This is a genomic window from Thalassospira sp. CA1, from assembly GCF_059052855.1.
On record NZ_JBZCIA010000009.1, the window covers coordinates 1 to 55377 of the forward strand.

Here is a 55377-nt window from a genome sequence, read left to right on the forward strand (position 1 = left end):
GAAACCAGCCTGCGCCGATGGTACTTTGTCTTAAGGCACGGGAGAGTAGGTCACCGCCGGGCCTTCCAAATACAGCAACTCATATTCCCTATAAACACACGACTTTGAAAACCCTCGACCTTAACCGGTCGGGGGTTTTGTCGTTTCAGGCGTTCAGAATTTGGTGTGCTGTCACCTCACAGCGCTGTGAGGATATGTGTGGAATGTCTCACGCCTCTTTGACTTGGCGTGTGCGAATGGTGCAGTGACGAATTTGTCCATCGCCCTTACGGTTAAATCATCACCTGGACTTGAGTGTCCGCATTTAACCGAAGGGAAACGACGATGAAAAAAGCAATGGTTCTGGGTGCAGCATTGAGTGCTGCTGTTTCAATGGCCGCGATCAACCAGGCAGCAGCCGATGGTGCTAAGGAAAAATGTTTTGGTGTGTCGCTGGCGGGGCAGAATGACTGTGCTGCTGGTCCGGGTACGACCTGTGCCGGGACGTCGACTGTTGATTATCAGGGCAATGCCTGGAAACTGGTTCCGGCCGGCACCTGTGAAGATATGAGCTTCACCACGGCGGATGGCCGCGAAGTCATGGGCAGCCTGGAAGCGCTGGATCGCGATATCCCGCAGGGCTAAGTCCGGCAATCTCCCAAGCCTAACCCCAAGCCTAATCGCGTCCCAACGGACGGTCAGCACAGATCTGCATATGTCTCCCCCTGTCCCGATGTGCTGGCCGTCCACCCGCGTAAACGGCGAAAAGATAAGGTTGCCCCGATATGACATCGCTGACACAGCTTCCTGACCGTGCAGGTGTTGGCTTCAAGGCCGAGCACGCCCAAGACATTTTCGGCAAAGCCCCATCTGTCGGTTGGTTTGAAATTCATCCGGAAAACTACATGGTTGCCGGTGGCCCGCGACTTGCCATGCTGGAAGAGCTGTCTGCGCACTATCCGGTCTCGATGCACGGGGTCGGATTGTCACTTGGGGGCGGGGAGCCGTTAAACAAGAACCATCTGGCGGATCTCAAGCGTCTGGTCGACCGGTTCAATCCCGCCATGGTGTCTGAACATATTGCGTGGTCCGCGCATGAGGGGCTTTATATGGCCGATCTGCTGCCGACACCGATGACGAAAACGTCGTTGGCGCAATTAGTGGATGCCATCAATCGTGTGCAGGACTTTATTGGTCGGCGGATCCTGATCGAAAATCCGACGTCTTATGTGCCCTTGCCGCAAAACTCGATCCCCGAATTGGAATTCATTACTGAGGCCGCCGCGCGTAGCGGCTGTGGGTTGTTGATTGATGTAAACAACGTTTACATATCGGCGCATAATCTGGGCTTTGATGCCAATGCGTTTATTGATGCGGTGCCCGGTAATCTGGTCGGTGAAATTCATCTGGCCGGGCATGAGCGCGATGCCAACCCCGAAGACAATGTTCTGATCGATACCCATTCCCGGCCGGTGGCCGATCCGGTTTGGGATCTGTTTGATCGTCTGATCGCGCGGATCGGGCGGAAGCCGACCCTGATTGAATGGGATAATGATGTCCCAAGCTGGGATGTGCTGGCGCGTGAGGCCGCCCTTGGCGACCTTCACCTTGCTTGCGCCGTGAATGATCAGTTTGAGGCCGCGTCATGACGGAGCTTAAGGCATTTTATGATGGCTTTAGCGAAGCGTTGCGTTCCCCGGAACCGGACGCGGTGCCAGGCAGTGTCACTGATGGTTACGCGCACCGTTTCGCGATTTACCGCAACAATGTTCATCGCGGCCTTTATGACGCCTTGGGGGCCGCGTACCCGACGGTGCGCAAACTGGTTGGGGATGGTTTTTTTGATCAATTGGCAAAGGGGTTCGTTCAATCCGAAACCACCCGTGCCGGATCGCTTGCCCTTTATGGTGCGGGCTTTGCCGAATTTCTGGCAAGCCACCCGGTACGCGATCGTTTGCCGTACCTGCCGGATATCGCACGGCTTGAACGTGCCCGGCTTGAGGTCAGCACATCCGAAGACGCCACGCCGCTTCTGGCCGAAGAGCTCGGCGGGCTTGAGGATGAGTTGGAGGCCATGAAACTGCGGGCACACCCGGCCTGTCAGGTCGTGGCGTCGGAGTATCCGATCTTTGCCATCTGGAATGCGCAAAACCCGGTGGATGGCAAAGAGGTCGGTAAAACCAGCATCGTACAGCACGCTGAAACTGTCTTGGTCACACGCCCATATATGCAGGTCGAAATGCACTTGATGACCCATGGGCAGGCGGCGTTCTTTGCTGCGCTAACCCGTGATGGTCTAAGTCTTGGCGATGCCTGCGCTCATGCCCTTGAAGCTGATGCGAATTTTGATGTGATGGCGAGCTTTGCCGCGTTTTTAACAATCGGGGCATTTGATGCCCGCCTTACGATCCCGAGAGGAAACGGGCATGATGATGAATAATGTAATCGGCGGCTACGCCCGTCTTGAGAGTAAAATGGATGCCCTTGGCGGGCGCGATGTTATTGGCATTGCCAGCCGGGGGCTTTTTGTTCTGTTGCTGCTGCCTTATTACGTCAACAGCGCGATGACCAAGATTGATGGCTTTGGGCTGAGTGCGGGCGCATTCGCGCAGATCCTGCCACCGATTGCCGAGCAGTATCTTTATGATACCTCCGCCATTCCGTTCTTTCCGTGGCACCTGATTGTCTGGGCAGGCACCCTTGGCGAGTTTGTCTTGCCGATCCTGATTGTTGCCGGCCTGTTCACCCGTCTTGCGGCGCTTGGCATGATTGGCTTCATTGTGGTTCAGACGGTCGTGGATGTTGTGTTTCACGGTACAGCTCTGGGCGCGCTTGCCAATGGATTGCCGACCGAGCTGATCGATCACCGCCTGCTTTGGATTTCGCTTCTGGTGGCGCTGGTCGTTGCCGGTGGTGGCAAGCTGTCGGTTGATCGGTTCCTGTCGCACCGACGCGCCTGATGGAGGTCCTTGTGACTGCGCTTATGGCAGCACAGTAATCCCATCTGAATTCTTATTTTGCCGCAACCCGGTCGTTCTGGGCGCTCGCATCGCGCAGGCTTGCGAGGTATTCCTGGCTGATCTCGTGCACCGCCATGATGTGCCCGTAAAGCAAGTCTTCGGCCGCCTTGACGTCACCGCGCAGGATGGCATCGACAATGCCCTGGTGTTCTTCGTGTGAGGAGGCAAGGCGCGACAGGCTTTGGAATTGCACACGGCGGAACGGGGCAACGCGCCGACGCACCGAAAGCGTAACATCCACCAGCACATCATTATGGGTGCCACGATACAGTGTGTTGTGGAACGACCGGTTCAGCGTTTCGTAACCGTCGCTATCACCCAGGCGCACTGTTTCGGCCAATTCATGGTGCAGGCGTTCCAGATTGTGGCGCTCACCACTTGTCATCCGCTTGGCTGCAAGCCGCCCGCAGGTGCCTTCGAGTTCGGCCATGCTTTCAAACATCGCCGTCAGCCGTTCCGGGGTGGCGAGCGAGACATAAACGCCGCGATTGGGAATCTTTTCGGCAAGTTCGGTCGCAGTCAAAAGCTGCAAGGCTTCGCGCACCGGCGTGCGCGAAACGCCGAACCGTTTGGCCAGAAGCGGCTCTTCCAAACGCTGCCCGGGGGGGAGCTTTCCTTTGACGATGTCATCTTCCAGCGCCTGACAAAGCTGTTGGGCAATGCCGACCTGTTCGGTCTGTTCGGACGGGGTGCTGAGCGCTTGGCGAAGCTCGATCATCTGAAGTCGATACCCTTCTTGGGAGGTTTGGTTGGGCTCCTGTTGATCAAATGTATACACCAATTTTCAGGGCAAGGCCAAGTTTCTCAAGGGTTGTAAAATCCGCACATTTTTTCGCGCCAGTTCCTGCATATTTATTGTGCAGTAAAAATGTGCAATGCAATATTTTGACTAATTAATCGGCATTTTGAATGTCAAGGAATAAGAAGAATTTTGTTAAGTCATTGAAAAATATGCAATGGCATGTGTGTTGCAAGATGTATACACAGTGCGGAATGCATTCCGTTGAGATCACGTTTCAGAGAAATAGCTATCTCTATCAGGGAGACATCAATGACAAACATTAAACGGCGCGATTTTCTGACCAAATCGGCAATCGGTGCAGCAGCAACCGGTGCAGGCGTTATCGCCGCACCAAGCATCGTTCGTGCGCAGGAAACCTTTAACTGGAAAATGACCAATGCCTATGGTCCGGGTTCACCCTTTTATGTGACCGGTCCGGGCAGCCCGGAAGATTTCTGCAAGCGCGTGACGGAAATGTCGAATGGCCGTCTGAACATTCAGCATTTCGCCGCTGGCGAACTGATCCCGGCCCTTGAAGGTTTTGACGCGGTTCAGGCCGGTACGGTCGAAATGAATGCGGCCAATGCCTATTTCTGGGCGGGTAAAATCTTTGCCGCTCAGTATTTCACAACCGTGCCCTTCGGTCTGAACTTCCAGGGTGTGAATGCCTGGCTGTATCATGGTGGCGGGCTTGAGCTTTGGCATGAAGTTTATCAGCCTTATGGTCTGGTGGCTTTCCCGATGGGCAATACCGGCGTTCAGATGACCGGCTGGTTCCGCGAGCCGATCGAAAGCCTAGATGATTTCAACGGCCTTAAAATGCGTATCCCGGGTCTTGCCGGGAAGGTCTATCAGCAGATCGGCGTTGAAGTGAAACTGCTTCCGGGCGGGGAAATTTTCCCGGCACTGGAACGTGGCGTGATTGATGCGGCCGAGTTCGTAGGCCCGTATCAGGACCGTCGTCTGGGCCTGCAGAAAGCAGCCAAATACTACTACACCACCGGCTGGCATGAGCCGTCCAACGTGACCGAACTTCTGATCAACCAAAAAGCCTGGGAAAGCCTTCCGGCGGATCTGCAGGCGATCGTCAAGAACGCCGCACAGGCGTGTAACCTTGATAGCCATTCCTGGTGTGAAGCCAACAACGCAGCAGCCCTGCGTGATCTGGTCGAAAACTTTGGCGTTACCGCGCAAACCCTGCCCGATGATGTTGTGACCAAGCTTAAGGACATCACCAAGGAAACGCTTGAAGCCGAAGCGGCCAAAGACCCGATCACCAAAAAGGTCCATGACAGCTTCATGGCGTTCCGCGACACGCACCGTGAATGGGCCGCGATCAGTGAAAAGCCCTATCACGGGATCATTTCATCGAAAGGCGGGATGAGCTGATATGAAGTCGACCCGTACTGAGCCGTTACCGGACCGCGTTCTTGGTCTGGTTGTCGATATTGCCGGATGGGGGGCTGCGATCAGTGGTCTTGCCCTTGTTCTGGTGGTCGGTGGCAATGTGTTGCTGCGCTATCTGTTTAATTCCGGAAGTGTGGCGATGCAGGAACTTGAATGGCATCTGGTGTCGCCAATTGCCCTGATGGGCATGGCCTACGGCATGCGCCATGGCGGACATGTGCGGGTCGATTTCCTTTATGAACGTCTGGGCCCGCGGGCCCAGGCGATCATCGACCTTTTCTCGGCCGTTTTGATGGCGGTACTGGGCGGAGCACTGATCTGGTTTTCGATCCCCTATGTCGAGCAATCCATCATGATGGGCGAAGGCTCCCCCGATCCGGGTGGCCTGCCATATCGCTTCTTGCTCAAGGCCTTTATTCCGATCGGGTTTGGTCTTTTGCTGATTCAGGCGATTGCCCAGGGCCTAATGAATTATCGTCAAATCGTTGCGGGTAATCGCAGCGAACCTGCCTTTGATGCACCTGATGCGGTCACGCAAACCGGTGCAGGAGACTAATCAGACATGACCGGAAATGAATGGCTGGCCATCGGTATGGTCGGGGGCTTCTTTGGCTTCCTCGTGCTTGGTGTGCCAGTGGCGATCTCGCTTGCGATTTCGGGATTTGCCTTTGGAATTATGGGGTTTGGCACCGGTTTGTTTAACCTGTTGCCGGCACGCGTTTACGGGGTCGTGACCAACTATACGCTGCTTGCCTTGCCGCTTTTCATCTTCATGGGGGTGATGCTTGAAAAATCCAAGCTGGCCGAAGAACTGATTGATGTGATCGGTCACGCCATGGGGCGGCTTAAGGGCGGCATGGGATTGGCCATCGTCATCGTTGGCGTTTTGATGGGCGCGTCTTCAGGCGTGGTTGGCGCGACCGTTGTAACGGTTGGATTGCTGTCACTGCAACCCCTGATCAATCGTGGTTATGACAAGGGCGTTGCCAGTGGTGTGATTTGCGCATCGGGTACCCTTGGGCAGATCATCCCGCCCAGTCTGGTATTGATCCTGCTTGCCGATATTCTGGGTGAGTCAGTCGGCACATTGTTTGCCGCGGCCATGGTGCCGGGCTTGATCCTGGCCGGGATGCTTGGCCTTTATCTTGTGTTGTTGGGGATTTTCAAGCCCGACATGGTGCCTGCCATCCCCAAGGATGAACGCGACGCCATGAGCACGCAGCAATTGCTGATCAAAATCGCCAAGGTGGTCGTGCCGCCATTGGCGTTGGTCTTTGCCGTGCTGGGCTCCATCGTTGGCGGGATTGCCGCCCCGACAGAGGCCGCATCCATGGGTGCACTTGGTGCATTGTTGCTCGCACTGTTTTCCGGGCGGCTGAATTTTGGTGTGATGCGCGATGTGTTGCATGACACGCTGATCACCAGTGCGATGGTGTTCTTCATCCTGATTTGTGCGCAGCCCTTTGGTCTGGCCTTCCGTGGTTTGGGCGGTGAGGGGCTTGTTCATGCGATGTTTGAATGGGTGCCGGGCGGCGATATGGGCAACCTTCTGTTCATGATGGCCGTGATCTTTGTGCTTGGCTTCTTCCTTGAATGGATCGAGATTTCCTATATCGCGCTTCCGATGTTCTTGCCGGTCTTTCTCAATAGCGGGATCGACATGGCATGGCTTGCCATTCTGGTGGCGATGAACCTTCAGACCAGCTTCCTGACGCCGCCGTTTGGCTGGGCATTGTTCTTCCTTAAGGGGGTGGCGCCGCCATCTGTTTCGACGGTCGATATCTATCGCGGGGTGATACCGTTCATCGGTATTCAGGCGCTTGCCCTGATCCTGTTGTTTATCTTCCCGGAACTGACAAGCTGGTTGCCAAATCTGATCGGCTGGTAGGCCGGTTTGGAAAACAGGTATTCTACAATGTGAAAAGGCGCTGAACGGAAACGCAAAACAGCGCTATGAACAAACCGGGCATGTCGCAAGTAACGCGGCATGCCCGCAAGCATAAGGCAGGGAGATCAGCTGATCATGTTACGTTCAAGAACCGCACTCGGTGGCATGGTCACCGCACCCCATCATCTCGCCGCTGAGGCCGGACGTGACATTCTGCGCGAAGGCGGAAATGCGGTCGAGGCGATGATTGCCGCCGCTGCGACCATTGCGGTTGTCTATCCGCATATGAACGCGATTGGTGGTGATGGTTTCTGGCTGATTGCCGAACCCGGCAAGGACCCGGTTGCCATCCGGGCATGTGGCGGGGCCGCAAACCTTGCAACGCCGGACTTTTACCGCGAACAGGGCAAGGCCGCGATCCCGCCCCGTGGTCCGCTTGCGGCCCTGACAGTCGCCGGTGCGATTGGCGGCTGGATTAACGCGGCCGAGGTCGCGGCATCAATCGGCGGCAAAATTCCACACAGTCGCCTGATGCGTGATGCGGTCCATCATGGCAAAACAGGGGTGCCGGTCACCAAGTCACAGGTTACCCTGACCACAACCAAAATGGCGGAACTTGACGACTCACCGGGCTATGTTGATACCTATGCCGCCAACGGTATTCCGGCGATTGGCGATGTGCTGAAACAGCCAGCCCTTGCCGCAACGCTAGAGCAGCTTGGCCGTGTTGGCTTTGATGATTTTTATCGCGGTGACATTGCGCGGACCAATGCCCGCGGGCTTGAGGCGGTCGGAAGCCCGCTTCGCCTTTCGGATTTTGAAGCCTATCACGCCAAAATCATGACGCCGCTTTCGGTCAAACTTTCGACCGGCACCGTTTTCAATATGGTCCCACCGACCCAGGGTGTGGCATCGCTGATGATCCTTGGCCTGTTTGATCGCTTGGGACTTTCCGGCGCGACACTGGACGGGTTTGACCATGTCCATGGATTGATTGAGGCAACCAAACGCGCCTTCCTGAAGCGTGACGCCCATGTTGGCGACCCGGACCGGATGAGCATCGATCCGATGTCGCTGCTATCTGATGAAATGCTCGATCATGAAGCCGCCAAAATCGATATGAAAACAGCACTCCCTTGGCCGCATGTCGCCAAGCCGGGCGATACGATCTGGATGGGGGCGGTTGATGCCAACGGCGTTGCGGTCAGCTATATCCAAAGCATCTTCTGGGAATTCGGATCGGGCGTTGTGGTGCCCGAAACCGGGGTTCTGTGGCAAAACCGCGGTGCGAGCTTCACGCTCCATGATGGCCCCAATCAGCTGGGACCGGGTCGCCTGCCGTTCCATACGCTCAACCCGGCCTTGGCAAAGCTCAATGACGGATCGCTGCTGACCTATGGCACCATGGGCGGCGAGGGACAGCCGCAAACTCAGTCCGCGGTATTTACCCGCAATGTGATCTATGGACAGGACCTGCAGGAAGCCGTTAGCGCGCCACGATGGTTGCTGGGCAAAACGTGGGGCGAAGACACGACAACCCTGAAACTCGAAAACCGCTTTGACCCGGCCCTGATCGAACAACTGAAATCAGCCGGTCATACGGTCGAGGTTGTTGGTCCTTACGAAGACATGATGGGCCATGCGGGCGGCATTCGTTTGCGCAAGGATGGCGTGATGGAAGGGGCGACTGATCCGAGGGCGGATGGTTCGGTTGCTGCGCTCTAACCGTTGTGCGCATAGTAAGGTAGTTCAATTCCTACAGCGGAGCTGACCTTGTACCTGAAGAGTATTTTGCACGACTTGGCACCCAACTACTTACCTAGATACGAAGAAATAACTGACGGAATTGATGGCGAGCAATATCAGTTAGTGTTGCCTTATGTTCTATCGCGATCGGCAGGCCATGAGTTTCTGTGGTTTGGAGACGACTGGTTTTTGGCTAATTATGACGCTGTGGTGAGTTATGGCAGTGTTCGGTTGAAAACTAGCAATAGCATCCCGATTGCAGGAAGGAATGTGATTGTTCCTCCGAACGCTGCTTGCAATGAAGGCGATCTAAGGAAGCTCTTTGTTCTTATGGAGTTTATGATTGAGCGGTTGGTCAGACTGTTGGATAAGCCAAAGAGTGTTGACGATCAGGAGACTAACAATCACCGCATAATTTGGCTCAGGGACGAGAAGTATATAACGTCAAAGCAAAAGAAAGTTCTGCGAAACATCTTTGATGTTCGAAACCAATTCGCTCATTCAATAAACAATGCTGACTTTCTTAGATATCGAGGGATATGTCTGAGTGAGTGTTATTCAGCAAGAAATTCAGGTTCGGCCCGTGGTCAGGTTAAGCACTACTTCGCTGAAGATGTCTACGACGTATCGGAGCATTTGCTCGCGAAATATAGACAAGTCCAAGGCGGTCAGATTGATTTCGTGGCACTTGGCGAGGCACTTGAAAGTGTTCCAACAAGTTAGCAGAACTCCCACTCAATCACATGCCGATAAGTCTCACCCGGTTTGAGCCACGGGCTTGGGAAGTCCGGGTTATTGGGGCTGTTGGGGTAGGTTTGCGGTTCAAGGGCAATGCCGCCCGATGTGTGAAGCGGCACATCGTTTTCGGTTTTCATCGCATCATTGAAATGCTGTGCTAGGTAGAATTGCAAACCGGCCTCGGTGGAAAACAGTTTGATCGACCGTTGGCTTGTCGGATCTGAAAGGTTGGCGATCTGGCGCAGCTCGCCGCGTGGGCCGGTCAAGCAGAAATTGTGATCAAAGCCTTGGGACGCGTGCGGCTGCATATCGGAAATCCGTGCCGGGCTTCGGAAGTCATAACCGGTCCCCATGACGTCGCGGATTTCGCCCGTCGGGATCAGTTTGTCATCAACCGGAAGCCATTGATTGGCGTTGATTTGCAAGACGTGATCGCCGGCCGTTTTATCAAACGTGCCTGACAGGTTCCAATAGGCGTGGCTTGTCATGTTGACCGGGCAGGGCTGATCGCAGGTGGCGGCGATTTCAAGGCGCAGACGGTTATCCGCAACCAGTGAATAGGTCGCAGATGCGCTCAAATTGCCCGGGTATCCCTGATCGCCATCGGGCGAGGTCAGCTTAAACGTAACACTGCGCTCTGTTTGATCGGAAATGGTCCAGAGCCGTCTGTCAAAACCATCCGGTCCGCCGTGCAGGTGGTGTTCGCCTTCATTGGTGGCAAGCTGAACGATATCCCCGTTTTCATCCCTGTAGCGCGACTTTTCGATGCGATTGGCATAACGCCCGCATACCGCGCCGATATAGCTATCCTGATCAAGATAGGCGGCATCATCAATCAGGTTGACCGCGATATTTGTTTCGTGTCCGTCCTTAAGATCACGCAAATATACCCCGCAAAGGCGCGCGCCAAGCGCAGAAACCAATACGCGAATCTGAGAGCTCTCTAATGCAGCGCGGGGGGCATTTTCGCCCTTTTGAAGTGTGTTGGTGTGGGGTTTTGCCATGTCTGGTATCGCGATGGTTTGTGATATTCGATTCGTGCCAAGATATTGATTTTTATTGGTTTAGCCAAGTTTTAATGTCGCTTGGCGCGATCACTCTAAAGGATGATACACTATATGGTTGAGGGCTTAGAAATCATATTGTAATACTATATGGCTTTTAAGCAATAAGCCACTCTTAGGGAGGAAATCGTGGTAAGTTTTAAGAAGATGGCAGTTTCTACTGCCGCAATGGGTGTTGCACTTGGTCTGTCGTTTGCTGCACATGCAGAAATGATGATCGGTTTCTCGCAGATCGGTTCGGAAAGTGGCTGGCGTACGTCTGAAACGGCGTCCATCAAGGCCGAAGCTGAACGTCGTGGGATCGATCTGAAATTCTCCGATGCACAGCAGAAACAGGAAAACCAGATCAAGGCAGTCCGTTCCTTCATCGCGCAGGGCGTGGATGGCATTCTTCTGGCTCCGGTCGTTGAAACCGGCTGGGATCAGGTTCTCAAAGAAGCAAAAGACGCCGGCATTCCGGTCGTCCTCGTTGACCGTGGTGTTGATGCAAGTGAAGACCTGTATCTAACCAAAGTGGCGTCTGACTTCGTGGTCGAAGGTGCACTGGCCGCTGCATGGCTGGCTGCTGAAACCAACGGCGTTTGCGACGTTGTCGAACTGCAGGGAACTGTTGGTTCGTCTGCCGCCAACGACCGTAAGGAAGGTTTTGAGTCGGTTGTTTCCAACTTCCCGGCCATCAACATCATCCGTTCGCAGTCCGGTGACTTCACCCGTTCCGGCGGCAAGGAAGTCATGGAAAGCTTCCTGAAAGCTGAAAACGGTGGTGCCAACATCTGTGCGGTTTATGCCCACAATGATGACATGGCACTGGGTGCCGTTCAGGCCATCAAGGAAGCCGGTCTGAACCCGGGTGAAGATATGCTGATCGTATCCATCGATGCGGTGCCAGATATCTTCAAGGCGATGGCCGAGGGTGACACCAATGCCACCATCGAACTGAACCCGCATCTGGGCGGCCCGTCCTTTGACGCGATCAAGGCGGCAAAGGCTGGTGAAGAAGTTCCGAAATGGATCAAGGCAAATGGCCCGCTCTATCTGCCTGATACCGCTGCGGAAGAATACAAAATGCGTAGCAAATAACCTCTGACTTCCCCATGGGTTCTGCCCATGGGGAATTGAGGCACGCTTCTCATTGCATCGGACGTGCTCCGGCGATTGCCGGGGTGCGTCCGGCTGTATCCGCAGCAAAAGACTTCAAAGACAGACTAGGGAGAGGGGCAGGATATGTCAGACACAGTGCTTTCAGTGCGCGGTGCGGGGAAGTTCTTTCCCGGCGTCAAGGCGCTGGAGGATGTGGATTTTGACCTTGAACGCGGCGAAATTCACGCCCTTCTGGGCGAAAACGGGGCCGGTAAATCGACCCTGATCAAGGTGATTACCGGGGTGCATCCGCGCGATGCCGGTACGGTGTCACTCGAAGGACAGGAAATCCATCCGCAGCATCCCGGTGATGCGCAGGAACTTGGCATTTCAACCGTTTATCAGGAAGTCAATCTGGTGCCGACATTGTCGGTGGCCGAAAACCTGATGCTGGAACGCCAGACCCGTAAATTCGGGCTGATTTCATGGAAAAAGACCGAGGCCGATGCCAAGACCGCCCTTGAGATTTTGGGGCTTGATATTGATGTCAATCGGCCGCTGGGCTCCTATTCGGTGGCGATCCAGCAACTCGTGGCGATTGCGCGTGCTGTCGCCCTTGATGCCAAGGTTCTTATTCTTGATGAACCGACCGCATCCCTTGACGGCGAAGAAATCAAAACATTGTTCCGGATTATGGGCGAGTTGCGCGACAAGGGGCTGGGCATTGTTTTTGTCACCCACTTCCTTGATCAGGTTTACGCGGTAACCGACCGTATCACGGTGCTCCGCAATGGTCGCCTGGTGGGCACGTTTGTCACCAAGGAACTGGCCCAGATTGATTTGATCAATCACATGCTGGGACGTGAATTGGCCGAAGTCAGCGCGCATCGCCATCAGGACGAAGGCAGCTATGACGGCCCGGCGCGCCAGATCCAGATCAAGAATTTGGGCAAAAAGCGCGTGCTTGAACCGGTTTCACTCGATCTGAAAGCTGGCGAGATTGTTGGTCTGGCCGGGCTTTTGGGATCAGGCCGTACAGAGCTTGCCGAACTGGTGTTTGGCACGCAAAAAGCCGATAGCGGCCTTGTTTTCCTTGATGGGGAGCCGGTTATGCTGCGCTCGCCGCGCCATGCGATCCGGGCCGGTTTCGGGCTGTGTCCCGAAGACCGCAAACAGGACGGCATTGTCGCCGAACTGAGTGTGCGTGAAAACATCGTGCTTGCCCTTCAGGGGCGGCGTGGTTGGTTGCGCCCGATCCCGCGCGCCGAACAACAGAAATTTGCCGATGACATGATCAAGGCACTGGGCATTGCCACCCCCGACAGTGAAAAGCCCGTCGGGCAACTGAGCGGTGGCAACCAGCAAAAAGTCATTCTGGCGCGCTGGCTGGTGTCCAAGCCGATCCTGTTGATCCTTGATGAACCGACACGCGGGATTGATGTGGGCGCACATGCCGACATCATCAAACTGATCAAGGAGCTCTGTGACGAGGGGCTGGCATTGCTGGTCGCGTCATCCGAGCTTGAAGAAATCGTCGCCTTTGCCGACCGCGTGGCTGTGATGCGCGATCGTGAAAAGGTTTCTGAACTGGTGGGTGCGGACATCACCCAGAACAGCATCATCGAGGCGATTGCACGATGACCAGTTTAAAAGACAAAAAGAAAATACGGGAAAGCAGCACCATGTCTGCATCTTCTTTGTTAAGTCGGCCCTGGTTTGGTCCGGTCGCAGCACTGATCCTGATCGTGCTGGGGATCGGGATCATTTCACCGGATTTCTTCAACATCCGAATTGTTGACGGCCATCTGTACGGATCGCTTGTCGATGTTGTCCATCGCGGGGCATCGACCGCCCTTGTTGCGGTGGGCATGGCAATTGTCATTGGCACGCGCGGGATTGATCTTTCGGTCGGTTCGATCATTGCCATTTCGGGGGCGGTGATGGCGGTTCTGATCCGCGATACCGACCTGCATCCGGCTGTGATTATCCTGGCCGCCCTTGGTGCCGGGATTTTGTGCGGTTTGTGGAACGGCATTCTAGTCGCCTTCCTTGATATTCAGCCGATCATTGCCACCCTGATCCTGATGGTGGCTGGTCGTGGGATTGCCCAGATGATTACGGGAGGTCAGATCGTGACCTTCCATGGTGAATTCTTTGAAGGGATCGGCAGCGGTTATCTGCTGGGTATTCCATGGCGGGTGATAATTGCCGCCGCCGTGATTGCCGCGATCTATTTCATCATGCGCAAGACCGCCCTTGGTCTGTTTGTTGAATCGGTTGGCGGCAATGCGCGCGCCAGCCGGGTCGCGGGCATCGATGCACGCGGTATCAAACTGATGGCCTATGCGGCGTCGGGTCTGTGTTCGGCCTTTGCCGGGATTATCATTGCCGCGGACATCCGTGGGGCGGACGCCAACAATGCCGGTCTGTGGCTTGAACTCGATGCCATTCTGGCCGTCGTTATTGGCGGCGCGTCGCTGATGGGTGGTCGGTTCTTTATTGCCATGACCGTGATTGGCGTTCTGATCATTCAGGCGCTGACCACCGGCATCTTGTTGTCGGGTCTTCCGTCGCAATACACCCTGATCGTCAAGGCAGCCGTGGTGATGGTCGTTCTGCTGGTGCAGGCGCCAAAATCCCGCGAACTTGTGGGGCAGGCGATGGAACGCATGAAGCGGGGGAAATCCGATGAAAATTAATGAACGGTTTTATCCGATCCTTGCCACGCTTGCGGTTCTGGTACTGCTGTATGGCTACGGGATTTTTGAACATCGCGCCTTTTCCGATACCTATGTTCTGGGCGCGCTTCTGACCGACAATGCCTTTTTGATCATTACTGCGGTTGGCATGACCTTTGTCATTCTATCGGGCGGGATTGATCTTTCGGTGGGGTCAATGATTGCCTTTATCGGCGTACTGATGGCCGAACTTGTGACCGGCTTTGGGATGCATCCGGTGACGGCGGCCGTGGTGGCGATGATTGTCGGATCGGCATTCGGGGCGTTTATGGGGGTGATTATCGCCAAGTTCGATATTCAGCCCTTTATCATCACGCTTGCCGGGATGTTCTTCCTGCGCGGCATGTGCTTCCTGATCAATCTGGATTCCGTTCCGATTGATCATCCGTTTGTCTCGGCCTTTAGCGGGTTTAAAATCCAGCTGCCCGGGCGTGGCTGGTTGACGGCATCGGCACTTCTGATGCTGGCGACCGTAATTGGCGGGGTGGTGATTGCCCATTTCACCCGGTTCGGACGCAATGTCTATGCGATTGGCGGGGACCGGCATTCGGCAGAATTGCTGGGCGTTCCGGTCCATAGCACCATCATCCGGGTTTACACCCTGTCGGGCTTTTTCAGCGCGCTTTCGGGCGTGGTGTTTGCCTTCTATACCGCGTCGGCCTATCCGCTGGCCGCGGTCGGGGTGGAGCTTGATGCCATTGCCGCCGTGGTGATTGGTGGCACGCTTCTGACCGGCGGGATGGGCTTTGTGCTCGGCACGTTCTTTGGCGGGATCATCATGGGTGTTATCCAGACCCTGATCGCCTTTGACGGGTCGCTGAACAGCTGGTGGACCAAGATCATGATTGGTGCGCTTCTGTTTGGCTTTATCGTCCTGCAACGCCTTATTACCCGGTCGTTTTCGGGCATGCGGGCCGGGGCGACATAAAGCATCCGGCGATCAAAATACCTTCCTTCAAAACGCCCTGTTTGAATAAGCAGGGCGTTTTTTCTGTTCCCTTACATGGGTCGTTTTGATCGTGCAATCAGGCACCGGCGCGGGGGCAAAACTTTTGACAAAAAAATTGGTCAATCAGCCGCATTATTCATTTTTGGTGAATAATAAGCCCTGTCTGCGCCAAACGCGCTACCCGGCGTTTTGGGGGTAAATTCAAATAGTATGAGGAATGGGGGCAGTGATCGTTTTGATCCGCCCCATCGGCATCGATTACAGGCCGATCTGATCCCAGTCATGTTCAACCGACATGCCGAGCTCCTTGCGCAATTCGCGCATGGTCCGGCGCAGCAGGCCGTGCATTTTGCTGCGGGCCTCTTCGGGGTCGCGCTGACTGATGGCGGCATAGACCGCGTGGTGATCAGGCAGCGACTTGACATGCGCCTTGGGTCCGCCCGATGACAGGCGGAAAGAACCGATCAGGGCAGTTTCGATCAACATGCCAAACGATTTCATGAAATCGTTGCCCGACGCATCCAGAATACCCTGATGGAACACGAGGTCGGTGATATAAACCGCCTCGGTGCCGGGTTCGGCCTTTTCCATTTCGAAATAGGCGGTTTCAAGATGCTTGATCTGTTCCGGCGTGGCGCGGACGGCGGCCATGGCGGCCGTGTTGGGTTCGATGATCAGGCGGGTTTCAAGCAGGCTATAGAGAAATGCCGGGTCCGGGTCCGGGAAATGCCAGGACAACACATCGGGATCCAGCAGGTTCCAGCTTGAGCGCGGCTTGACCCGGGTGCCGGTTTTAGGCCGACTTTCAATCAGCCCCTTGGCCGAAAGGATTTTGATGGCTTCACGAAGGGCTGTACGCGAAACATCAAGGGATTCACTTAAGGCCGCCTCTGTCGGCAGGACATCGCCAGGCGCAAGCTTGCCCGAAACAATGCGTGCGCCAAGATCGTGGGCAACAATGCTGTGCAGACTGCGTTTGGCGTAAGTTCTCGACATGGTGGACGACATATATTCCCTCCGGCGTGGCCCTGATTGAAAAGCAAATAGGCAAAAGGCCCGCTTTATCATTATTCATATAATATGAATTAATTTTCAGGGCAACTTATCTGGTGCCGTCAACGCCTTGTGCTGCATAGCATATAATTATTTCAGGGGTGCGTCACGATGGCTGTTACGTATTTGCTTATGTCATGAACTTATAAACAAGCTTTCAGATAATGAAAGAAAAGACTGCATGGTTTGACGCTTGACAGGCCCGGATATCCTGATCATTAATGTTATTGTATGAAGAATAAAAAACAAGATTATCAGGAGGAAGCATCACGCAGCCGCGCACGGGAACGTGCCCGGACCATTCGTCTGGTCTGATGGGGGCTTGTTGGCGTAGCATGATGTTGGCGTCAGGAATTTTTCGCCTGTTGCGCCGCACATAGCTTGATGGATGCACTTTCTGTCAATTTTGGCCTAGAATCGTGTTTGGCGTCAGGGGAATCCGACGTCTGACATCTGAAAACAAAACGCACGACGGGAGATGAAACGATCATGTCTGATCGCATGCCGACACACTATACAAGCCTGGAAGACAAATCGGTATTCATCACCGGTGGGGCATCGGGTATTGGCGAGGCGATTGTGACCGCCTTTGTCGAGCAGGGGGCAAAAGTCGCCTTTGTCGACATCATGGAAGATGCCGGCAACGCCCTTGTCGAAAAGCTTTCGAAAGATGCGCGAAATTCGCCTGTCTTTATCAAATGCGATCTGACCGATATTGCCGCCTTGCAAGCCGCCATTGCCAAGGCGGCCGAGATCAATGGCCCGATCACCGGGTTGATGAACAATGCGGCGAACGATACCCGCCATAAATGGCAGGACGTCACCCCGGAATACTGGGATGAGCGTCAGGCAATCAATATTCGCCCGTCCTTCTTTGCCATTCAGGCGGTGGCGCCGATGATGCAAAAGGCCGGTGGTGGCGCGATCATCAATTTCGGATCGGTCAGCTGGATGATGGGGCAGGGCGGTATGCCGGGCTACACGACGGCAAAGGCCGCAACCCATGGTCTGACGCGCGGTATGGCGCGCGATCTTGGCAAGGATCACATCCGCGTCAATACGCTTGTGCCCGGTTGGGTCATGACCCAGCGCCAGCTTGACCTGTGGGTCGATGAAGCCGCCGAACGTGAAATCGATGAGCGCCAGTGCCTGAAAAACAAGGTGATGCCTGATGACATTGCCCGCATGGCGCTTTTCCTGATTTCAGATGAAGCGCGCATGGTGACGGCGCAAAACTTTATCGTTGATGGCGGCTGGGTCTAAGGCCCGCGTCACGCACCCCGTATTCCGACATCGCCATATTCCGACATATATCCAAGACCGTTCAGGACAGAATTCATGAGACTGGTTCAATTCAAGGACACCGCCGGCGCGCAACATGTGGCCGTGGTCGAAGACCAAAATACCCTGATCCCGCTTAAGGGCGTTTCCACCACCCGTGAACTTGCGACCATCGCCCTTGCCAAGGGCATGACGATGATCGAAAAGGCAAAAATTCGTATGGGCGACACCACTGTCGACTATAACGAAGTTGCCCGCGATGGCCGCCTTTTGCCGCCGATTACCCATGTTGATCCGGCGCATTTCCTTGTGACGGGCACGGGCCTGACCCATCTGGGGTCGGCATCGGCGCGTGCGAACATGCACAAGGCCGATAACAAGGACGCCAACGAAACCGATTCCATGAAGATGTTCCGCATGGGGGTTGAGGGCGGCAAGCCCAAGGCTGGCGAACATGGTGTACAGCCGGAATGGTTCTATAAGGGCGATGGCTCCATCGTTGCCAATCCGGGCGCAGATATCCCAAGCCCGTCCTTTGCCCTTGATGGCAGTGAGGAGCCGGAAATTGCCGCGGTCTATGTCATTGATCATGACGGCACCCCGGTGCGCATCGGCTTTGCCATCGGCAACGAGTTTTCCGACCATGTGATGGAACGCCAGAACTACCTGTATCTGGCGCATTCAAAGCTGCGTCATTGCTCGATGGGCCCGGAACTGTTGCTGGGCGATCTGCCAAGCCATGTCGAGGGTACCTCGCGCCTGTATCGTGATGGCAAGGTGATCTGGGAAAAGCAGTTTGTCAGTGGCGAAGACAATATGTCGCACTCCATCGCCAACCTTGAATATCACCATTTCAAATATGACCTGTTCCGCCGTCCGGGCGATGTGCACGCGCATTTCTTCGGGACCGCGACGCTTTCGTTTGCCGATGGCATCACCACGCAGGATGGCGACGAATTTGAAATTGAATCTGCCTTGTTTGGTCGTCCGATCCGCAACCGCCTGATGCAACAGGCGGAACGCCCGGTGACCATCAAGGCGATCTGAGGTCTCTCTGAGACTCCCAAGGGGCCCAAAGCCCTGTCTACCTCCAAACGACACGACTTGCCCCGGCGCTGAAATGTGCCGGGGTTTTGTTTTTTAATCTCAGGTTGTGGTTTGGTGGTTGTTTGTGTTCTGCTAAAATATGGTTGGGGAAAGCTAAATACTTAGTAGGAGGATAAATTTGTCCCCTTATTTCAAGCTGGCAGGCAGTTCAGGTCAAGCGCTTGGTAGTGAGCTTGGATGGTATCTGAGTAAGCGAAGCTTGAGATTGGCGCGATTTTGATAAGCCTATTGATCTAAATTTATCTGTTAGCTGGACGATGGGTTGCTTGTGTAGAAGATTTTGCTTTTGTGTCGTGCCATGTTTAATCCATAGTTGCAAAAATCAAAGAAATGCAACGCAACTATTAGGAGTTGTTGAAGGCAGATCGTGGGATTGTTATTCTCTGTTATGGCGTGGCTTCTATAAGTTTGATCGTGGTCGTTGATCCATGCGACCTGTCTCGAATGTTACTGTATACGTGGTTGCGTTGACCCGTAATGTATCTCGGAAATCTGATAGAAATCTGATGATGCCCGATGATCAGTAGGGGAGAAACACTGAAGTCACGCCAAGCCTTCCAAGTATATTCATGAATTTGAAGTTAGCATTTGACGTTAAAACACTATCAGCTGTTCTTGGGTGTAAGACCAAGTCGCTGGTCTATTATGTGTATCGTCTTCCTCAAAGTGTACAGTACAAGACTTTTGAAATATCAAAGAAGTCTGGTGGTGTTCGTGTCATATCTGCGCCTAGATCAAACTTGCTTTTAATACAAAAAAGTATAGCTCGTGAGTTGGAAGATCTTAGAGAATTTAACACTTGTGTTAATGGTTTCGTTAAGGGCCGAGATATAAAAAGAAACGCATCATTTCATACAGGTCGGAAATTTGTATTTAATGTGGATTTGAAGGACTTTTTTTCATCTATTACATTTCCCCGTGTTTACGGAATGTTGATCAATAAACCTTATTCGCTAAAGCCAAAAGTAGCGGCATGTATTGCGAAGGCATGTACTCTAGACGAAGTCCTTCCTCAAGGAGCACCAAGTTCTCCGATCATAACGAACTTGATTTGCGGCAAGATGGACAGTCAGCTAACCAAGTTGGCCAGAAAGTATAAATGCCGGTATTCGCGATATGCAGACGACATTACGTTCTCTTTTAATCGATTGCCTCCTGAAGCTATTGCCGTTCCTGAATATGATCCTGTAACCGATGAAATCGCGTTTGTTGAGGTTGGTAGTGCCTTAGCCAAGATAATCCACGAGAACGGCTTCAAGGTAAATGAGGAGAAGGTTCGCTTACAAGGCAAGAGGTGTCGCCAAGAGGTCACAGGTCTAGTTGTAAACGAGAAAATTAATGTCAAGCGCCGGTTTGTGCGCCAGGTCCGAGCAATGCTTCATGCATGGGAAAAGTTTGGGCTTGAAGCAGCGCAGAATGAGTACGCAGAAAAATACTCAAACGATCCAAAGGAAAAGAACTTCGAAGCAGTTGTGCGAGGTAAAATTGGATTCATACGCCATATTAAAGGTCCATCGGATTCATCGTTTGTAACGTTGGCAACAAAGTTCAATAAACTGGCCGAGAAGACACCAATTCAGTTGGAAATGACGCCTTCAGAGGTTGCGAACAGTGCCACATGGATTACAGAAGCACCGTTATGCCAAGGCACCGCTTTTCTTCTTGATGAGGTAGGGTTCGTTACCTGCGCACACTGTGTTACTGAAGGGGGTGATCTAAAAAGCGATCCACTCAATGAGCTCGAGTTGTGGCACCCTGATCGACCATCAGAAAAGTTCACCTCTCAGGTTATGAAAGTGGACATGGATCGGGATATTGCAGTCTTATCGATTCCAGATGATCTGGTTGACCTAAAGCCCTTGTCGATATCTAGCGCCAATCCTTCGGCGGAAGAGTTACCAATACGGCTCCTTGGTTACCCGAATCATTCTGCGGGGAATCGGATTCGACGCGAAAATGGTCAAGTAGTCAGACAGAATATTAAATCCGGTGTGTGCTACCTTGAGGTTACGACCAAAATAATAGAAGGCAACAGCGGCGGTCCGGTCTTAGACGACGAATACAAAGTATTAGGAATCGCGGCTGTTGGTTTGGGTCATGGCGCTGATGAAAGTTCAGCAGAATATCTTGCAGTTGCAATCAACGAACTGACGAAGATGCCAGGCTGAACCTCAGAAATGTGGACTGTCCCCTTTTCATAATAGCATCGATCATTTGCTGCGCTATGTTGAGTTGCTGTTTTCGGCGCCCTACCAAAAAGGATCAATATCATGAGGAAGGTTATCGTCGCAGCATTCGTGTCGATTGATGGTGTTATGCAAGCACCCGGCGGCCCGGAAGAGGATATTGAAGGCGGATTTGAGTTTGGCGGATGGAGTTTTAATTATTGGGATCAGGTCATGAGTGAAATCCTGCGCAAGCAGCTTTCAGCACCCTATGATTTGCTGCTCGGGCGCAACACTTATGACATCTTCGCCAGTTATTGGCCTTATGCCGCGGTTGATGATCCGATTGGTCAGAAATTTAATGCCGTTCGCAAATATGTCGCGACCTCTTCGCCTGACACGTTGGTGTGGGAAAACTCAGTTGCCCTGGAGGGTAATGTGGTTGAGGCGGTCCGTGCGCTGAAGGATTCTGACGGGGTCGACCTTTTAACCCAAGGCAGTACCAAATTGATCCAGACTCTGATCGCGCATGATCTGGTGGATGAATATCGCTTGTGGGTGATGCCGTTGATTCTTGGTAAGGGAAAGCGAGTGTTCGGAAATGATGGCGCGCCGAAGAACCTGAAACTTGTTTCCAGTCAGTCTTTTTCCACTGGTGTGTGTCTTAATATTCTAACACCCGATGGTCCGGTCAAAGGTGGTTCTTTCGCCCATGATGAGCCGTCCTTGATGGAGCTTGAGCGCCGTCAAAAAATGCGTATTGCCGAGGGGCTGGAATAGGCTGCATCGACGTCGCCGCGGAGGAAAAAGGGGACGTCTCCCTTTTTGCCGTGTCATCGGATGTCATGGCCCATCATATATCGCACGCCTTGATAGCTGGACGCCCGCCTTCGCGGGCGTGACGGGCTGTGGGGCGTGGGAATGACGGGGGGGCGGTGGTCGTTGTGGCAGATGGATGTCGGTAGAACGCGATAAGGGCAGCGGTGGTTCGCTGCCCTTTGGTGTGTCCGGGGTAATGTGGAAGAAATGCCCCGGCAGTGGTGACACTGCCGGGGCGGGCTGGGCCGATGCGGCATCGGTGGGGGTTGGGGCGATGCTGTTATCCCTGTTCGGCGGGAACAGGGGCGGTTCGCAGGCCCAGGGTTACGATGATAGATGCGGCGAGAAGCAGGAAGCCGGCGATCGTAAAGACGCCAAGCGCGCCGCTGGTGTCAAAGACAAGGCCGCCGACTGCGGCACCGGTGGCAATGGCAAGCTGGAAACCGGCGACCAGAAGTCCGCCGCCGCTTTCGGCCTCATCCGGCACGGTGCGCGTGATCCAAGTGGACCATGCGACCGGCACACCGCCAAAGGCCATGCCCCAGATCGCAACAAGCACGGTGGTCGGGGCAACCGCACCATCAATGGCGACCATGCCGACCCCGGCCAGCCCCATGATCATCGGCATCAGCGCAATGGTCATGCGCAGCGAGCGTGCAATCAGCGCGCCGCCGACATAGGTGCCGATAAAGTTGGCGACACCAAAGCCCAGCAAAATGCCCGAGACACCCGCCGTCGTCACACCCGAGACATTTTCAAGGAACGGGCGGACATAGGTGAACAATGCGAAATGGCCGGTAATGATCAGGACCAGTGAAAACAGCCCGAATTTCATGCGCGGGCGGTTGATGACCTCGATCAGGGTGCGAAGCGTCGCACGCCCGCGCGGCGGCATTTTGGGAAGCGTTGCGAATTGCACGACAAGGGCCAGAACACCCAGCAGGGAGGCCAGCATAAAGACATTGCGCCAGCCAATGACATCGCCAAGATAGCTGCCGAGCGGGGCGGCAAAGACGGTGGCGGCGGAAACGCCGCTAAACAGGATGGCAAGGGCGCGCGGGACGTTCTTTTCCGGCACAAGGCGCATGATGATGGCCGCCGACATGGTCCAGAAACCACCAAGGGCAACGCCCAGCAAGACCCGGCCGGCCAGAAGGATGGCATAGTTCGGGGCCTGTGCGATCATGATGTTCGCGGCAATCAGAAGAACCGAAAAGCCGAGCAGAACATAGCGGCGGTCGATCTTGCGGGTCACCGTCGCGGTCAGAAGGCTGGTGATCAGGGCCATAACGGCGGTGGCCGACATGGCCTGACCGGCCATGCCTTCGGTAATGCGCAGATCATCTGCCATCGGGGTGAGCAGGCTGACCGGCAAAAATTCGGCCGTGACCAGCCCGAATACCCCAAGCGTCATGGAAATCACGGCGGCCCAGGCAGCAGGTGCGGGCGCGGTCGATTGATCCATGGCCGATTGGGGGCGGGATTGTGGTTCACTCATGGGAAGTCCTTCGAGTTGATGTTTTGCATTGCACCCAAAATAGTCTGGACCGTTCGGACGATCTATGACAGTTTGTCTTTATTCATTGATCAATCGTCCGGAATGTCATGTCGCTCATTGCAAATGCAGATCTAAACAGCCCGTCAGATCATATCGAAGGCCAGTTCAATCCTGCCGGTCATGACATGGTCAATGAACTGCTTTCCGGTGTGCGGTTGCGCGGGCTTGATTATCGTCGCATTGAAATATCCGCCCCGTTCGGTTTGCGGTTTGGCGAGGATATTGACGATGGCCGCGCCTGGTTTCATTTCATCGGGCAGGGCACGGTCCATCTGCGGACCAAAAGTGGTGCGACCCATGTTCTGGGTTGCGGGGATGCGGTGTTGTTGCCCTGTGCGGGCATTCACGATCTTTACAGCCAGGACGGTGTTGCGATGCGCAGCATTGATGCGTTTGAAAAGGCGCCGCTTTGTGATGCGGCATCCGAAATCCGCGCCTGCGAAGCCGATGTGTGCCGATCAAAGGACAATCTGATTTTCAGCTGTGCGATGGAATTTGATTTGGGCTGGCTGCATCCGTTGGCCCACCTCAAGCCGGAAATCATGCATATCGAAACGGTGCCCGATCATGATCCGCAAATCCCGGCGATCCTTGATGTGATGACCGCAGAACTTCGCGCCAAGCGGCCGGGATATGGCGTGATCCTGACCCGGCTTGCCGATGTGGTGGCCGCCGCAATCCTAAGGCGCTGGGTCGAGACCGGGTGTGATGTGTGTGGCTGGGTAGAGGCGATCCGTGATCCCAAGCTGGCGCGTGTTCTGGCGGCCCTGCATAAGGAGCCGGGGCGGAGCTGGTCGGTTGCGGATATGGCATCTGAAATGGGGGTGTCGCGGTCTGTCTTTGCAGAGCGGTTCGCGATGCTTACCAAATCAACACCGCAGCAATATCTGACCAACTTGCGGATGCGGCTGGCCAGCCAATGGATCGGTCGGGAAAACCTTTCCTTGGATGAGGTGGCGGATCGTCTTGGCTATGCCTCGGTCGCGGCATTCAGCCGGGCGTTCAAGCGCACAACCGGGAAGTCGCCCGGTGCCATCCGCCATATTGATTACGCATCGCCGTAAAGGACGTGCTGTGCGCTTTTTGCGGCGGCTTGAAGCTTTGCCAGCAAGGCTTCGCGATTTTGCGCCAGTGTTGCCGGGGATGCACCAAACACCGAAAAGGCCGAGATCATATTGCCATGTTTGCTCAGGACCGGCACGGCGATGGCATAGATGTCTTTTTCGCGCTCGCCATTATTGGTGGAAAAGCCCTGATCACGGATGTGGGCAAGTTCGGTCCTTAGATCATCAAGATCGGTGATGGTGTGATCCGTCATTCCTTTAAGGCTGGCATTTTTGAAATAGCGGTCCTGATCATCGGGGCTGAGATGCGCCAGCCACAGTTTGCCATGTGCTGTGCAAAAGGCATCAAGGCGCGACCCAATCCGGATATCGACATAAAGCGCCCGGTCGGGCAGGGCCTTGGCAATGCAGACCGCTGCGTCGCGATCAAATTCGGTTGCCATGCAGGCTTCGCCTGTATCGCGCGCCAGCTGATCAAGGATCGGCTGCAGGATGGTTGGCAGATTGCCATCATGCAAAACACGATCACCCAGATCGGCAAACATATAGCCCAACCTGAAAACCCCGCGTGACGTCACCCGCAATGCCCCGGCATGCACCAGCGTGTGCAGAAACCGGTGGGCAGTGATCATGTTGATGCCCAGCGCATCGGCGGTTTCCTTTGCGGTCAGTTCACTTTGTCCCGCCGCAAACAGATCAAGAATTTTAAAGGCCTTGAGCACGGAGCCATTGAGTTGGCTGGTCATCGGGTCGTTTTTCTCCACGCAAACAGATCGGGCACCGCTGTGCCGTCTTGACGACCACCGGATTTCAATAATAAACTATATTATAAATCATATTTCAACTATAGAAATAACGGGCATGCGCCCGGAAAGCAAGAGGCGTCTGATGAAAAGCGACAAGCAGGAAAATCCCGGCCAACTCACCCTGACCGCCGGTGGGGCGGTCCTGGCCCGTATGAAGGCCATCGGGATTGATTATATCTTTGCCAATTCCGGGACTGACTTCCCGCCGATCATCGAAGGCCTGGCCGAGGCGGCGGCAAAGGATATTGACCTGCCGCACGCGCTGATCATGCCGCACGAAAATGCCGCGATGGGCATGGCGCATGGCTATTACCTTGCGACCGGCAAGACGCAGGCCGTGATGGCGCACACCAATGTCGGCCTTGCCAACTGTGCGATTGGCGCGATCAATGCCGCGACCGAACATGTGCCGGTCGTCTTGATGTCGGGCAGAACGCCGGTGATGGAAAAGGGGCGTCTGGGTGCGCGCACCGTGCCGATTGGCTGGGGCCAGGAAATGCGCGATCAGGCCGCACTCGTGCGCGAAAGCACGAAATGGGAGTACGAGCTTAAATTCCCCGAACAGGTGCCAGATGTTGTCGACCGTGCCTACGCCATTGCGTCATCGGTGCCCAAGGGGCCGACCTATGTCAGCCTGCCGCGCGAAGTTTTGTGCGAACCGTGCCCAAGCGATCAGATCGACGGGCCGCTTCGCATGCAGCCGGTGCCGGTCGCCCCGCCACAGGCCGTGGTGGAACAGGCAGCCGACATTCTGGCCAATGCCAAGAACCCGGTGATCATTGCCCAGCGCGGCATGGGCACAGCCGAGGCGTTTGGGCGTTTTGGTGATCTGGTGGATCAGTGGGGCATTCCGGTGGTGCAGTACTGGGCGATCCAGCTTGCGATTGGCACCGAACATCCGATGTTTGCCGGGATGGATCCGGCACCGTGGCTTAAAGATGCTGATGCGGTGGTGGTGATCGATTGCCTCGCACCCTGGTCGCCCGATATCCATGAGTTGCGTGATGACTGCAAAGTCATTCAGATCGGTCAGAACCCGCTTTATTCGCGCTTCCCGGGGCGGAACTTTCCCGCCGATGTCTCGCTTGTCGGTGAAACCGGCGACGTGATCTTGATGCTGGCGGATGCCATGGATCAACGTCATGACGACCACAAACCTGTTTGCCATGATCGTCGGGCCAAGGTTGCTGCCATCAACGCCGAAACCCGTAAAAAAGCGTTGGCGGCGGCCGATGCCGGGGCGGTGGATCCGATGACCAAGGCCTATGTATCACGCTGTCTGTCCGATGCGATTTCCGGGCGACCGGCGACGGTGTTTTCCGAACTGGGGTGCCCGCTTGAGCCGCTTTCGCTTTCGGAACACAGCAGCTGGTATCAGGAACCGCATTCCGGCGGGCTTGGTTGGTCCTTCCCGGCGGCGATGGGCTATCAGTTGGCCGACAAGAACAAACTGGTTGTCGCGACCATGGGGGATGGATCCTATATGTTTGCCAACCCGACGGCCTGTCATCAGATTGCCGAGGCGTTGGAGCTTCCGATCCTGATTTTGGTGCTTAATAACAATGAATGGGGGGCGGTGCGACAGTCCGTGACGGGGATGTATCCCGATGGTTATGCGGCCAAAACCAATGAAATGCCGCTAACAGCCCTTAAGCCCAGCCCTGATTTCACCAAGGTCGCCGAGGCCAGCCGCGCCTGGGTCGCCAAGGCCAAACGGGCGGAAGACCTGCCCGATATCCTGCGTGATGCGATCCAGCATATCGACACCAACCGTACCCATGCGTTTGTTGAGGTAACGATTGCGCCTTAACCGACTGCTTATGTCATTAATGATCGGCGCCCGGCATATTGTCGGGCGTCATCGTTTTGATCAGATGCACTGTATTGTGGCATCGCAAAATGCCTGCTTGCATCGCAGGCAATTTCATTATTTCATTGGCAGGGTCAGGACTTACGAGTTTGATTTGAATGGCAGACGTTATATTTGTGAAATCAAAGGAAAAGCCCGCAGGGCGGGGTGGTATCCCGGCCAAGGGGTTTGACGCAGGAGGGTGCAAATATAACGTCTGTCCTTCGGATTCACCGGATTTGCACGGTCTACTTTGTCGCAAAGCCTTGAAAGATTTACATCTTCCTGCGGCTTTGCTTCGCGTATCCGCACAAATCCGGTGAACCATTGAAACCAAATTCGTAAGTCCTGACCCTGATCATTTGAATTGCCTACCCGGAAGGAACCATTATGGATCGTGTCGTTGGAACATCGGGACGTATCGCGTTTGCAAGCGCGATGCGCAACCTCCTTGCGGATGTGTATCCCGGGCACGATCAAGCGGATTTGGTGCGTCGGGTTTTTGAAGTTCTTGGCTTGCCGATTGAGGGCGACGGGCCGGAACCCTGCGAGGAATATTTGCGCAAATGGGATCAGCGCGATGCATTTCTGATCACCTATGGCGACAGCATCCAGCAGGACGGTAAAAAGGGGCTGCAAAGCCTTGGCGAGTTTCATCGCAAATGGCTGAAAGACTGGCTGACGGGGATTCATATCCTGCCGTTCCATCCGTTCACATCCGATGACGGCTTTTCGGTTAGCGACTTTGACATGCTGCGCCCGGAACTCGGCGACTGGAGCGATGTCGAGGAACTATCACAGCACGCAACCGTGATGGCCGATCTAGTCGCCAACCATATTTCGGCATCCCACCCGTGGTATCAGCAGTTTCTGGCAGGCGAAAAGCCCGGTATTGATTACATCAAGACGGCAAATCTTGAAGATGACCTTTCCGATGTCGTCCGCCCGCGCAGTCATGCGTTGCTCAATCACGTGGTGACCAAGCAGGGCGAGAAGCAGGTCTGGTGCACCTTTAGCTATGACCAGGTCGATCTGGATTACGGCAATCCGGACGTATTCTTTGAGATGCTCCGGGTCGTTCTGAACTACCTCAAACACGGCGTGCGCGTGGTTCGGTTGGATGCCATCGGCTTTATCTGGAAGGAAGTCGGCACGACCTCGATAAACCTTGATCAGACCCACAAACTGATCAAGGCGATGCGTCTGGCGTGTAATGCGGTTCATCCTGATGTGTTGTTCATTACCGAAACCAACCTGCCGCTGCTTGAAAACCTGTCTTACTTTGGCAATCAGGACGAAGCGCACCTGATTTATAACTTCTCGCTGCCGCCGGTGATCATTCATGCGTTGCTGAGTGGGCGGAGCGATTTTATCCGCAAATGCATCATGGCAATGCCACCGGCGCCTGCGGGCTGTACCTTCTTTAACTTTACCGCCAGCCACGATGGCATCGGCCTGCGCCCGGCCGAGAACCTGATCCCGGATGAAGATATCGAAGGCCTGCGCGATCATGCGGTCAAGATGGGCGGGCAGGTCAGTTACCGCGCACTCAAGGGCGGTGGGCAGAAACCCTATGAGCTCAATGTCACGCTGTTTAGCATGCTGGCACAAAACTTCGCCGGTGAGGCCGCCATGGGGCTTGAACGCTTTGTGATGAGTCAGGCGATTGCCATGTCGCTCGAAGGCATTCCGGCGATCTATATCCAGACCATTCTGGCAACTGAAAACGATCAGAAGGCTTATGAGGAAACCGGTATTCCAAGGCGTCTGAACCGCAAAATCTGGAAGCTTGATGATGCCGAGGAAACGCTGTCACGCGAGGGTGTGGCACGCTCGGCGTTTGATCAGTTGCGCGCGCTGATGTCGATCCGTCAGGGACAACCGGCCTTCCACCCGAATGCCACGCAATATACGCTTAATCTTGGCTCGGAACTTCTGGGTGTCTGGCGGCAATCGCATCTTAATGAACAAAGCATTTTCTGCGTCTTTAACCTGACTGAAAAGCCCCAAGACCTTGATCTATCCAAGATCAACCTGATCATGACCGAAGGCTGGCAGGACCTGATCACGCAACAGGTCGTAGAAGACTATAACGGCGTGATGAAACTGGCACCTTACCAGATCGTCTGGATCTCCAACATGGACGGCCGCAACCGCACCGAAAGCCGCCTTCTGCAACGCTATCGGGATGCGATGCCGGTTTAGGGGCTTGCGTTCAAAATAGCGGACGTTTTCTTGGGGATTTTTCCGACGCAAAGTAGCAAAACTCTGCGGATTTTCCGTACCTTGTAGTGCTGCTTATAATCATTTGATTATCGGTTGAGCGTGGCGTGATGAATCGCTATTGCAGAGCAGTATGTCTTTCCTGTATTCGTGGCCCGGATTAAGGGAGATCAAGGGGCAGGACGCGCAATGGCTTATGCGCAGGAAGTTCGGGTTCTTCATTTGCCCGATGATACGGATTACCGCGTTCGGGCATATGTGGAAATCTGGTGGGATGCGGCACGTAACGGGCAGATCCCCGACCGCAAGCGTCTGAATGCAGGTGTTCTGTCGCAATGGATCGATGACATCTGCATCTATGAATTCCTTCCCGAAAAACGTGATTTCATAATCCGTATTGATGCACCCAATATCATTGCCGCCAGTGGCGAATGTTATCAGGGGTGCTCGCCGCGCCAGATTGATCTCGATTTCGGCACCACGGTGTATCCAACGCTTCTGGAAGTGATTGATACCGGAAAGCCTGCCTTTCATCGTGTCGGCCATGAACGTATGGTTTGGGAGGAATGGCTGCGCGTGATGTTGCCGGTCCAGACCACCGACCGGGCTGGCAAGGTGATCCAGCAGGTCTTTGTTACCCATTTTCTCTATCGCGGGCAAAGCGAGACGGACTAACGCCCGCTTGTTTTGCATGGTGCCGCGCCCCACGTGGATAAAGAAAGGGACACGGATCCAATGCATGTCTGGATGGATGCATCTGATGTCAGTGTGACTGGGAATGGTATGGCAAAGCTTGGTGGTGAAAAGGAAATCCCGTTAACATATCTTGATGATGATGCGTCGCCTGCGGCGCAGGCTCTTCTGGATTTCTGGAACGCACATGCGTCAGAGCACAATATTCCCACACGATCAGATTTCCAGCCTGATAACCTAATCCCTTGGATCGACGATATTTCTATCTATGAATATCTCCCGGAAAAGGACGATTTTCAGATACTGATTGAAGGCGAGAATATTATCGCACTGACCGGTGAAAACTGGCGCGGTGCGTTTGCCCGCGAAGTCGATTGCCGCTTTTCAGGCGGACTGCATGCAGCGATGACCGAGGTCAGAACCACGGGCCGACCACAGATCCATCATTTGCGAATTTTTCAAAGGGAATGGCAAAGCGGCATACGGTTGCTTTTGCCGGTTCTGCTGCAAAAACCGGGCAAGGAAGATGTTATTCAGATCTTCCTTGCGATTTTTCCGGTCGATGATTAGGCGCGATCACTTCCGCGCTATGCCTTGCCAATATCCATGTCGTTGAGGTCATCTTCAACCGCAGCTGAAAGCTGTTCGAAGATGTCGCCCATGGCACTTTCAACACGCTGCCAGCTTGGGATAAACGGGCTTTCCAGCGGGTTTTCAAGATAGTGCTGACCGGCACTGATGATGACTTCGGACAGGACTTCGACACAGTTTTCTTCTTCGTCACGGTTGATCTTGAGCCCGTTAAACAGCGCATCGGCGCGGTATTGTTCAATCAGGTCAAGGGCAGCCCGGTAATAGGTTGCCTTGAGCGTGCGGAAGGTTTCCGGGGTGAAGACCGTGCCCTGGGTTGCCAGTTTACGGAACAGGGATTTGGCGATGTCACTTGCCATGCGTGACAGGCCGTCATCTTTTTGCGCCGGATCAAACTCGCGGTGCTTGTGGTCATAGATATCGGCGATATCGACCTGGGCCAGACGATGAACCGTGTGATTACGATACATCTCCGAGAGCATCGAAACTTCAAGGCCCCAGTCGGATGCGACTCGCAGGCCATAGGCCACATCGGTTCTGATCGCCATTTCGCCCGACAGCGCATAGCGGAAGCAATCAAGATAGTTGAGGAAATCGGTTTTGCCGACAACCTGCTTAAGCGCACGGATCAACGGTGTGACAAACAGGCGGCAAACGCGGCCCTTAAGCGTGCCATTGGCAACACGCGCGTAATAGCCCTTGGCAAAGGCAAAGTTGAATGCCGGGTTGGCAATTGGATACATCAGCTTTGCCGGAAGATCGGGCGTATAGGTCGCGATATCACAATCATGAATGCCGATAACAGAGCTTCGCCCGGATGCCAGCGTATAGCCAAGGCAGTACCAAACGTTACGACCCTTGCCCGGTTCATAACGGGCCAGATTGTTTTCATTCAGGCGGTCATGAACGCTGCGTAAGCGCGGCCCGTCATTCCAAAGAATACGGACATGCTGCGGCAGATCCTTGAAGAACTCGCGCGCATGAAGGTATTGCTGCGCATCGGCGCGATCGAGCCCGACAACGATCTGGTCGATATAGGTTGCCTGTTTCAGCCCCTCGACAATTGTTGTCATCGCCGGTGTTTCCAATTCGGAATACAGGCAGGGCAGAATAAGGGTCTGACGCCGTTGGCGGGCAAAGGCGTTCATTTCATAGGCGAGTTCTTCCGGGTTTCGGTCAAGAATGCGATGAAGGGTTGTGATCGGGCCACCCTGATGGAAATCAGCCATGAAGTACCTCGCTGTTTTTATTGGTATTAGGGTCAGGACCTATTATCTGATCCAGAATGTCGTTAACCGCTTCGTTCCATCCCGCCGGTCCCGGTTTGGGGGCAATGCGCAGGTTGGGATGGTCGAGCAACGGCATACTGCGTTTGCCATGCTTTGATGGGATTTGAACGGCATAGTCTGCCTCGGCCAGCATGGGGATATCGTTCGGGGAATCTCCAAGTGCTATCGTCGTAAAGCGTTGCTGGCGTTTGTTTTTAGGCGCATCCTCAAGCCAGGTGACGCTCAGGCGTTCGACCATGCGTCGCATGGCTTGTCCCTTGCTTGATGGGCCGCACAAAGTGTGGAACCGTCCACCTTTCACCAGCGTCAAATCATGCTTTTCGGCGATCTTGCGGGCTACTGCGATGTCCTTGGCTGCAGGCTGCCAGATCAGCGGGTCTGAGCAATGACGCTGCCCGGCGCGAATGGCGTCTTCAAGTGGCAAGCCGGTTTCTGTTGCGATGATTTCCGGGCTTACGGTGCGAAAGCTTTCGACCGGGACCGTGACGGCCGACTTGATTTCTTCGCGGGTGCGATCAACAGTTTCGCTGGCCGGGCCATATTGTTCGACATTGCCATTCAGCGCGATAACGCCGCCGTTTTCGCCGATAAGTCCGTCAAACAGACCGGATGTCTGATTGATATGTTCCAGTTCGGCAAGTGTTTTTGAAGATACCGCGATCAGGGGGATGGAAAGCTGCTTCAGCCGATCCAGTGCGGGGCGGGCATCCGTCCAGCTATAGGTGTCATGATCAAGCAATGTGCCGTCAAGATCTGTGAAAATGGCGATGGCGCGGCTTTGAGGCATCTTCCCGTTCTGTCGCGGTTTTAAGGGGTTTTTGGCCATTGTGCAGGGCCGAAAGAAACAACTTAGCATAGTGCTGACAAAGGATCGACAGTTCACAGGATGAATTTTTCATCACGATGACAAATGCGATGAATTTTCCGGCACTATTACGCTTGTTCCCAGACAAGGATCGGCCTTTGGCGACAGGGCGTCCGTTTGATGGTTAGAACCAGATCACGCACAAGGTATAACCAAAATCAAATACATGTTCGATTTGTCCAATCATTATCCCGGTTTGTCCATTCTGTCCTTACAGTAACAAGCGTATTCTTTCCGCAATGGAACGGTTCTTGTTCCAATTCAAAAACAGAACCAAAAACCGTGATCTTGTGAGGAAATCGTCATGCATGTCCCTGTCGTTATCGTTGGTTCGGGCCCGGCTGGTCTGCTGCTGTCACATCTGCTGCACGTGCAGGGGATCGAGTCCATCATTCTGGAACGCAAAAGCCGCGAGTATGTCGAAGGTCGCATTCGTGCAGGCGTTCTTGAAATGGGAACGGTCGATCTGATGAAACGTGTTGGCGTTGATGCCCGTATGAACAAGGAAGGCATCATCCATGGCGGCATCTATATCAGCGTCAATGGCAAGCGCACGCATGTGAATATCGAAGAACTCACCGGTGGTTCGACCGTCATGGTGTATGGCCAGACAGAGGTCACCAAGGACCTGATCCAGGCGCGCCTTGATCACGGCGGCGAAATCATTTTTGAAGCCGAAGATGTCAGTCTGCATGATATCAATGGCGACACGCCAAGTGTTCGATATGTCAAGGATGGCAACGCGCTTGAACTGACGTGCGACTATATTGCGGCGTGTGACGGTTTCCACGGCGTCGGTCGCAAGACCCTGCCGGGCGTCAAGGAGTTCGAAAAGGTCTATCCGTTCGGTTGGCTGGGCGTTCTGGCCCATGCAAAGCCGGTTGCCGAAGAACTGATTTATGCCAAGCATGACCGTGGCTTTGCGCTGTGTTCGATGCGTTCGGACAAGGTTGTGCGCCACTATGTCCAGGTACCGATGACGGACAAGATCGAAGACTGGTCAGATGATCGGTTCTGGAACGAGCTTCGCACCCGTCTTGGTGAAGAGGACGCCGAACTGGTCAATGAAGGCGAAGTGTTCGAAAAAAGCATCGCGCCGCTGCGCAGTTTTGTTGCCGAACCGATGCAGCATGGCCGTCTGTTCCTTGCCGGTGATGCCGCCCATATCGTGCCGCCGACCGGTGCCAAGGGCCTTAACCTTGCGGCGAGTGACGTTCACTACCTGTCCGAAGCATTGATCGCAAAATACAAATCCAACCGCGAAGATCTGCTGGCAAGCTATTCCGATACGGCATTGGCCCGTGTCTGGAAGGCAGAGCGGTTCTCGTGGTGGATGACATCCATGCTGCATACCTTTGATGACCAGAATGAATTTGATGGTCGTATTCGCAATGCAGAGCTTGAATATATCCTGTCGTCAAAAGCAGGTCTCAAAACCCTGTCGGAAAATTACGTCGGTCTGCCTTACTGATCTGCGTAACGGGGATACCCACCCCCGACGGAGAAGTCCCGCTCTCCATTTCCGCCCAGAAGTCCGACAGGTCATGAAACGGTCCGCAACCCACGCGGACCGTTTCTTTTTGGCGTCGGTTGCCGGGTTTTTATTTATGGTCAAACCGTTATGCCCCGAAATCATCACAATTGGTTGGGGAACCTTATGCCATGTCCGCACGTTTCCTGTGTGTTGCTGTTTTCAAGACAATAGGAGAAAACCATGGCGACCAAGACCGAGACGACTGCTGATAATGCAAAACTGCAGGCGGATGTCGATGCCCTGCGCAGCGATCTGGCCGAAATCACCAAAACCCTGAAGACGATGGGTGGTCAGGCGGCAGAGACCAGAACGCAGGCAGCTGCGGAGCGCATTCGTGAAGTGACCGGTCAGGCGCGTGATCAGTTTGATCATGCACGCGGTGTGGCTGTGGATCAGGTTCGCGAGAACCCGCTGGCATCTGTAGCCGTGACCTTTGGTGTCGGCCTGCTTATCGGACGTCTGCTGCAGAAATGATTGATCAGCTGACCGACATACTTGTCGATCAGGCAAGGGCCGCGGTCCGAAAGGGCGCGGCTTTTGCCGCGATCGCAATTGTGATGTTGATCGGGGCAGGCTTCTTGCTGGCGGCCATCTATATGGCGATTGCCGCATCCTTTGGCGCGATTGCTGCTGCCATGGCGATTGGCGGTACGCTGGTGACGCTGGGGCTGGTTGCCCTTGCCATCATGTTGCAGCGTGATCCCGGCGATGCGGTTGATCCCGCAGCCGTGCATGACGATGCTGCGCGCAGGCAAAAAACCGAAGATGACATGCTGTTTGATCTTTTGGTGCATTCGGCCATGACCGGCTATGCCACTGGCCAGGGCAACAAACCGCGCATGCAATCGGGGTTTGATAAAATGGTTACCGACCTTGCTGCTCTTGGTATTTTTGATCCCCCGAAGGGACAGATGGAAACCCAAGAAGCGCACCATGATCCGAATACAAAAAAGGCGGGATAGCTGATCAAGCTGCCCGCCTTTTTAATGCTGTTTTCGCCCGGCTTATTCGCCGTGGAAATGGACCGTGCCGATAAAGGGCAGGTTGCGGTTGTTCTGGGCATAATCGATGCCATAACCGACCACGAATTCGTCAGGGATATCAAAGCCGCAGAAATCAATCGGGATTTCAACTTCGCGGCGCGACGGTTTGTTCAAAAGCGTGCAGATTTCCAGACGGTTCGGATCGCGGGTTTTCAGAAGCCGAACCACTTCCGACAGGGTGTAGCCGGTATCAATGATGTCTTCGACCAGCACGACATCCTTGCCACGGATCTGACCATCAAGGTCCTTGACGATGCGCACATTGCGCGAACTTTCCGTGGAATCGCCATAGCTGGATGCGACCATGAAGTCGACTTCGACCGGTACGGTCAGTTTGCGTACCAGATCGGCGATGAAAACAAAGGAGCCGCGCAGCAGGCCGACAACAATCAGCTTTTCGGTATCCTTGAAGCTTTCATTGATCTCGGCGGCAAGCGCATCGATCTTGGTGGCAATCTCGTCCGCCGTTATCAGCGGCTTGACATCATAATCGGCCATAAATTCCGGTCCTGAAGCGTTATGGTGTGATGCTTCGCTTGCTAGCACAAGCCGGTCACGATGACCAGCCTGTGAATGGTAACAGAAGTATAATCCTTCCAAGCTTGGAGATGTTATCGCGCATGGGGGGAATTAAGCTGTGGATTTGTCCGCAATGGGTGCGAAATCGCTTCTGTGCTTTCAGCTAAATGGCAAATGTACCCGAAGGCCGCTATGCCACTGTGTCTTCAGTTGCGTTTTCAGTGGCCAGATGTGCGACCAGTGATTTGAGGTTGCGGCTTCGCACCAGATGCAAGAATGCCTGTGCCGCCGGGGGCAAGGTACGCCCCGATCGCCAGATCAGACCGATATGGCGCAACAAAACCGGGCTTTCCAGTTGCCGGAAAACAAGCGGGGCACGACCCAGAACCGGAAGCGTCAAGGACGGCAAGGCCGTGATACAGAGCCCCTGCGACACAAGCGCGCCCGCGGTTGCCAGATGGGCCACCTCAAATCGGGGGTGAAAGGCAAAGCCGTGCTGGGTGCAGGCGGCATCAATGATCGAGCGCACACTTGTTTCACGCGACATTGCCACCATTGGCTGCGACAGGATTTCTTCCCATTGATAGGTCCGGTTTTCGTCAAGAAAACCGCCCGGTGCCCCGACGGCGATGAAACGGTCGCTCAGCAATCGTTGGAAGGACAGGTTATCGGTGTCCTCGACCACATCGGCGGTGAAGCCGATATCGGCACGCCCCATTTCGACTTCGCGCAAAACCCCCTCGGACAGCATGTCATTTAGCTGAACATCAACATTCGGGTGGGCTTGCATGAATTCGGCAATCAGCGGTGGCAGCAGTCCGGCCGTTACCGATGGCAGGCCAGCGATGGTCAGTTTCCCGCGTTTGGTATTGAGGTAGGTGTCAAATTCGTCGAGGGCGGAATCAGTGGTATTAAGGATCCTTTCCGCCAGTCTGAGAAACATCTTGCCCTGTTCGGTCAGTGCAACATTTCGTGTGTCGCGGTCAAAAAGCCGCGCCTGCGTGCGGTCTTCGATCCGGCTGATTTGCCGACTGAGCGTTGATCCCGAGATGCCAAGTCGTTGAGCCGTCTTGCGAAAACTGCCCGTTTCGGCAAGAAGACAGAAGGATCTTATTTCTTCGGTATCAAGATTGATGCGTTTCATGCATCAATTATCTCATTATTTGATCTTCCTGCAACAAAGAAACTGGTCGACACTTTCGGTCCGTCCAAAAACAACCAAGCACAAGACTTGCCGACGGAACGTTAAACATGCCGATGACGGCATAGGGAGGAATACATTATGAAACTTTCAAAACTCGCCCTGGCGGGCGTGCTCGCCTTTGGTTTGTCGGTGCCGGCTTTCGCACAGGAAAAGCTGCTGATCGGCTCGACGTCTGCATCATCTTCGCATTACGGCTATTTTGTTTCTGTGGCCAAGCTGATCAACGATGCCGACAATGGTATCGAGGCATCCGTTGTTGAAACCGGTGCGACGATGGACAACCTGCGTCGTATTGAACGCGATCAGATCGACCTTGGTCTGGTCACGACCAACGTTGCCCAACACGCCCATGCCGGGACCAAGGCCTTTGACGGTCGCGCGATGGACGGCCTTGGTCTGTTGTGGGTTTATACCGGTGCACCGCAGAACGTGATTGTGCGCGAAGATTCAGGTATCGCGACGCTTTCCGATCTTGCAGACAAGCGCTTTAATCCCGGTATCAAGGGATCGGCAACCGAAAGCACGACAGAGGCCGTGTTCGAGGCCCTTGGCCTTTCGGCGGAATATGTACGCGGGTCGACCACCGATGTTGTCGACATGATCAAGGACAACCGTGTTACCGGTTATGTGAAATCCGGTGCCGGTCTTAAACTTGATAGCTCCACGCTTGATATCGCAACATTTACACCGATCAAGGTGCTGAGCCTGACCGACGATCAGAAACAGGCCCTGATTGAAAAGATGCCTGATATCTCGGTCGTTGATATCCCCGAAGGTGCCGCAGACGGTGTTGATGCCTATTCCACCTGGAGCTTTGGTGTCGGTGTTGGTGCAGGTGCAAGCCTGTCCGAAGATGCTGCCTACAAGATTGTCGACGCAATCATGTCGGATACGGAAGTGCAGGGCACGGCAATGGCAAGTGTCAAAGGCGTCAATCTGGCCGAACTGACCTTGCAGTATGCGACAATCCCGCTGCATCCCGGGGCTGCGAAATGGTTCCGCGAGAACGGCTACGATATCCCGGCCAAACTCGATCCGTCCAAATAACAAGAAACCGGAACTCTTAGAGGAAAACCGTCATGTCTGTGCGCATCCGCGACGGGTTTGCGTTGCTTGTGGGTATATTCGTCTTCTATACCGCTGCAACCGGCCCATTTGAGAGCCTTATTCAAAGGGCGGTTTTCCTCGCACTTGTGACGTGCCTTGGACTAAGTCTTTATCCGTTGGGCAAGGGAACGGGTTGGCGAACAATCGGTTTGATCGTTGATCTGTTGCTGGCCGCGGTGACGATCAGCGCATGTAGCTATATCGTCGTGAATTACGATGAAATCATGACCACTTTGCCATGGGCAACGCAACTGGACATGGCCTTGACCGTTGGTCTGGTTGTGACGGTTCTTGAAATTGGCCGCCGTGCCGTGGGGTCGATTTTCCCGGTTCTTGTGATTGTCGGGCTGCTTTATGCACTGCTTGGTGAATATCTTCCGGGAAGTCTTGGCCATCGCGGCTTTGATATCGAGTTTGTCACCGAAACCATTTTCCTTGGCGATCTTGGAATTTGGGGCATGCTGACCGGCGTTGCGGCGACCGTGATCGCGGCCTTCGTGCTGTTTGGGGCCTTGTTGCTTCATACCGGTGGCGGGCAAAGCTTTATGGATCTGGCGATGCGTCTTGGTGGTCGCCAAAAGGGCGGTGCCGCCAAGATCGCAATTATTTCCAGCGGTCTGTTCGGAATGATTTCCGGATCGGCGGTTGCCAATGTTGCCACCACCGGCAATTTCACCATCCCGATGATGCGGCGTCTTGGCTATCCCGGGCCACTGGCCGCGGCCGTTGAGGCCGTTGCCTCCACCGGTGGGCAAATTGCCCCGCCGATTATGGGGGCGGCCGCCTTTGTGATGGCCGAAATCCTTGGTATTGCCTATGTCGATGTCATGGTTGCGGCAATCATTCCAGCGGTTCTGTTTTATCTGTCGGTATTTGTGACGGTCCACATCGTCGCAACCAGAAGAAACCTTAAACTGGTGCCCGAGGATGAGCTTCCGGCCTGGTCAGAAATTCTTGCCTTGCGCAAGGTGCTGCCGATCATCGCAGCCCTTGGGGGGCTTGCGGTTGGTATCTTTATGGGGCGCTCGGTTGCGACCTCTGCCTTTTATGGGATGATCGCACTTCTGATTGCGTTTGTGGCGACGTCCGCCGGGCGCCTGTCGGTTGGCGAAATGTTCAAGCGCGTTCTGGCCGGTGTGACCGATGCCGGCAAGGGCATGGTGATTATCGGGGTGTTGCTTGCCGGAGCGCAAATCCTTGTTTCCATGATCAACATGACTGGCATCGGCGTGACGCTAAGTTCCATGATTGTTGCCATTGCCGGGGATTCAACCGTTCTTGTGGCGATTATTGTCGGGCTTGTGTGCCTGATTATGGGTATGGGGCTGCCGACAACCGCGGCCTATGTGCTGGTGGCGGCCGTTCTTGCCCCCGCGATGACCGCCGTGGGCGTTGAGCCGCTTACTGCCCATCTCTTTGTATTTTACTTTGCCACCATATCGGTGATCACGCCGCCGGTTTGCGTGGCGGTGTTTGTCGCGGCCGGGATTGCGCAGACCAACTGGCTGCCTGCCGCGTTCGAGGCGGTGCGCCTTGGGGCGATGACCTATATTGTGCCGTTCATGTTGTTGCTTTATCCGGGCATGACAGCCGGGGGCGGCAGTTTGGCCATTATCAATGCCGTCCTGTCGGGTCTTGTTCTTGTGGTTGCCATTCCGGCATTGCTTGGCGGGCAGACATTCACCGGAAGGCTGTGGCTTGACCGCGCTATGCTTGTGATTGTCATCGGGGTCGCGCTTTGGCCTGCATTCCTGACGCCAATGATCGCGGCAATGTTGCTTGGCGGTGCTTTTTTTGTCGGGCGTAACATGCGCCGTGCGGCCATGGAGGGTGGCCAATGAAAACCATCCGTATTGGCACAGGTGCCGGCTTTTCCGGCGATCGGATTGAACCGGCTGTTGATCTGGCTGCGAAGGGTAATCTTGATTATCTGGTTTTCGAATGCCTGGCTGAACGCACCATCGCGCTTGCCCAACAGGCCAAAATGCATGATCCGAATGCCGGGTTTGACCCGTTGCTTGAACGTCGCATGCGCGCGGTTTTACCGATCTGTCGCGAAAAGGGTGTTCGGGTGATTTCAAACATGGGGGCGGCAAATCCGGTGGCCGCCGCCAAGCACACCATCAAGATCGCGCGTGAGATGGGCCTTTCGGGCCTGCGGGTTGCCGCCGTGCAAGGCGACAATGTTCTTGATGTTCTCTCGCCTGATGCATTTGTGATCGACGAGGCCAACTGCACGCTTGGCGACTTTCAGAAAGAAGTGATTTCGGCAAATGCCTATCTGGGGGCGGGTGGCATTGTTGATGCGCTTAAGGCCGGTGCGGATGTCGTCCTGACCGGGCGTGCCGCCGATCCCGCGATGTTTCTGGCGCCGCAGATATTTGAATTTGGGTGGCAGATGGATGACTGGACGCGTTTGGGGCGCGGTACGCTTGTGGGACATCTTCTGGAATGCGGCGGGCAGGTTACCGGCGGCTATTTTGCCGATCCGGGATTAAAGGATGTGCCCGATCTGGCCAATCTTGGCTTCCCGATTGCCGAGGTTGATGAAGATGGCAACGCCGTCATTACAAAATTGCCGGGCACCGGGGGCTTTGTGAATGCCGCGACGTGCAAGGAACAGTTGCTATACGAAGTCCATGACCCGAAACGCTATATCCAACCAGATGTGATCGCCGATTTTTCCGCAGTTCAAATCACCGAAGTGGGACCGGATCGGGTGGCCGTATCGAACGGTGATGGTTTACCCAAAACCGGCAGTCTTAAGGTATCGATCGGCTATATCGATAGCTGTGTCGGGGAGGGGCAAATATCCTATGCCGGGCCCGGTGCGACGGCGCGCGGGCAACTCGCACTTGATATCCTTCATCAACGGATCGACCAGATCGGAATTGCCTGTGATGAAGTGCGCGGTGAACTGATTGGCGTCAATTCGATTTTCAAGGATGTTGCGGCATCCGAATGTGCGCCGTCAGAAGTTCGGGTGCGCTTTGTGGTCAGGACACGCGATCTGCAAACGGCGGCCCGAATTGGCGAGGAAGTCGAAAGCCTTTATCTGAATGGCCCCGCCGGGGGCGGAGGGGTAACCAAATCAACGCGTGAAATCGTTGCCATTGTTTCCGGGCTCCTGCCCGAAGACAGACTGGTAACGCGGTTCGAGATGATGGAGGCGTGAACATGCAGCTTCGTGACATTGCGCATTCGCGCACCGGCGATAAGGGGAATATCTCAAACGTTTCGGTGATTGCCTATCGCCCGGAAGACTGGCCTGTTTTACTTGAACAGGTGACCGCTGAACGGGTTCGTGATCATTTCGGCTCTTTGATCGCGGGCGATGTCGTGCGTTATGAGCTGCCGCAGATCGGGGCGCTTAATTTTGTGATGTATGAGGCACTGGGGGGCGGGGTCACGCGGTCCCTTGCACTGGATCCGCATGGCAAATGCCTGAGTTCGCGGCTTCTGACCTTGCCGATTGACGTGCAACGCTAACAGGACAAGTAAGCGACTTACGCCGCCTTGAAAATGATCGGCGTGTCGCCTTCGTGCCATTGGTCATATTTGGTCATGGCGCGTTCAAAAAGCTCGGAGGCCAGGAAATCATCAAGCCAGCGCTGCACATGAACGAACGGCATGGCGTCAAACGCCTCTTTGTCGGTATTGGCAAACTGGCGGATGAAGGGGGCAATGGCGAAATCAGCCAAGGCCGGGCGCGACCCGAACAGGTATTTGCCAACCGCCAACCGACCATCAAGGCGGTTAAGGATCTTTTCCGCATCCCGGCGATGTTCGAGCGGGTCTACGTCTTCATAGCGGTTGGGATATTTGTAACGATCAAGGTGATGCTTGAACGGGCCATCATTTTGCGAAATCAGGGCCAGCATGTCGTCAAGCGTGCCGCTTTCGGGTGTCAGCCATTCAAGCGGATCATTTTCCGCAAGCGCCCAGACCATGATTTCAAGGCTTTCATCGACCACCGTGCCATCGGGCAGGATCAGAACCGGGACGGTTGCCTTGGGCGATACATCGATCATGCTTTGCGGTTTGTCGCGCAGGACAACTTCACGCAGTTCGACATCAATTTCGGCGGCCAGCAAGGCAATACGTGCCCGCATGGCATAGGGGCAGCGACGGAAACTGTAAAGGATGGGCCGGGATTGCGCAGCAGCGTCTGCAATGGCCTTCGCAGGGGGAAGGTCGGCGGTCTCGGTTTTGGCAGATGCGGTGCTTGTGTCGGTGCCGCTGTCGGTCTTGGGCATAACTTCGATTTCGGTCATATATTTGGCTTAAACGGTGCCCGCGGGCAATGCAATAGACAATCGCGTGACAACCGGAATGCGCAAACATCCGGCTCCTTGACGCGTATGCTGCAAAAAATGGCCGGTTTCACGACTTTTTTGGCCCGATGGGCTTGATTTTACTGTCCGGTTTGTGAAAGGACAGTGCACCAGATTTAACAAAAGACTTTAGGATAGAGGGCAGACGCCAAAGTGCGTATGAGATATCCTGTAGTCTGACAGACAAAAGCCGTTGGAAAGAACAAGGGGCAAGTCCTATGACACCGACAGAGATCGCACGCGTCGAAGATTATCTGCGTCGCACGTTTGATAACCCGAAAATCGCCATTGATGCGCCCAAGAAAAAAGGCCATCCGATTGAAATGCGTGTTGGCGACGAGTTCGTCGGTGTTGTGCATCGTGACGAGGATGAAGGCGAAGTCAGCTACTCGCTGAACCTTGTCATCCTTGAAGAAGATCTGCCGCCGGCACCCTGATCTCTGATCTGACTTGATCTGACTGATCGAATTTAAAACGCCCCGTCGCCAGTTCTGGCCGGGGCGTTTTGTGTTTGCTACGACAGCATCTGACGGATTTCGTCCGGGGTCGCGACCTTGCCTTCGACCAGGATGTCGTCATCGGCCATCAGGGCCGGGGTGCGCATGATGCCGGCATCAATGATCTTGTTGGTGTCGGTCACCTTTTCGATCTCGTAATCAAGATCAAGCGCCTGTGCGGCCGCTTCGGCGTTTTTGGCCAATGCCTGACACTTTGCGCAACCACTGCCATAAATGCTGAGTTTCATCTTTGATCTCCTGTGATCAGAATGATTGAATATTGCCGTAAACAAAGCCCGAAAGCGTCGCCATGACGACGACCAGCGCGCAGTAAACCAGTGTTTTCTGCGTGCCGATCACGGTGCGAATAACCAGCATGTTGGGCAGCGACAAAGCAGGCCCGGCCAAAAGCAACGCCAAGGCCGGACCCTTGCCCATGCCTGCACCCATCAGGGCTTCGACAATCGGGATTTCCGTTAAGGTCGAAAAATACATGAACGCGCCCAGAACCGATGCCAGCGCGGTCGAGGTCAGGGAATTATCGCCAACAGCTGCCTGCACCCATTCGTTGGGGATCAGGCCTTCATGCCCGGGGCGGCCCAGCAACAGACCCGCAATGAACACACCCATCACCAGAAGCGGCAAAATCTGTTTGGTGAAATCCCAGCTTTGATCGACCCATTCACGGTCCTGATCGCGCGTCAGCGCAATCATCATCAGGCCGATCACGCCAATGGCAAAACCCAGTTGCGGATATTGCGGAAAAATCACGGCAGCAAGGATGACAATCGCTGCTAGCCCCGCGACCTGCTTAACCGGCCAGTTCCATTGCCAGATCAGAAGTCCGGCAAAGCCCGCCGCCAGAAGGGCGGTGGTAGTCCACTTAACATCATAAACCGCCATCCAGACGGGGCTGCCGGGGACGGATGCCCAGTTGGCAAACACCAGAATGCCGACCATCAGACCAAAAAACGCAATGGTGATCGAAAGCGGTTTGCCATCATCGTCGCCGCCAAAGCCGCGTTTGGATTTCTGGGCGCGATCATGTTCCTCGTGGCGATAAATCAGATGCATGATCAGGCCGATGACAATGGCAAAGACAATCGCGCCAACCCCGCGCGCAAGGCCGATTTCAGCGCCCAGTACCTTGGCCGTGACAACAATCGCCATGATATTGATCGCAGGCCCGGAATACAGAAACGCAATTGCCGGACCTAGCCCGGCACCGCGTTTGTAAATCCCGCCAAACAGCGGCAATACCGTGCAGGAACAAACCGCAAGCAACGTGCCCGAGACGGATGCCACACCAAGTGCAACCGGGCGCGATGCATCCGGCCCGAGATAGCGCATTACCGATCCCTGACTGATGTAAACCGCCATCGCCCCGGCAATCACAAAGGCCGGAAGCAAACACAAAATCACATGTTCGCGGGCATACCAGTTGGTCAGATAGACGGCCTCAAGCACCGCATTGTCAAACCGCCCCGTGCCAGCCGGGATGAAATAGATCGCAAGGAAGCCAAGCGAAATGGCGGCAAACAGCCGTCCTTCGCGAGGATTTTCACGATAAAGCGCGATCAGGCGATGAAGCATCGGACGGTCTCCAAATGACCACGACGGGCGTTGTTGTTTTTAATCTATCCAGATTGGGCGACTATTACTTTGATACATCGCAACGTTGTGCACTGCCGCGACGCGGGGTTTGGCATCCCACCATTTTCCGGATGTTCCCGACGATCACGGATCGGCTTCGGAAACATTCGAAGGTCGATTTCAACCAATCGTCGCAAATCTTCTGAGCACAAGAGGAAGTTTAGGGGGCGCAGCCCAGTTCGTTTGACAGTCGCGCGAACGCGGGCCTACCGTTTTGGTTGCACTGCGAATATCAAAAAACGCGCGGTGGGTTCGGTTCGGGCAGGGGTGCGGCGCAAGATCGCATGGACCCGGACATCAACAACAATCCTGACACTCCATATCAGGGAAGAGGAAACAGAATATGAGCAGTCCATCAAATCGTGGCGTTGTATTCAAGGGTCCGGGAAAAGTCGCAATTGAAAACATCGCGTTTCCGGAATTGGCGCTGGGCAATCGCAAATGCCACCATGGCGTCATCCTGAAAGTTATCACCACCAATATCTGTGGCAGTGACCAGCACATGGTGCGCGGCCGCACAACCGCGCCCGAGGGGCTGGTTCTTGGCCATGAAATCACCGGCGTGATTGTCGAAACCGGCCGGGATGTCGAGTTTCTTAAGGTCGGTGATGTGTGTTCCGTGCCGTTCAACATTGCCTGCGGGCGTTGCCGCAATTGCAAATCCGGCCTGACGGGCATTTGCCTGAATGTAAACCCGGCGCGTCCGGGGGCGGCTTATGGCTATGTCGATATGGGCGGCTGGGTCGGCGGGCAGGCCGAATATGTCATGGTGCCCTATGCCGACTTCAACCTTCTGAAGTTCCCTGATGCCGATCAGGCGATGGAGAAGATCCGTGATCTGACGCTTTTGTCTGACATCTTCCCAACCGGCTTCCATGGTTGTGTTACGGCCGGTGTCGGTCCGGGCAGCACGGTTTATATCGCCGGTGCCGGTCCGGTTGGCTTGGCCGCCGCCGCATCTGCCCACCTTCTGGGGGCGGCTTGCGTGATTGTTGGTGACATGATTGATGATCGTCTGGCACAGGCACGCAGCTTTGGCTGTGAAACCATCGATCTTAAAAAAGACATGCCGATGGAAGACCAGCTTGAAGCGATCCTGAATGATCGCGAAGTGGATTGCTTTGTCGATTGCGTCGGCTTTGAGGCCCATGGCTGTGGCTGCAACCACAATCACGAAGCCCCGGCAACCGTTCTGAACTCTGCCATGCAGGTCACCCGTGCGGGTGGGTCCATCGGTATTCCGGGACTTTATGTGACCGAGGATCCCGGTGCGGTCGATGATGCCGCCAAGGTTGGCGCACTTAGCATGCGGTTTGGTCTGGGCTGGGCGAAATCGCATTCCTTCCATACCGGTCAGTGCCCGGTGATGAAATATCACCGCAACCTGATGCAGGCGATCCTGTTTGAAAAGATCGACATCGCCAAGGCGGTCAATGTGCAGATGATCAACCTTGATCAGGCGCCGCAAGGCTATGCCGACTTTGACGGCGGGGCGGCGAAGAAATTCGTCATCGACCCGCATGGCAGTGTCGCTGCCTGACCCGGCAGCCATCAAAACGCATCTTTGGCACCCCGGTCTTTGGCCGGGGTGTTTTGCATCCCCCTGAAACAAAACCGCTGGCGGCACGTTGCGTGGATGGTGCCGGATCAAAGTTGAATTCGGCCCAAAAAGTCGATTTTGATTTCAGGGGGACCCGATGGGTTCATGGATTGAACAACACGCGACCTTGCTTCAGGTTGGGGTAAGCATAGCAACATTGATGGTCTGGATTTTTTACGCGCAATTGCTGTTTCAAAGCTATCGCCGTGTCAGACGTCCGAAAATCGTCATCAACCAGATGCTTGGCAATTCGGACAAGGCGCGCTTTCTGATCAGCAATATGAGCCAGGAAGCCATCCATATCGACAAGGTGCTTGTCTGCATTGGCGATGAAACGCATCAGGTGTGTGAACAGGTCACAGACAGCGATCCGGAAGTGGATTTCCAGACCGATCAGGGCAGTAAATCGGCCCACGCCGCGCGTCTTGAGGAACTGACAGTGCAAGGCCCGCTTGAATCCGGCAGATGCATCGAACTGGGCGCGTTGCAAAACCTGATGCGGCGGATCACACATCAGGCCCGCGCCAGCGACGAAGACACAGGTACTGATCCTGATAAAGCAGTCGGCGAAGGCAAGTGCCGCATCGAAATCATCGTCATTGCGGTCTATAGCTCGGAAAAGGGTGTGATTGGTGCCAGCCGGGCCTTTGTCTGTGATGAGGACGGGCAACTGCACCCCGAAATGGTTCAGACAACCCAGCATGCCGGCTTTTTCGCGCGCAGACGTATGGCGCGTCTGCATGCGCAATATGCCTGATCCGCTCAGTCAATCGCCGAACGCAAACGGGCCCCGCAAAGGGGCCCGAAATGTTTGTTCGATTGTGGTGTGTTCCGATCAGGCCGCCGTTTTGGCATCCTCGGACTTGATGACCTTGTGAGTGTCCTCATTCATGCCAAGCTTCCAATAGCTTGAAATATAAAGATCATCCTTGCCAAGGCCGCGTTCCTCGCGGAAGTAGCTGCGCAGTTCGCGCATCGAGGTAAATTCGCACGCAGCCCAAACCGAAAGCCGACCGTCCGTATGCCAGGGGATGCGTTTGACCACATCGCTCAGCACCGTGTTCTGTTCGCCGGGACGCGGATTGATCACCCATTCGATTGTGATGTTGTCGGGCTTTTTCAAATCCTGCATGTCGGCCTCTGACCGGACTTCGATCACGGCATAGCCGCGCGCGTCAGCGGGCAGGGTTTCCAGATTGACCGATACGGCGGGCAGGGCCGTCATATCGCCCACAATCAGGAACCAGTCCGCCGTCGGATCAACAAGCTTTTTCGGGCCGGGACCGCCAATGGTGATCACATCGCCGGGCTGGCAATTCACCGCCCAGTTTGACGCGGGGCCGCCATGGTCATGACTGTCCGCACCATGATCATCATGATCATTGCCAGCACCATGCATGACGAAATCGATATCGATCTCGCGGCCCTGATCGGTCATGCGGTCATGGCGCACGGTATAGGTCCGGCGCAAAACGCGGCCCTTGTCGTCGCCTTCAATCGGAAACATCAGTTTGACATAGGCACTTTCCTGATCTTCGGGAAAGTCCTTCATGCCGTCACCCCCAAGGGTGACACGAAGCATATTGGGGGTGACATATCCCTTTCTGATCACGGTCAGATCGCGTGGGGAAGGTTTACTCATTTCTTCACTCCTTGGTCCCAAGTCCTTGGTCATTTGGGCTGTCGCCCGCAAAGTCCAGTTTCTTGCATTTGTGGGTTTCCAGATTGTCGGACATCAGATTGGCGATCTCGACAAAATCATGGATCTGCTGTGGCGTAAGGCCGCTGGTCATTCGGGACCTGACTTCTTTTTCAACAGCGCGAAAATCTTCCATTTTTGCGCTGCCGGCGGCCGTCAAATGCAGTGTTTGGCTCCGTCGATCTTCGGGGTGCGGGCGGCGTTCAATCAGCCCGTCATTTTCAAGTTCTTTCAAAAGCCGCGTGATCCGGCCTTTGTCCTGACCGGATTTTTCGGCCATTTGCTGGGCGGTGATGCCGGGAATTTTGACAATCCATTTCATCACCCGCTTGTGCGAAATCGGCATCGGCATGCTTGCAGCCTGCATCGCATGCATCAGCCTGCGTTTATAGGCATGCACCAACCGATGCAGGGTTTCACCCGGGACGTGGACCTGATCTTCTTCGGTCATGGCAATCGTTTCTTCCTCACAGGCCAGCCGGGCTGGCAATTAAGCCGGAACGAAGGGCATGGCGGCGTCCTTCGCAAATGATGGCGGAAATAACGGCCGAGCCACTGGCAACCACCATGATGGTCGCAAGGTCAAAGTCCCCACCGGTGCCGATCAGAATGGCGGCAAGGGCCGCACCAACCGACTGGCCGGTCAGGCGTGCGGTGGATAAAAGCCCGCTTGCCCCGCCAGAACGTTCACGCGGCGCACTGGTCAGCATCAGGCGGTTATTGGGCGCCTGAAACAGACCAAATCCTGCGCCACACAGGGCAAGGGCGGCAATGATCGGCGCCAAGCCACCGGCATCGGCCGCCAGCGTCGTGCCATAAAGCCCGATGGCAAACACCGCCATGCCAATCCCGGTCAGACGGATCGGCGAAAACCTGTCGGCCAACCGCCCGGCAATCGGTGCAATGATCGCAGTCGCCACCGGCCATGGCGTCATCAAAAGACCGGTCATGGTGGCACTTTGTCCCAACACATCGTGGAAATAGAACGGCAGGGTGACGAACGCAATCATCTGCGCACAAAAACCGGTGATCGATGACCCGATGGAGCAAGCAAAGACCGGAATTTTCAACAGATCAAGCGGCAGCATCGGACGCGTGCGCGACAATTGGCGATGCACCAGAAAGACACCGGCAACAAACGATACGGCAAATTGTGCACCAATCAGGATCGGGTTGCTTTCAATGCCCATATTGCCAAGGGCCGCGACAAGCCCGCCAAAGGTCAGCACATTCAAAAACGCACTGATGAAATCAAACCGTGCGCGGCTTGGTGCATTGAACGGCAGACTGAAATAGCCAATCACAACCGCCAGAACCGACATCGGCAGATTGATTAAAAACAGCCAGTGCCAGCTGGCAACCGCCATGATGGCGGATGCAATGCTGGGCCCGGCGGCGGCCGAAACCGACACCGTCATCGCGATCCAGCCAATCGCCTGGCCGAGTTTCGCATGCGGGAAAACATGGCGCATGATGGCGGCATTGATGCTCATGATCGCAGCCGCCCCAAGGCCCTGCAATACGCGGGCTGCTGTCAGAAGCTCGATCGTCGGGGCCATGGCACACAGGGCGGATGCCACCCCGAACAGGGCAACACCACTCAGATAAACCTTGCGAAATCCAATCGCCTCGCCAAGGGCTGCAAACGGCAACAGGGCCACCACAATGGCCAACTGATACGCCGTGATCACCCAGATCGCGTGTGCCGGTGTTGCGCCCTGATCATGGGCGATGGCGGGCAGGGCGACATTCATGATCGTGCCATCAAGCACCGCCATCATGATCGTGATCAAAAGGGCCAGGGCAGCATAAATGCGCCGTGGCCCCGGCAGCCCATCGGGATGCACTTCGGGGGATATCTTGAGACGTTGGATATAAGGGATCGGCATGGGGCAGTCTCTTTATCAAATGGTGTGCGCGAAGGGGCCTTGGTTTCAGGCACGGCATATCGCCTTGGTATCGCGTCGGCAAAGCGTGGGGCGCTTGTGGGGTGCAGGCGCGATCCTCAATTGGTTGACAGTATCAACTATATAAAAATGGTTGATCATGTCAACTATCTTTTTGACCTGCCCTTAAAGCTAGTATGTCTGCCGCGTGAGGATGCTATGATCACGGGATAAACAGGGAGGATAACGATGAAAACAGTTCTGATGATTGCCGCAGCCTTGCCGTTTGCACTCGGCCTGGCGGTTATGCCGGAACCGTCAAACGCGCAGCCGGTGATTGTGGATCAGGCGATTGAGCATGGTGGCGGCTGCCGCAAAAGCTCCCCACCCGGTCAGTGCTGCCACATGGATCGCAAGGCGGGCACGGTTCATTGCCACTAGGCGGGTGGGCATAGTGCGCGGATCGTCGGGTTATTTCACCCGGTACACATCATAGAAAATGTGTTTCTTGTCGGCGAAATCTTCGTGGTTGGGCAGGTAGGGCATCGGCTCTGAATGGGAAATCAGCTCCCATTTTTTGGCCTTGGTGGTGGACTGAATGGCCTTGATAAAGCCGTCGTCATAAAGGTCGGTGCGCTGGGTAAAGCACACAATCCCGCCGCGCTTCACAACCCGGCAGAATTCCGAAAACAATTGTTTGATTTCGCGCACATAGGTCAGCGTGCCGATGCACTGAACGGCGGCAAACCCATTGTCGCCAAAGGCCAGTGTCTGGTTCATGTCGCGTTTCTTAAGGTGGCGATAAACGCCCTTGGCCTCGGCCGCCTGCAGGGATTCCAGCGACAAATCAATGCCGGTGATATCTCGATATCCGGCCTTGGAAAGCTCCAAACCCGTCAACCCGGTACCACACCCGGCATCCAGAACGGGTGCGTCGAACGGCACCCCGTGCTCAGCCATGATGGCCGCCGCCCGCTTGGGCGCGTCATAGCCCATCTTCGGCAAATCCGCATCATAGCTTTCAGCCCATTTGTCGTAATAGGCGGCAAGGGCGTCTGGCCCGGCGTCTGTCATGCGCGTCAGATCAGATGCGCTGTCAGAAATATCCGTACCTCTGGAATTGCCATCACTGGCACCCGTCATGGCTCACCTCGCTGTTTGCTTTGAAGAGTGTTTGAGCAGCTCAGGGGAGAGTTGATAGTTTTGAAATGTTCATTCGTTCTAAGAATGATAGGTGGAATTGAAAACCAACCGATCTGTTTAGTTGCATTCGCTCTTCGCCTTGCTTTGCTTGTTCTTTAAGCTTCGCGACGTCATTTATGCCAGTGATCGCAGCGATTTTTCGAAATCACCCGCACGCGTAGCCTTAACGAACAATGGAAACGACTGTGCGAGTTGACTGTAAAATAGTGTCTGAGGAAGCCAGTACGAACCTGGCGTTAAAAATGCCATTAACAAAGTCAGAAGTTCAGCCTGCATTATATTTGAAAATGGTATGTCAGTTTGATCAGCATTTAGTTTGATGTACTCCGCTGCAGGAGAGCGTAATTTCCTGTCTGGAGGTGAAAGTACTTTCTGCAAAAATTCAGCGTCCCCCCAGAAGCAGTCGAAGGACTGGAAGACAGGTTCTCCGTAATTGTTGGATTCGGATGTAAGATAATTATATTTGAATAATCCATTTAGAGCTTTACTTTTGTCATGCTCAATAAGTATCGCGACAAAGTAAAGGAATAATTCATACAAAAATACTGAATGAGATTCAAACCATACATTGTTGTATGGGTTTAATTCGGGTGGCTTTTGCTTCAGATGTATTGAATCTTCAAGGAATTTAGTTACCAACACTGTAATGGTAGCTTCTGATGTCATTTCACATTCAATTGAAAGCCACTCACATAGAAGGTTCCGGACTTCTTTGAGTTGCAGGCAGTCACTATGAACTTTCTCTGCAAAAATATCGAAGTCCGGGTGTTCTCTAACCCTCAATGTATCAGCGTATGCGATGCAGGATTTTAGAAAGTCTTTCCGGTATCCGCTAATGCCTGTTTTTTGTTCTATCAACGCTTGTTTAAGTAGGCGGAATTTTCCTGTCGGCTCGATTGGAGGGTGTTTAGCTTCTGATGTTATAAAAGCAGGAGGTTTGCCTTTGGCAGGTTTGATATGTTGCGGTTTACCGTACAGCTGACGAATCAGCTCTTCCCAATGCTTGTTAACATTCTCGGCTGACGAGAAGTTTATCCCAATCCTGCCTGCCATGAAGACCGGCAGCGTAGGTTCATCATCTTCTGTGAACTCACATAGAAGTGGAATGAACTTTGATTGCTTTACATTGTTATAAAGTTCGGAGGAAATAATCTGAGATTCAGTGCCTACCCCTGCTGAACGGGCGTTGGCTTTTTCTGCATAGACGCTGTCGCATACGACTAAAACATGTGTAACAGAGCTATCCGTTACCATGCTTTCCATGAAAGAGTATTTGTCGTCTCCATGGTTTAAGTCATAGATGTCAATTATAACATCTACACCATCTTGGAGCAGCCTATCAGCCCAGTCTTTTACCATCGTTTGGTGTCCAGAACTGCTCCAGCTATACGATATGAATACTTTCGGCGGGGCTGAATCACTTTCTGGCATTTTATATCCTTAGTTCGTGACACTTTCCATTATAGACAAAATTAGACCTGTCTAATCTGGGATGCAATCTTTGATAAGGTTTCTTCTGCTGCTTATCTCGGGCGGACGGTGCTGGTCGCTTGTGAAATGGATTGATTAAAACTGAGTAAGCTCCCACTCAACAAATACCCACCAGTCGGTGCCTCCCAATCCACCATCTCACCAAGGCAGTAGGTGCCCGGGCGGTTGATGAGTTGGAAGTTCTCGTCGAGTTCTTCCCAAGCGACACCGCCAGCGGTGCTGATGGCCTCGTCCAGTGGACGGGGCTTTTTGATGTGAAGTTTCAGGTTTTTGATGGCGGAGGCGAGGGCGGTTGGGTCGTTCAGGGTTTCGCGCGGGGTGGTTTCGAAAATCAGGGCTGTTTTGGTGGCATCAAGACCGAGGGTTTTGCGCAAATGGTTGCCGAGCGAGTTTTTGCCGCGCGGCTTTGACAGTCGCGTGGTGACGTCACCCAGCGTGCGGTCGGGGCAGAGGTCGAGCGTGAGCGTGCCAACCCCTGTTTCAAGCCATTGATCACGCAGCGTTGCCGAGATGGCGTAGACGGCACTGCCTTCGATCCCGGTTTTGGAGATGACGAATTCGCCGCGCACGGTTTGGTCGTCACAGGTCAAGGTCACGGCCTTCACCGGGGAGCCTGCGCATTTGTCGATCAGATGATCTGTCCAACTGATTTCAAAGCCGCAATTGGCCGGTTTGAACGGGTTGCACTTGATCCCGGCGTTAAGCAGGATTTCCATCCATTTGCCGTCTGATCCCAGTCGTTTCCAACTGCCGCCGCCAAGCGCCAGAATGGTGATGTCGGCGGTGGCGGTAACTTCGCCATCCGGTGTTTTGAAAACCGCCTGATCGGCGTCGTTCCAGCCGGTCCAGTAATGGCGGTACTGGATGGTGCAGCCCAAACCATCAAGTCGCCTAAGCCAGGCGCGCAAAAGCGGGCTTGCCTTCATCGCGGTCGGGAACACCCGGCCTGACGAGCCGACAAAGGTTTCAACCCCCAGCCCCGCGCACCATTCGCGGATTTGATCCGGGCCAAACTTGCGCAAATGCGGTTCAAGCCGTGCGCGCGATGCGCCATAGCGGGTCAGGAAGGTTTCAAGATCTTCGCCGTGCGTGATGTTAAGGCCTGATTTCCCGGCCATCAGGAACTTGCGCCCGGCACTTGGCATGCCCTCATAGATCGTTACCGCGTAGCCCTCACCGGCCAGCCGTTCGGCCGCCATCAGACCGGCCGGGCCGGCACCGATCACCATGGCGGTTTTGCCATTCGGGGCAGGGCGGGCGTGCGGCGCATTCTGTTTTGGGCTTGGCATGTGCGGCCTTTGGTGCGGGTTGATATCGGCTGGTTTTAGCGGCTTTGGGGCCTGTTGGCAATTTGTCCGGCATCCGATGATGTGTTGAGGTCGGGTTCGTGGTGCTTGACCGCACAGAGCTCGCTGTTTACCACTGCCACCTTGTAACGCCACCACCAGACCATCAGGACCACGCCCATGATTACCGGAACCTGGCACACGCCAACCGATGAAGAACTTCTGCGCATTCGCGACATGATGGAAGATGCGCAGTTTTATGACGCGATTGCGCGTGTGCCCGATGATGCCCTGAGCGCGGCACTGGCCGGATCAGAGGACACAGCACTTTGGGTGTTTCGCGTCGATCATAAGGCGGTTGCCTATGTCTATATGACCGAGATGGCAACAAGCCTGCCCAAGGTCGATGAGTTTGGCGTGTTTGAACGCGGGCAGGGCTTTGGCAAGGCGGCGTTATCAAGCTTAGCTGCCAAAATTGCGCAAACGCCCGACTATGAAAAGCTGTGGCTGAATGTTGTCGATGGCAATGACAACGCGCTTAATCTATATCGCAAGGTCGGGTTCGGCGAGGAAAAGTTCATTGCCAAGGGCTGGAAAACCCGGTCTGGTCGGGTGGTCGATCAGGTGCGCATGTGGCTGACGCTTGATACGTTGCGGGGCCAGGCTTCCTGACGCTTGCTGCCTATCGATTATCAGTGCGAAACCGGGCCGGGGATACCCCGTCCTTTTTGGTAAAGAAGCGCGAAAAATATCCGGCATCGCGAAAGCCCAGTTCATCGGCGATCTGTTGAATGGCGATGTCGGTATAGATCAGGGTTCGCTTGGCTTCCAGCATCAGGCGGTTTTGCACCACCTCGCTTGCGGTCATGCCATAAATGTCCTTGGCGATGCGGTTAAGCTGGGTGGTGGTGACACCGATTTCGCGGGCATAGAAATCAAGCGATTTGTGCTGCTTATAGAACGTTTCGACCAGCGCCTGAAACTTGCGGAATTTTTCGGCCTTTTGTTCCTGGCGCGACAGGCGGGCGGAATGATCCTGCGGCACGGTGCGCCCGATGCCAAGCAACAGCAATCCCAGAATATGACGAAGCGCAAACAGCCGCCCGGTATTGTGGCTGTAATATTCCGTAACCAGTTGCGATATCAGGAAATCGGTCGGGCTGTTGGTGTCGCCAGAGGATGACCGTGTATCAACGCAGATCGCCTGATCGAGCCGGGCGAGGAGTTTGGGTGCGGGGGCAAGGATTTCCTGCAGGTGATAATCGGTCAGTGAAATCACCCAGCCATCAATATCATCACTGAATTTAAAGCCATGCACGGTGCCCGGCGGCACTGTAATCAACTGGCCTGCCTGCATGGTCAGGTGCTGGTCATCAAAGCTGATCTCGGCCGTGCCGTGGGTGATATACAGCAGCTGAAACAGGTTGGTGTGGCGGTGCGGTTTGATGTGCAGATCATGCAGGCGCGATCGTTCCGGGATGCTTTCGAGGTGAAAGAATTCCGGTTCGGTGACCGGTTGCGGATCGGATGCAGGGATATTTTCCAGATCATAGCCATCACGTGCGCGG

Annotated in this window: 53 protein-coding genes (1 of these 53 only partly in view); 34 read left to right on the forward strand and 19 right to left on the reverse strand. The window is 54.6% G+C overall.

From position 1 onward, the window contains the following. Nucleotides 1-324 precede the first annotated feature (324 nt). The 4 genes from AC5Q5A_RS14765 (at nucleotide 325) to AC5Q5A_RS14780 (ending at nucleotide 2939) form a co-directional block, all read left to right on the forward strand. Complete coding sequence (locus AC5Q5A_RS14765) at nucleotides 325-624, forward strand: BufA1 family periplasmic bufferin-type metallophore (RefSeq protein ID WP_008891960.1); 300 nt, start codon at nucleotides 325-327, stop codon at nucleotides 622-624. 140 nt (nucleotides 625-764) lie between these two features. After that, complete coding sequence (gene bufB / locus AC5Q5A_RS14770) at nucleotides 765-1628, forward strand: MNIO family bufferin maturase (RefSeq protein WP_493895743.1); 864 nt, start codon at nucleotides 765-767, stop codon at nucleotides 1626-1628. Continuing rightward, a complete protein-coding gene (locus AC5Q5A_RS14775; protein WP_493895744.1) occupies nucleotides 1625-2419 on the forward strand; it encodes an HvfC/BufC family peptide modification chaperone in 795 nt (264 codons plus the stop codon). Before bufB ends, AC5Q5A_RS14775 begins: the two co-directional genes overlap by 4 nt. Beyond that, complete coding sequence (locus tag AC5Q5A_RS14780; RefSeq protein WP_493895745.1) at nucleotides 2406-2939, forward strand: DoxX family protein; 534 nt, start codon at nucleotides 2406-2408, stop codon at nucleotides 2937-2939. The genes AC5Q5A_RS14775 and AC5Q5A_RS14780 overlap by 14 nt, the downstream gene beginning before the upstream one ends. Before the next feature lie 52 nt (nucleotides 2940-2991). Here the strand turns inward: AC5Q5A_RS14780 and AC5Q5A_RS14785 are convergent, their stop codons facing one another. Further along, nucleotides 2992-3717: a GntR family transcriptional regulator gene (locus AC5Q5A_RS14785; protein ID WP_063086865.1), complete on the reverse strand. Its 726-nt coding sequence runs from the start codon at nucleotides 3715-3717 to the stop codon at nucleotides 2992-2994. A 333-nt stretch (nucleotides 3718-4050) separates the two neighbouring features. On the opposite strand from AC5Q5A_RS14785, the gene AC5Q5A_RS14790 reads away from it, so the two are divergent. The 5 genes from AC5Q5A_RS14790 (at nucleotide 4051) to AC5Q5A_RS14810 (ending at nucleotide 9544) form a co-directional block, all read left to right on the forward strand. After that, nucleotides 4051-5169, forward strand: a complete 1119-nt coding sequence (locus AC5Q5A_RS14790; protein ID WP_197147302.1) for a TRAP transporter substrate-binding protein — start codon at nucleotides 4051-4053, stop codon at nucleotides 5167-5169. 1 nt (nucleotide 5170) lies between these two features. Next, complete coding sequence (locus AC5Q5A_RS14795; RefSeq protein WP_493895746.1) at nucleotides 5171-5743, forward strand: TRAP transporter small permease subunit; 573 nt, start codon at nucleotides 5171-5173, stop codon at nucleotides 5741-5743. Between the two features lie 6 nt (nucleotides 5744-5749). Continuing rightward, entirely contained in the window at nucleotides 5750-7075 is a 1326-nt protein-coding gene (locus AC5Q5A_RS14800) for a TRAP transporter large permease (RefSeq protein WP_063086867.1), read from the forward strand. Nucleotides 7076-7210: 135 nt separating this feature from the next. Next, entirely contained in the window at nucleotides 7211-8800 is a 1590-nt protein-coding gene (locus AC5Q5A_RS14805; RefSeq protein WP_493895747.1) for a gamma-glutamyltransferase family protein, read from the forward strand. Nucleotides 8801-8848: 48 nt separating this feature from the next. Continuing rightward, complete coding sequence (locus AC5Q5A_RS14810; protein WP_493895748.1) at nucleotides 8849-9544, forward strand: hypothetical protein; 696 nt, start codon at nucleotides 8849-8851, stop codon at nucleotides 9542-9544. Here AC5Q5A_RS14810 and AC5Q5A_RS14815 read toward each other — a convergent pair. Beyond that, complete coding sequence (locus AC5Q5A_RS14815; RefSeq protein WP_493895749.1) at nucleotides 9541-10563, reverse strand: aldose epimerase family protein; 1023 nt, start codon at nucleotides 10561-10563, stop codon at nucleotides 9541-9543. The genes AC5Q5A_RS14810 and AC5Q5A_RS14815 overlap by 4 nt on opposite strands. Before the next feature lie 189 nt (nucleotides 10564-10752). Between AC5Q5A_RS14815 and AC5Q5A_RS14820 the strand changes: the two genes are divergently transcribed. From AC5Q5A_RS14820 to yjfF, 4 genes are all read left to right on the forward strand, one after another. Further along, on the forward strand, nucleotides 10753-11703 hold the full coding sequence (locus AC5Q5A_RS14820) for an ABC transporter substrate-binding protein (protein WP_286791151.1): 951 nt from the start codon (nucleotides 10753-10755) through the stop codon (nucleotides 11701-11703). Nucleotides 11704-11847: 144 nt separating this feature from the next. Beyond that, on the forward strand, nucleotides 11848-13344 hold the full coding sequence (locus tag AC5Q5A_RS14825) for a sugar ABC transporter ATP-binding protein (protein ID WP_120225879.1): 1497 nt from the start codon (nucleotides 11848-11850) through the stop codon (nucleotides 13342-13344). A 41-nt stretch (nucleotides 13345-13385) separates the two neighbouring features. Further along, nucleotides 13386-14402 (forward strand): ABC transporter permease, encoded by a 1017-nt coding sequence (locus AC5Q5A_RS14830; RefSeq protein ID WP_040824631.1) that lies wholly within the window; start codon nucleotides 13386-13388, stop codon nucleotides 14400-14402. Then, nucleotides 14392-15369 (forward strand): galactofuranose ABC transporter, permease protein YjfF, encoded by a 978-nt coding sequence (yjfF, locus tag AC5Q5A_RS14835; protein ID WP_083997211.1) that lies wholly within the window; start codon nucleotides 14392-14394, stop codon nucleotides 15367-15369. Before AC5Q5A_RS14830 ends, yjfF begins: the two co-directional genes overlap by 11 nt. Nucleotides 15370-15648: 279 nt before the next feature. Here the strand turns inward: yjfF and AC5Q5A_RS14840 are convergent, their stop codons facing one another. Continuing rightward, nucleotides 15649-16398 (reverse strand): FadR/GntR family transcriptional regulator, encoded by a 750-nt coding sequence (locus AC5Q5A_RS14840; RefSeq protein WP_120225880.1) that lies wholly within the window; start codon nucleotides 16396-16398, stop codon nucleotides 15649-15651. 534 nt (nucleotides 16399-16932) lie between these two features. Here AC5Q5A_RS14840 and AC5Q5A_RS14845 point away from each other — a divergent pair. From AC5Q5A_RS14845 to AC5Q5A_RS14860, 4 genes are all read left to right on the forward strand, one after another. After that, entirely contained in the window at nucleotides 16933-17706 is a 774-nt protein-coding gene (locus tag AC5Q5A_RS14845; protein ID WP_064782538.1) for an SDR family NAD(P)-dependent oxidoreductase, read from the forward strand. Between the two features lie 75 nt (nucleotides 17707-17781). Continuing rightward, on the forward strand, nucleotides 17782-18771 hold the full coding sequence (araD1, locus tag AC5Q5A_RS14850; RefSeq protein ID WP_493895750.1) for an AraD1 family protein: 990 nt from the start codon (nucleotides 17782-17784) through the stop codon (nucleotides 18769-18771). A gap of 629 nt (nucleotides 18772-19400) precedes the next feature. After that, on the forward strand, nucleotides 19401-20999 hold the full coding sequence (locus tag AC5Q5A_RS14855) for a trypsin-like peptidase domain-containing protein (protein WP_493895751.1): 1599 nt from the start codon (nucleotides 19401-19403) through the stop codon (nucleotides 20997-20999). A 102-nt stretch (nucleotides 21000-21101) separates the two neighbouring features. Continuing rightward, a complete protein-coding gene (locus AC5Q5A_RS14860) occupies nucleotides 21102-21776 on the forward strand; it encodes a dihydrofolate reductase family protein (protein ID WP_493895752.1) in 675 nt (224 codons plus the stop codon). Nucleotides 21777-22095: 319 nt separating this feature from the next. Here the strand turns inward: AC5Q5A_RS14860 and AC5Q5A_RS14865 are convergent, their stop codons facing one another. Further along, nucleotides 22096-23313, reverse strand: a complete 1218-nt coding sequence (locus AC5Q5A_RS14865; protein ID WP_493895753.1) for an MFS transporter — start codon at nucleotides 23311-23313, stop codon at nucleotides 22096-22098. Between the two features lie 107 nt (nucleotides 23314-23420). On the opposite strand from AC5Q5A_RS14865, the gene AC5Q5A_RS14870 reads away from it, so the two are divergent. Continuing rightward, entirely contained in the window at nucleotides 23421-24437 is a 1017-nt protein-coding gene (locus tag AC5Q5A_RS14870) for an AraC family transcriptional regulator (RefSeq protein ID WP_493895754.1), read from the forward strand. Here AC5Q5A_RS14870 and AC5Q5A_RS14875 read toward each other — a convergent pair. Continuing rightward, a complete protein-coding gene (locus AC5Q5A_RS14875; protein WP_493895755.1) occupies nucleotides 24422-25183 on the reverse strand; it encodes an IclR family transcriptional regulator in 762 nt (253 codons plus the stop codon). The two genes, AC5Q5A_RS14870 and AC5Q5A_RS14875, sit on opposite strands and share 16 nt — an antisense overlap. 142 nt (nucleotides 25184-25325) lie before the next feature. Here AC5Q5A_RS14875 and AC5Q5A_RS14880 point away from each other — a divergent pair, with 142 nt between their 5' ends. The 4 genes from AC5Q5A_RS14880 (at nucleotide 25326) to AC5Q5A_RS14895 (ending at nucleotide 30578) form a co-directional block, all read left to right on the forward strand. Further along, a complete protein-coding gene (locus AC5Q5A_RS14880; protein ID WP_493895756.1) occupies nucleotides 25326-27053 on the forward strand; it encodes a thiamine pyrophosphate-requiring protein in 1728 nt (575 codons plus the stop codon). Between the two features lie 429 nt (nucleotides 27054-27482). Then, nucleotides 27483-29297 carry an alpha-amylase family glycosyl hydrolase gene (locus AC5Q5A_RS14885; RefSeq protein WP_493895757.1) on the forward strand — a complete coding sequence of 605 codons (1815 nt, stop codon included), beginning with the start codon at nucleotides 27483-27485 and terminating at the stop codon, nucleotides 29295-29297. Between the two features lie 207 nt (nucleotides 29298-29504). Beyond that, nucleotides 29505-29990: a hypothetical protein gene (locus tag AC5Q5A_RS14890; RefSeq protein ID WP_493895758.1), complete on the forward strand. Its 486-nt coding sequence runs from the start codon at nucleotides 29505-29507 to the stop codon at nucleotides 29988-29990. A 60-nt stretch (nucleotides 29991-30050) separates the two neighbouring features. Beyond that, a complete protein-coding gene (locus AC5Q5A_RS14895) occupies nucleotides 30051-30578 on the forward strand; it encodes a PAS domain-containing protein (protein ID WP_493895759.1) in 528 nt (175 codons plus the stop codon). A gap of 17 nt (nucleotides 30579-30595) precedes the next feature. Here the strand turns inward: AC5Q5A_RS14895 and AC5Q5A_RS14900 are convergent, their stop codons facing one another. Together AC5Q5A_RS14900 and AC5Q5A_RS14905 are read right to left on the reverse strand one after the other, a co-directional pair. Next, on the reverse strand, nucleotides 30596-31828 hold the full coding sequence (locus AC5Q5A_RS14900) for a glycosyltransferase family protein (protein WP_008891928.1): 1233 nt from the start codon (nucleotides 31826-31828) through the stop codon (nucleotides 30596-30598). Further along, nucleotides 31821-32675, reverse strand: coding sequence for an HAD-IIB family hydrolase (locus AC5Q5A_RS14905; protein ID WP_493895760.1), 855 nt, complete (start codon nucleotides 32673-32675; stop codon nucleotides 31821-31823). The genes AC5Q5A_RS14900 and AC5Q5A_RS14905 overlap by 8 nt, the downstream gene beginning before the upstream one ends. Before the next feature lie 382 nt (nucleotides 32676-33057). Here AC5Q5A_RS14905 and pobA point away from each other — a divergent pair, with 382 nt between their 5' ends. The 3 genes from pobA (at nucleotide 33058) to AC5Q5A_RS14920 (ending at nucleotide 35249) form a co-directional block, all read left to right on the forward strand. Further along, nucleotides 33058-34224 carry a 4-hydroxybenzoate 3-monooxygenase gene (gene pobA / locus AC5Q5A_RS14910; RefSeq protein ID WP_338180119.1) on the forward strand — a complete coding sequence of 389 codons (1167 nt, stop codon included), beginning with the start codon at nucleotides 33058-33060 and terminating at the stop codon, nucleotides 34222-34224. 243 nt (nucleotides 34225-34467) lie between these two features. Next, a complete protein-coding gene (locus AC5Q5A_RS14915) occupies nucleotides 34468-34761 on the forward strand; it encodes an ElaB/YgaM/YqjD family protein (RefSeq protein WP_286791156.1) in 294 nt (97 codons plus the stop codon). Next, nucleotides 34758-35249 (forward strand): hypothetical protein, encoded by a 492-nt coding sequence (locus tag AC5Q5A_RS14920; RefSeq protein ID WP_493895761.1) that lies wholly within the window; start codon nucleotides 34758-34760, stop codon nucleotides 35247-35249. The genes AC5Q5A_RS14915 and AC5Q5A_RS14920 overlap by 4 nt, the downstream gene beginning before the upstream one ends. Nucleotides 35250-35291: 42 nt before the next feature. Here AC5Q5A_RS14920 and hpt read toward each other — a convergent pair whose 3' ends face one another. Together hpt and AC5Q5A_RS14930 are read right to left on the reverse strand one after the other, a co-directional pair. Next, a complete protein-coding gene (gene hpt, locus AC5Q5A_RS14925; protein WP_008891923.1) occupies nucleotides 35292-35828 on the reverse strand; it encodes a hypoxanthine phosphoribosyltransferase in 537 nt (178 codons plus the stop codon). A gap of 211 nt (nucleotides 35829-36039) precedes the next feature. After that, nucleotides 36040-36993: a LysR family transcriptional regulator gene (locus AC5Q5A_RS14930; RefSeq protein ID WP_493895762.1), complete on the reverse strand. Its 954-nt coding sequence runs from the start codon at nucleotides 36991-36993 to the stop codon at nucleotides 36040-36042. 138 nt (nucleotides 36994-37131) lie between these two features. Between AC5Q5A_RS14930 and AC5Q5A_RS14935 the strand changes: the two genes are divergently transcribed. Genes AC5Q5A_RS14935 through AC5Q5A_RS14950 form a run of 4 tightly spaced genes read left to right on the forward strand, consistent with a single transcriptional unit; the run spans nucleotide 37132 to nucleotide 41649 of the window. Continuing rightward, on the forward strand, nucleotides 37132-38100 hold the full coding sequence (locus AC5Q5A_RS14935) for a TAXI family TRAP transporter solute-binding subunit (RefSeq protein ID WP_008891921.1): 969 nt from the start codon (nucleotides 37132-37134) through the stop codon (nucleotides 38098-38100). Nucleotides 38101-38132: 32 nt separating this feature from the next. Next, a complete protein-coding gene (locus tag AC5Q5A_RS14940) occupies nucleotides 38133-40001 on the forward strand; it encodes a TRAP transporter permease (RefSeq protein ID WP_493895763.1) in 1869 nt (622 codons plus the stop codon). Continuing rightward, nucleotides 39998-41335, forward strand: coding sequence for an acyclic terpene utilization AtuA family protein (locus AC5Q5A_RS14945; RefSeq protein ID WP_493895764.1), 1338 nt, complete (start codon nucleotides 39998-40000; stop codon nucleotides 41333-41335). The genes AC5Q5A_RS14940 and AC5Q5A_RS14945 overlap by 4 nt, the downstream gene beginning before the upstream one ends. 2 nt (nucleotides 41336-41337) lie before the next feature. Beyond that, complete coding sequence (locus AC5Q5A_RS14950; protein ID WP_493895765.1) at nucleotides 41338-41649, forward strand: AtuA-related protein; 312 nt, start codon at nucleotides 41338-41340, stop codon at nucleotides 41647-41649. 17 nt (nucleotides 41650-41666) lie between these two features. Here the strand turns inward: AC5Q5A_RS14950 and AC5Q5A_RS14955 are convergent, their stop codons facing one another. Then, entirely contained in the window at nucleotides 41667-42434 is a 768-nt protein-coding gene (locus tag AC5Q5A_RS14955) for a glutathione S-transferase (protein WP_493895766.1), read from the reverse strand. A gap of 278 nt (nucleotides 42435-42712) precedes the next feature. Between AC5Q5A_RS14955 and AC5Q5A_RS14960 the strand changes: the two genes are divergently transcribed. Further along, nucleotides 42713-42931, forward strand: coding sequence for a DUF3126 family protein (locus tag AC5Q5A_RS14960; RefSeq protein ID WP_008891916.1), 219 nt, complete (start codon nucleotides 42713-42715; stop codon nucleotides 42929-42931). A gap of 77 nt (nucleotides 42932-43008) precedes the next feature. On the opposite strand, the gene AC5Q5A_RS14965 is transcribed toward AC5Q5A_RS14960, so the two are convergent. After that, a complete protein-coding gene (locus AC5Q5A_RS14965) occupies nucleotides 43009-43239 on the reverse strand; it encodes a thioredoxin family protein (RefSeq protein WP_008891915.1) in 231 nt (76 codons plus the stop codon). Between the two features lie 16 nt (nucleotides 43240-43255). Next, entirely contained in the window at nucleotides 43256-44584 is a 1329-nt protein-coding gene (locus tag AC5Q5A_RS14970) for a permease (protein ID WP_493895767.1), read from the reverse strand. A 403-nt stretch (nucleotides 44585-44987) separates the two neighbouring features. Here AC5Q5A_RS14970 and fdhA point away from each other — a divergent pair, with 403 nt between their 5' ends. After that, nucleotides 44988-46184 carry a formaldehyde dehydrogenase, glutathione-independent gene (fdhA, locus tag AC5Q5A_RS14975; protein ID WP_338180159.1) on the forward strand — a complete coding sequence of 399 codons (1197 nt, stop codon included), beginning with the start codon at nucleotides 44988-44990 and terminating at the stop codon, nucleotides 46182-46184. A gap of 157 nt (nucleotides 46185-46341) precedes the next feature. Then, a complete protein-coding gene (locus tag AC5Q5A_RS14980; RefSeq protein WP_493895768.1) occupies nucleotides 46342-47001 on the forward strand; it encodes a hypothetical protein in 660 nt (219 codons plus the stop codon). A gap of 78 nt (nucleotides 47002-47079) precedes the next feature. Here the strand turns inward: AC5Q5A_RS14980 and AC5Q5A_RS14985 are convergent, their stop codons facing one another. The 3 genes from AC5Q5A_RS14985 to AC5Q5A_RS14995 are packed head-to-tail and all read right to left on the reverse strand — an operon-like array spanning nucleotide 47080 to nucleotide 49832. Continuing rightward, nucleotides 47080-47886 carry a siderophore-interacting protein gene (locus AC5Q5A_RS14985; protein ID WP_493895769.1) on the reverse strand — a complete coding sequence of 269 codons (807 nt, stop codon included), beginning with the start codon at nucleotides 47884-47886 and terminating at the stop codon, nucleotides 47080-47082. Between the two features lie 4 nt (nucleotides 47887-47890). Next, nucleotides 47891-48394 carry a MarR family winged helix-turn-helix transcriptional regulator gene (locus AC5Q5A_RS14990; RefSeq protein WP_493895770.1) on the reverse strand — a complete coding sequence of 168 codons (504 nt, stop codon included), beginning with the start codon at nucleotides 48392-48394 and terminating at the stop codon, nucleotides 47891-47893. Nucleotides 48395-48410: 16 nt separating this feature from the next. Next, the gene (locus AC5Q5A_RS14995; RefSeq protein WP_493895771.1) at nucleotides 48411-49832 is read right to left on the reverse strand and encodes an MFS transporter; all 1422 of its coding nucleotides are present in this window, start codon (nucleotides 49830-49832) and stop codon (nucleotides 48411-48413) included. A gap of 246 nt (nucleotides 49833-50078) precedes the next feature. Here AC5Q5A_RS14995 and AC5Q5A_RS15000 point away from each other — a divergent pair, with 246 nt between their 5' ends. Next, a complete protein-coding gene (locus AC5Q5A_RS15000; RefSeq protein ID WP_493895772.1) occupies nucleotides 50079-50270 on the forward strand; it encodes a hypothetical protein in 192 nt (63 codons plus the stop codon). A gap of 30 nt (nucleotides 50271-50300) precedes the next feature. Here the strand turns inward: AC5Q5A_RS15000 and AC5Q5A_RS15005 are convergent, their stop codons facing one another. From AC5Q5A_RS15005 to AC5Q5A_RS15015, 3 genes are all read right to left on the reverse strand, one after another. Then, a complete protein-coding gene (locus tag AC5Q5A_RS15005) occupies nucleotides 50301-50972 on the reverse strand; it encodes a class I SAM-dependent DNA methyltransferase (RefSeq protein WP_493895773.1) in 672 nt (223 codons plus the stop codon). A gap of 174 nt (nucleotides 50973-51146) precedes the next feature. After that, entirely contained in the window at nucleotides 51147-52463 is a 1317-nt protein-coding gene (locus tag AC5Q5A_RS15010; RefSeq protein WP_493895774.1) for an SEFIR domain-containing protein, read from the reverse strand. 92 nt (nucleotides 52464-52555) lie between these two features. Next, nucleotides 52556-53812, reverse strand: a complete 1257-nt coding sequence (locus AC5Q5A_RS15015; RefSeq protein WP_493895775.1) for a TIGR03862 family flavoprotein — start codon at nucleotides 53810-53812, stop codon at nucleotides 52556-52558. Nucleotides 53813-53989: 177 nt separating this feature from the next. Between AC5Q5A_RS15015 and AC5Q5A_RS15020 the strand changes: the two genes are divergently transcribed. Beyond that, on the forward strand, nucleotides 53990-54481 hold the full coding sequence (locus tag AC5Q5A_RS15020; protein ID WP_493895776.1) for a GNAT family N-acetyltransferase: 492 nt from the start codon (nucleotides 53990-53992) through the stop codon (nucleotides 54479-54481). A gap of 10 nt (nucleotides 54482-54491) precedes the next feature. Here the strand turns inward: AC5Q5A_RS15020 and AC5Q5A_RS15025 are convergent, their stop codons facing one another. Next, nucleotides 54492-55377 carry the 3' portion of a helix-turn-helix domain-containing protein gene (locus tag AC5Q5A_RS15025; RefSeq protein ID WP_493895777.1) on the reverse strand. 59 nt of this gene lie beyond the right edge of the window, so only the last 886 of its 945 coding nucleotides appear in the window; the start codon falls outside the window, past its right edge; the stop codon is at nucleotides 54492-54494.

What these genes read in the sequence shown, in the direction of transcription:
- AC5Q5A_RS14765 (WP_008891960.1), top strand. Translation starts at nt 325, where the DNA reads ATGAAAAAAGCAATGGTTCTGGGTGCAGCATTGAGTGCTGCTGTTTCA.
- bufB (WP_493895743.1), top strand. Translation starts at nt 765, where the DNA reads ATGACATCGCTGACACAGCTTCCTGACCGTGCAGGTGTTGGCTTCAAG.
- AC5Q5A_RS14775 (WP_493895744.1), top strand. Translation starts at nt 1,625, where the DNA reads ATGACGGAGCTTAAGGCATTTTATGATGGCTTTAGCGAAGCGTTGCGT.
- AC5Q5A_RS14780 (WP_493895745.1), top strand. Translation starts at nt 2,406, where the DNA reads ATGATGATGAATAATGTAATCGGCGGCTACGCCCGTCTTGAGAGTAAA.
- AC5Q5A_RS14785 (WP_063086865.1), bottom strand. Translation starts at nt 3,717, where the DNA reads ATGATCGAGCTTCGCCAAGCGCTCAGCACCCCGTCCGAACAGACCGAA.
- AC5Q5A_RS14790 (WP_197147302.1), top strand. Translation starts at nt 4,051, where the DNA reads ATGACAAACATTAAACGGCGCGATTTTCTGACCAAATCGGCAATCGGT.
- AC5Q5A_RS14795 (WP_493895746.1), top strand. Translation starts at nt 5,171, where the DNA reads ATGAAGTCGACCCGTACTGAGCCGTTACCGGACCGCGTTCTTGGTCTG.
- AC5Q5A_RS14800 (WP_063086867.1), top strand. Translation starts at nt 5,750, where the DNA reads ATGACCGGAAATGAATGGCTGGCCATCGGTATGGTCGGGGGCTTCTTT.
- AC5Q5A_RS14805 (WP_493895747.1), top strand. Translation starts at nt 7,211, where the DNA reads ATGTTACGTTCAAGAACCGCACTCGGTGGCATGGTCACCGCACCCCAT.
- AC5Q5A_RS14815 (WP_493895749.1), bottom strand. Translation starts at nt 10,563, where the DNA reads ATGGCAAAACCCCACACCAACACACTTCAAAAGGGCGAAAATGCCCCC.
- AC5Q5A_RS14825 (WP_120225879.1), top strand. Translation starts at nt 11,848, where the DNA reads ATGTCAGACACAGTGCTTTCAGTGCGCGGTGCGGGGAAGTTCTTTCCC.
- AC5Q5A_RS14830 (WP_040824631.1), top strand. Translation starts at nt 13,386, where the DNA reads ATGTCTGCATCTTCTTTGTTAAGTCGGCCCTGGTTTGGTCCGGTCGCA.
- yjfF (WP_083997211.1), top strand. Translation starts at nt 14,392, where the DNA reads ATGAAAATTAATGAACGGTTTTATCCGATCCTTGCCACGCTTGCGGTT.
- AC5Q5A_RS14840 (WP_120225880.1), bottom strand. Translation starts at nt 16,398, where the DNA reads ATGTCGTCCACCATGTCGAGAACTTACGCCAAACGCAGTCTGCACAGC.
- AC5Q5A_RS14845 (WP_064782538.1), top strand. Translation starts at nt 16,933, where the DNA reads ATGTCTGATCGCATGCCGACACACTATACAAGCCTGGAAGACAAATCG.
- araD1 (WP_493895750.1), top strand. Translation starts at nt 17,782, where the DNA reads ATGAGACTGGTTCAATTCAAGGACACCGCCGGCGCGCAACATGTGGCC.
- AC5Q5A_RS14855 (WP_493895751.1), top strand. Translation starts at nt 19,401, where the DNA reads ATGAATTTGAAGTTAGCATTTGACGTTAAAACACTATCAGCTGTTCTT.
- AC5Q5A_RS14860 (WP_493895752.1), top strand. Translation starts at nt 21,102, where the DNA reads ATGAGGAAGGTTATCGTCGCAGCATTCGTGTCGATTGATGGTGTTATG.
- AC5Q5A_RS14865 (WP_493895753.1), bottom strand. Translation starts at nt 23,313, where the DNA reads ATGAGTGAACCACAATCCCGCCCCCAATCGGCCATGGATCAATCGACC.
- AC5Q5A_RS14870 (WP_493895754.1), top strand. Translation starts at nt 23,421, where the DNA reads ATGTCGCTCATTGCAAATGCAGATCTAAACAGCCCGTCAGATCATATC.
- AC5Q5A_RS14875 (WP_493895755.1), bottom strand. Translation starts at nt 25,183, where the DNA reads ATGACCAGCCAACTCAATGGCTCCGTGCTCAAGGCCTTTAAAATTCTT.
- AC5Q5A_RS14880 (WP_493895756.1), top strand. Translation starts at nt 25,326, where the DNA reads ATGAAAAGCGACAAGCAGGAAAATCCCGGCCAACTCACCCTGACCGCC.
- AC5Q5A_RS14885 (WP_493895757.1), top strand. Translation starts at nt 27,483, where the DNA reads ATGGATCGTGTCGTTGGAACATCGGGACGTATCGCGTTTGCAAGCGCG.
- AC5Q5A_RS14890 (WP_493895758.1), top strand. Translation starts at nt 29,505, where the DNA reads ATGGCTTATGCGCAGGAAGTTCGGGTTCTTCATTTGCCCGATGATACG.
- AC5Q5A_RS14895 (WP_493895759.1), top strand. Translation starts at nt 30,051, where the DNA reads ATGCATGTCTGGATGGATGCATCTGATGTCAGTGTGACTGGGAATGGT.
- AC5Q5A_RS14900 (WP_008891928.1), bottom strand. Translation starts at nt 31,828, where the DNA reads ATGGCTGATTTCCATCAGGGTGGCCCGATCACAACCCTTCATCGCATT.
- AC5Q5A_RS14905 (WP_493895760.1), bottom strand. Translation starts at nt 32,675, where the DNA reads ATGCCTCAAAGCCGCGCCATCGCCATTTTCACAGATCTTGACGGCACA.
- pobA (WP_338180119.1), top strand. Translation starts at nt 33,058, where the DNA reads ATGCATGTCCCTGTCGTTATCGTTGGTTCGGGCCCGGCTGGTCTGCTG.
- AC5Q5A_RS14915 (WP_286791156.1), top strand. Translation starts at nt 34,468, where the DNA reads ATGGCGACCAAGACCGAGACGACTGCTGATAATGCAAAACTGCAGGCG.
- AC5Q5A_RS14920 (WP_493895761.1), top strand. Translation starts at nt 34,758, where the DNA reads ATGATTGATCAGCTGACCGACATACTTGTCGATCAGGCAAGGGCCGCG.
- hpt (WP_008891923.1), bottom strand. Translation starts at nt 35,828, where the DNA reads ATGGCCGATTATGATGTCAAGCCGCTGATAACGGCGGACGAGATTGCC.
- AC5Q5A_RS14930 (WP_493895762.1), bottom strand. Translation starts at nt 36,993, where the DNA reads ATGAAACGCATCAATCTTGATACCGAAGAAATAAGATCCTTCTGTCTT.
- AC5Q5A_RS14935 (WP_008891921.1), top strand. Translation starts at nt 37,132, where the DNA reads ATGAAACTTTCAAAACTCGCCCTGGCGGGCGTGCTCGCCTTTGGTTTG.
- AC5Q5A_RS14940 (WP_493895763.1), top strand. Translation starts at nt 38,133, where the DNA reads ATGTCTGTGCGCATCCGCGACGGGTTTGCGTTGCTTGTGGGTATATTC.
- AC5Q5A_RS14945 (WP_493895764.1), top strand. Translation starts at nt 39,998, where the DNA reads ATGAAAACCATCCGTATTGGCACAGGTGCCGGCTTTTCCGGCGATCGG.
- AC5Q5A_RS14950 (WP_493895765.1), top strand. Translation starts at nt 41,338, where the DNA reads ATGCAGCTTCGTGACATTGCGCATTCGCGCACCGGCGATAAGGGGAAT.
- AC5Q5A_RS14955 (WP_493895766.1), bottom strand. Translation starts at nt 42,434, where the DNA reads ATGACCGAAATCGAAGTTATGCCCAAGACCGACAGCGGCACCGACACA.
- AC5Q5A_RS14960 (WP_008891916.1), top strand. Translation starts at nt 42,713, where the DNA reads ATGACACCGACAGAGATCGCACGCGTCGAAGATTATCTGCGTCGCACG.
- AC5Q5A_RS14965 (WP_008891915.1), bottom strand. Translation starts at nt 43,239, where the DNA reads ATGAAACTCAGCATTTATGGCAGTGGTTGCGCAAAGTGTCAGGCATTG.
- AC5Q5A_RS14970 (WP_493895767.1), bottom strand. Translation starts at nt 44,584, where the DNA reads ATGCTTCATCGCCTGATCGCGCTTTATCGTGAAAATCCTCGCGAAGGA.
- fdhA (WP_338180159.1), top strand. Translation starts at nt 44,988, where the DNA reads ATGAGCAGTCCATCAAATCGTGGCGTTGTATTCAAGGGTCCGGGAAAA.
- AC5Q5A_RS14980 (WP_493895768.1), top strand. Translation starts at nt 46,342, where the DNA reads ATGGGTTCATGGATTGAACAACACGCGACCTTGCTTCAGGTTGGGGTA.
- AC5Q5A_RS14985 (WP_493895769.1), bottom strand. Translation starts at nt 47,886, where the DNA reads ATGAGTAAACCTTCCCCACGCGATCTGACCGTGATCAGAAAGGGATAT.
- AC5Q5A_RS14990 (WP_493895770.1), bottom strand. Translation starts at nt 48,394, where the DNA reads ATGACCGAAGAAGATCAGGTCCACGTCCCGGGTGAAACCCTGCATCGG.
- AC5Q5A_RS14995 (WP_493895771.1), bottom strand. Translation starts at nt 49,832, where the DNA reads ATGCCGATCCCTTATATCCAACGTCTCAAGATATCCCCCGAAGTGCAT.
- AC5Q5A_RS15000 (WP_493895772.1), top strand. Translation starts at nt 50,079, where the DNA reads ATGAAAACAGTTCTGATGATTGCCGCAGCCTTGCCGTTTGCACTCGGC.
- AC5Q5A_RS15005 (WP_493895773.1), bottom strand. Translation starts at nt 50,972, where the DNA reads ATGACGGGTGCCAGTGATGGCAATTCCAGAGGTACGGATATTTCTGAC.
- AC5Q5A_RS15010 (WP_493895774.1), bottom strand. Translation starts at nt 52,463, where the DNA reads ATGCCAGAAAGTGATTCAGCCCCGCCGAAAGTATTCATATCGTATAGC.
- AC5Q5A_RS15015 (WP_493895775.1), bottom strand. Translation starts at nt 53,812, where the DNA reads ATGCCAAGCCCAAAACAGAATGCGCCGCACGCCCGCCCTGCCCCGAAT.
- AC5Q5A_RS15020 (WP_493895776.1), top strand. Translation starts at nt 53,990, where the DNA reads ATGATTACCGGAACCTGGCACACGCCAACCGATGAAGAACTTCTGCGC.